We start from the raw sequence: 45024 nt of genomic DNA, 5'->3' as shown, positions 1-45024 counted from the left end.
GGCCGCGAGTTCAAGTCTCGTCGTCCCCGCCAGTGAGAGTCCTTAGGGGCTCTCTTCTTTTTTAGGGTGTATCTCTCAAGATGCATGTTTCATAATAGTCCAGCAACCCGCAAGATCTTCCAATCAATATCTGCTTAACTTCTTTCAGGCTGCGTGCGGTTAGAATATATTCAGGGCAGTAACTTCAAGACTATCACCGGATTTTTGGTCAAACTGATCTTAGCACGCGACGCCGGTTTCGCATTTGAAATTTCGGGAAGCCGATGAGAGAATGAACTTGCGATTCTAATCTGAGGGGACTCTGTACTGAATTCTGTTTTTCTATAATGATGGTTTGATTTTTTTGGAGGTGCTGGTAATTGCCGGCTTGTGTGAGGGTTCTGGGAATTGATCCGGGTTTTGGTACTGTTGGATACGGTATTGTCGAGATGAGATCTTCAAGGATCGAGCTTGTATCTTATGGGGCGATCAGGACCGAGCCTAATGAACCTATCCCTGACAGACTACTGAAGATCCACGATCAACTGGAAGTCCTGCTTCAGGAATACGGACCCGATGAATCTGCAGTCGAGGAGCTATTCTTCTTCAGGAATGTCACGACTGCAATACAGGTTAGTGAAGCGAGAGGCGTTATTCTCCTCGCTATGAGAAGACATGAAGTTCCCATATTCGAATACACTCCTCACCAGGTGAAACTTGCTGTCACAGGTTATGGCAGAGCGGAAAAGGGACAGGTACAAAGAACTCTGAAGGCCTTTTTGCGGATGAAGGAAAACCCAAAGCCCGACGACGCCGCTGACGCCTTAGCTGTTGCATGGTGCCACCTTGCGGCGAGGAAGTTTCCCGGAGGTGTTCGAAAGGCATGAAACTTTGTATGAAGAATCTTAAGCTCCCTATTTCGAGACTTCTTTCAAGAGTGTTGAAGTCCGATCCAGCCTTTGACTGTGGGGGTATTGAAATATCTGGAATAACTATTGACTCTACATCAAGAGAGGTCTCGATCGATTTCTCTTGCGAGGTAAACGAAGACGTGAGACATTATCTAGAATCTACCTTTCGTGAAGAAGCGATGCGACTTCTCGGTTCTTCCGTTAGGCTTTCATTTGAACCTGGAGATTTTGAAACTGCAGGTGCAGAGAAAGGAGTTTCGAGGATAACTGAAGAGCAGTTCAGAGAGATACTCAAACTCACCAACGGCGCATCTTCATACCTAGCTTCTTCCGAAATGGTGTTTGAGAAGAATAGAATTCTGATCACTGTTCACGATCAGTTTTCATTTCAGAGAATCAGTTCAAAAAAGCACGACTTAAGAAAAGCGATCGAAAAGGTATGCGAGAGAACCATACCATTTGATATAGTTCTAGATATCCGTGAGGACGAGGAGCTGCCCGTTGACGAAGATTCCTCATATCCCGAAGTTGAAAGAGAGAGCAAGGTCTCTTCCGGTGAGGCTGATTTGGTTCTGATAGGAAGAGAAATAAGAGCTGTCTCAAAGAAAATGAAAGAGGTTCTTGGAAACGAGACCGATGTAGTGGTCAGTGGTAAGACCTTTGGACTGGAGTCGAGAAACGGAAAGCTCTTCATTCTTACGTTCAACATAACTGACTACACGGATTCTCTTACTGTCAAACTTATCGGTGAAAATNNCCCTCTCCGAAAAGCTCCGCGAAGGCGATGAGCTTACCATAAGAGGGAAGATGGAAACCGATACGTGGATTAAAGACGAGGTTCTGATTCCCAGAGATATCAACAGAACGACTCTTTCAAGGCGTGTTGACAATGCTCCCGAAAAGCGTGTGGAATTGCATCTGCATACCAAGATGAGTGCTTTGGACTCAGTTGTTGACGTCAAAGAGCTAGTGAACACTTTCAGAGAGTGGGGACATGACGCGGCTGCCGTGACTGATCATGGGGTAGTTCAGTCAGTGCCGGAGTTCTACTTTGCAGCTAAGAAGAATGGAATCAAGCCCATTTTCGGTATGGAAGGTTACATGATAAACGATTCAGAGCAAATAACGATGAACATAGACGAAGACACCTCATCTCTAGATGAAGCTTTGTTCGTTGTCTTTGATCTCGAGACGACGGGTCTCAACCCAAAGGAAGATGAGATAATTGAGATCGGTGCGGTAAAGATGAGAGGCGGCGAAGTCATTGAGACATACTCATCTTTTATTAAGCCTGTAAGAGAACTCTCGTCTCTGATCTCTAGTTTGACGGGAATAACTGAAGACATGCTTTCCGATGCTCGTTCGATCAAAGAAGTGCTCCCCGAATTTGTAAAGTTCACTGAGGGAAGCATACTTGTTGCTCACAACTCCTCCTTTGACTACGGTTTCGTCCGCAACTCTGTTAAGAAACATTTCGGAGGAGATTGGGAGATGCCATGCGTCGATACGCTTGCCCTTGCAAAAAGCTTATTCAAATCCAAGAGCTATTCACTAGATAACGTTGTGAAGCGCCTCAAACTTGGACATTTTGATCATCACAGGGCTTACGAGGACGCAAAGGTTACCGCCGAAGTTCTGAAGAAGTTCATTCAGCTGGCGGAAAAGAGAGGGATTCAGAGCGTTGGCGAGCTTGAAAAACTGAGAAAGAACCAAAATCTCGACTCTCTTAAGCCGGTTCACGTAAGTATGTTGGCCAAGAACAAGAAGGGTCTCGAAAATCTATACAGGTTGGTAACAGCCTCTCACACGAAGTACTTCTATATGAAGCCGAGGATTCCCAAGAGCCTATTAACTGATTTCAGAGATGGGCTTCTGATAGGTAGCGCTTGTGTCTCGGGTGAACTATCCAAAGCATTTATCGGTGGCGCTAGTACCGAAGAGCTGGAGGAAATTGCGAAATTCTACGACTATATTGAGGTTATGCCACTAGACAATATTGACACTAGCGAGGGCGAGACCAGTATGTCGAGAGACACATTGACCAAGATGTACCGTGAGTTCTACAGAGTTGGCAAGAGACTGAACATTCCTGTAGTTATGACTGGGGATGTGCATTTTATAAATCCACATGATGACATTTATAGAGCCGCAATAAATGCTGCTCAGGATTACGATAACTTTCAGAACCAACCATCGTTGTATCTCCATACAACGGAGGAGATGATGAACAAAGCAGTCGATATTTTCGAAGACAAGGCTATTGCAAAGGAAGTGGTTATCGATAATTCAAGGTATATTTCCTCAATGATCGAGGAGGTGACTCCGATTGAGGGGAAGCTACACCCTCCAGTAATAGAAGGCGCAGAAGAAGAAGTAAGGAGAATGGCTCTTGAGAATGCCGAACGGTTGTATGGAAATCCTCTGCCGGAAATCGTCGAAAAGAGGCTCAGTCGTGAGCTTGACGCAATAATCGGTCATGGCTACGCGGTCTTGTATCTCATCGCTCAGAAAATGGTCGCAAAGTCCAATGAGGAAGGTTACGTGGTCGGTTCAAGGGGTTCAGTAGGAAGCTCCCTAGTGGCCAATGTAATCGGAATAACTGAGGTAAATCCGCTTCCACCACATTATCTCTGTTCCGAATGTGGCAAGTCGATCTTTCCTGAAACCGATCTCGAATCCGGTTATGATCTTCCTAGAATGGAATGCCCGGGTTGCGGGAATGAGATGGCAAAGAATGGCCAGAGCATTCCTTTTGAGACCTTCCTGGGATTTGAGGGGGACAAAGTGCCGGATATAGACCTGAACTTCTCTGGAGAGTACCAGGAACGGGCCCACGCTTTTATAGAAGAACTGTTTGGCAGAGACCATGTATTCAGAGCAGGAACGATCTCTACTCTAGCTGAAAGAACGGCCTTTGGGTTCGTAAGGGCCTATTCTGAAAAGAGCGGTAGAACGCTTAGAAGGGCTGAACAGGAGCGAATTGCGCGTGGCANNGGAGTAAAAAGAACAACTGGTCAGCATCCCGGTGGTCTTATGATCGTGCCGAAAGACATGGACGTTCATACTTTCACACCGGTTCAGCACCCCGCAAACGATACAAAGAGTTCAACGCTGACAACTCACTTCGCATATGAGGTAATTCATGATGATCTGGTTAAGATAGACGCTCTCGGCCATGACGATCCTACGTTTATCAGGATGCTGAAGGACATAACTGGAGTTGATCCAGAAAGCATTCCAATGGATGATACTGAGACTCTGGCGATCTTCTCTTCACTAAAACCTCTGGGAGTGAAATACCACGAGCTTGGAACCGACATGGGCACCCTGGGAATCCCCGAGTTCGGCACGACTTTTGTTCGGAGCATGCTTGCAGATACAAGACCCTCAAGCTTCGGCGAACTGGTAAGAATATCGGGTCTTTCCCATGGAACTGATGTGTGGTTGAATAACGCTAAGGACATAATTACTTCGAAACAAGCCTCACTATCTCATGTTATAGCCTGTCGCGACGATATAATGAACTACCTGATTGCTAGGGGAATGGATCCAAAGGAGGCCTTCAAGATCATGGAAAAGGTCAGAAAGGGAAAGGGTCTCAACAGGGACGATGAAGATAAAGTGAGATCAAGTGGCGCTCCCGAATGGTTCATCAACTCATGCAAGAAGATCAAGTATCTCTTTCCAAGAGCCCATGCCGCTGCATATGTTAGCATGGGATACAGAGTGGCGTATTTCAAAGTACACTATCCCCTCGCCTTCTACAGCACCTATTTTTCAATTAAGGGTGGAGAGTTCGACATAGATATTTGTACATCGGACGTCAATACGATCAAGAAAGAGATTATCAGACTTAGAGGTGATCAAGAAAGGAACGTCAAAGACAGGGCAAAAGAGACTCTCCTGGAGGTAGTGATGGAAATGTTACTCAGGGGATTTGGCTTCTTGAACGTCGACTTGATGAAATCGCATCCAACGAGATTCTTGATTGAAGGGAGATCGCTCAGAATACCTTTCAATAGGCTCCAAAACATGGGAGACAAGGCGGCGAGGTCTATTGAGCAGGAGAGAGAAAAAAGAGTATTCTCTTCAGTGGAGGATCTGATAAGAAGAACTGCTCTGAACAAGACCAGCGTTGAAATGCTCAGAAAGCACGGCGCTCTGAAGGGTCTTGCCGAGAAAGAACAGATCAGGCTGTTCTGAGGGAAGAAATGAATTTCCAGTTGGCTTCTTCCGATTTTGCAAAGTTGATCGATCTCTTTGGAAGAGTTTCGGGGTCCGTTGAGCCTTCTTTCCGCTATTTCCAGATCTATTACAGGAGGGGATTGAAGTTCTTCGCGACCGATGGTTGTATGAAGCTTGAGTTTTCTTCCGGGCTTTCAATCACGCCTTTCACCGGAGTCTTCTCGATACCGATTGACTACGCCAGGGTTCTCAAGAGCTCTGACGAGGAGTCAAACATAATCTTCTCCTCAGACGGAGACAACATTGAAATCAGAACAGATTCAGAAGTGCTCACATTGCAGAAGGCTCGAGGCGAGAACATTCCTTCGATGGAGAGGAAGTTCGAGTACTCCTCTCGCTTTCTTTTGAAGGAATTCAATGAATCTCTGAATTTCATATCTGCAGCTTCACAGGAAGGAGATACTATCGAGATTTTTTCTAAAGGAAATGATACTGTACTCGCTGCTTCTGCAGGTAGAGCAATCCTTATCTCGATGCTTAAAAACGAACCAAGAACAGACTTTCATTTTTCTTTACAGTACGTGACCACCAGGCATCTTGTTAAGTCTTTGGAGTTGTTGTCGACGAAAGAGCTCGATGCGGGTACAGGTATTTCCGAGCTCGGATTAAAGGCGGGACCTCTGCTTTTCTCCATATGCACCGACGAGACTGGTTTTCCCGTACCGCCTGCGTTTCTTTTCAAAGAAGTCGAAGGAGGAGTCGGGGTACAGAAGAGGGCTCTTCTGTCGGCTTTGAGAAAGATTGTCAGACTTTCCAAACAAGGCTTCTCCATTCTGATGATCTCAGATAAGAAAAGGATCAGATTCTTTCTGAAAGCAGGGAGTCTTCGATATGAGTGTGAGATCGGGAAATTTGACGGTGAGGAGTTTGCCGTCCAAGTCGACCCCAGGAAGCTCCAGTCTGTTCTTTCGAGAATGAGTAACTCTACGATTTACCTTTTGATAAGAGACGATTACCTTCTAATGGTTGACAAGAAGAGCAGGATGCATCTGTTTGTTCCCGTCATAAAGTGAAGAGCAGAGTTCTCATCTGGTAGTATATAACTGTGCAATAATCTTCGAGGGTCTTGGAAGAAGTGGGCGGAGATAATTTCTAGTTGGAGCTGAAGTCCTATGAGAGTTATCGAGGCGAGAGGGATAGAAAAGTCATACGGAGGAAAGAAAGTTCTTAAAGCCGTCGATTTAGATCTAGATAGTGGTCAGCTTACAGTTTTAGGCGGACTGAACGGTTCTGGGAAGTCGACGATCATTAAGATTCTTAGTGGTGACATAAGCCCGGATAATGGTGAGATTGTTTTCGATGGGAAGCGGGTTGAGCTGCGGTCTATAGTCGATGCCAGACACATCGGTATTAGTGCAGTATATCAGGAATACATGCTTGTTCCAGACCTTACGATTGCAGAGAACATCTTCCTCGGAAGTGGAAAGTTTTCAATCAGCAGAAAGAAAATGAATCAAGAGAGTTCTAGACTACTTAAGGAAGTCGGCCTGGAGTATGAACCTTCTGCAAAAGTCTCATCACTTTCAGCAGATGACCAATCCTTGCTTGAGTTTGCGATTGCAGCATTCTCAGAACCAAAAGTCTTATTGATTGACGATCTCTTCTCCGTGCTGAACAGCTCGTACAAGGAAAGACTGCTCAAAATGATAAACGATGTCAAGAATAGGGGAGCATCGGTCCTTGTTGCAACCCCAGATCCCGAAATAATGCAGAAGGCGGATAGACTGTTTTTCATAGAGAATTCGACAGTTGTAGATCTCCCGGTTCCGCTCGACAGAGGGGAGATACTTCGGAGGATCGGGGCTTCAAACGATCGCTCGATTCCTCCTTCTGAAGGAGAACCGCTGATCGAAATCGGGAATGTCGCTGGTACTGGTAAGGATCTGGAAATCAGTAGGGGCGAGCTCCTCCATGTTTTTTGTGGTAGCTCTGAGATTATTAGGGAACTCACCCGGGCAATTACGCGGCAGGATCCGTTTTCTGAAAATGCGGTTCCGATATTCAGAGAGGCCAAGAGCTTCTTTGAAAGATTTGGTTCCAGAGGACCTTCTTCAGATGCAGAGAAGTATTTCTCAGCAACCTTGAAGAACAGCGGACTCGTTTCTCAAGTAATGCTGAAGAAAGCACGCAGCTTCATATCAACCAAAAAGCTTAGAAGAAGCTACATTCTAAACAAAGAGAGTGTAGTGTCCGTGAAGAGCTTTCTTGCAGGTCTTGAAGAGATAGACGGCTTTGCCGGAATCGTAAGTGATGAGGACGTTAAGCTCTCCCATTTGAGGTTTGAGGCCTGTGATCTCTACGTATTTGTCAGACCTCTGCTTGGCCTGGATCCGGTTTCAATTGATGCTCTTGTCAGAGTGCTGCGGGACATTTCCGTGAATTCTAAAGCGGCGCTTGTGCTAACCGATGAGATGGAAAGCCTGAGTTTCTGTACAAGGGGTATGATAGTATGCAGATGAACCCCGATTTCTCATACGAGAAGAAGAAGATAGAGTTTTCCAGTGGTTATATATTCAAAGGCAAACACTATCGTTGTTCTATCATAAAGTATCCTTCTCTGTACAAGAACTGCACGAAGGGAACCGAAAACGTCGAGGTATATCATTTTTCCCCAAGAGAACGTGCCGTTGGCTCGATATTAATACTTCACGGATTGGGCACTGTCAATATCCCATTCCTCTTCTGGATGGGAAGCCATTTGGCAAGTGCCGGTCTGCAAGCCTCCGTGATGATACTTCCGGGAAATTATACGAGAACGGCAAGTGGTTCTACCAGCGGAAAGGACTTCTTTTCGCCAGATCTACGAAGGTTGACGCTATTCTGGGAACAGGCCGTCGTGGATACTATGACAACCATCGACTTGCTCCAGCAAGAAAATATCTGGTGGGACAACAACTGTCTTTTTGGATATTGTCTTGGAGGTATGGTCTCCACAATAGTAAGTGCAATTGACAAAAGAATTAACAACTTGATTCTAATGACTGTCGGCGGCAACATCGCCAGGATAATGTGGCAGTCCCCCGTGCTGAAATCTGTTCGCCGGTCGCTGAGAAGCGGTTCGGGTGAAGAAGGGTATTTGAACGATGAGAAGAGACTGAACGAGAGATTCAAAGAAGACTCTCTGGCAGTCAAGAAAATGAAGAGTGCCTCCGAGCTGCTAGAATCCGACCTCCACCCCCTGTTCAAGATAGATCCTCTTGCTTACGCGCGGTTTAACGATAGCAATAAGGTGACCATGATCGAGGCGCTTTTTGACAAGACTCTTCCGATACAGACGAGAAAACAGTTGTGGGAGGCCTTCGACCGACCGAAAAGATATATAGTGCCTACTGGGCATGTTTCCTGGTTCCCTCTTGAGTACGCTTTGGGTAAGTACATTCTTAAGAAACTGGGGATAAAAGAGGCAAGAAGAAAGATGAGACTTCTGGAGAGCACAAAACCTACTGAATGATCGCGAGCCGCAGAAAGTGCTTTCAACTGTTTTATAGCCGATCCATATACAGAGTAGAAAGCCGACGTAGTGGTTAGGGCGGAGGAGACAAGAAGATCCTTTAGCGCTGGGCCCGCTTCAGATGAAAGCTCTTGGTTGTTCAGAAGATTGAATGATCTGTCACCTTGTCTAGGAACGAAGAAAAGATTCTCGCTCCAAAACGAAGAATCTCTTTTCTTACTGCAACCCGTACCCGCGACCTCGAGCCTACGAGGCTTATCGAGAACTAACCTCGCTCAAATGAACGACGTTATACGTTCAAGAAACTGACGAAGGAATCAACCAGCCCTGGATCGAACTGCTTCCCAGCACATCTGCGCAGCTCTTCTATTGCCTCTTCAGAGGATACCGGGTGCTTGTACGGCCTTCCGCTTGTCATAACGTCGTAAGCGTCTATTATTGACATCATTCTTGCCAGAAGCGGAATTGATTCGCCAACCAGTCCTCGGGGATACCCTGAGCCGTCCCACCATTCATGATGACTTAAGATCTCATCCGCGATTCCCACCAGCTCTGGCGAAGAGAGGGCTATTCTAAATCCGGCTTCGGGATGGGACTTGATTTTCTTCCATTCTTCAGAGGTCAGACTGCCCGCTTTAGTTAGTATCTCCTCAGGAACTGCTATCTTTCCAATATCGTGCAGAGCACCAAGGAGCAGAAGATTATCGAGTTCGGCTTCAGACAATCCGATGAACTTCCCGAAATCCCTGCTGAGAGTCTTGACCCTTTCCGTATGTTCTTCCGTCTCATAACTCTTGTTAAGCAGACTCTTCTCTAGCACCTTGACCGTTCTGCTTCTCATGGATATGTTGTTCAGGAGTTTGTCTCTATACATTCTTTCTTCAGCGGAGATAAGAGCTTCGCGAAAATCCTGATCAGCATCGAATTTCGTTCCGATTCCAAAGGAGACGCTTATAGGAAGACTGAAGCCCGTTATCCGATTCAAGGCTTTCCTGATTCTGCCAACAAGAGATTCTGCAGACTGCGTATCTGTTTGAGGAAGCAGCATTATAAACTCATCTCCTCCCCATCTGGCGATTATGTCGTCGGATCTCATGGAGGATTTCAGGCAGTCTGCGACAGTCTTCAGTAGTCTATCACCTTCTAGATGACCGAAGGCATCGTTTACGATTTTCAGTCCGTTCACATCTCCCATCACGATGCTTATAGGCATTTGCCGTTCTACATTGAGTCTCTCGACCTCCTCTTCGAAGAATGATCTGTTGTATAAGGAGGTAAGTGGGTCATGGAAGGTGACATAGTGAATCTCCTTATCTGAACGAATTCTATAGATCGCTTCAACTGCATGAGCCATAAGAATCTCGACTAGCTTTACCTCTTCTTGTTTCATTGGAGAGTCATGGTACGAGACGAGAACTCCTATACTCTTCATCGGGACCGCCAAGATCGATTGCTCGCAGTCGGTTATGACTTTGCAGAGTGAACTGTTACTTATAAAGGTAGTATTCCCGTTTTCTATAGAGTCTCTCAAAATGCCGCTCCTGAATAGGTAGCCCTGCATCGATGCCACCTCGCCCTTCGTCTCAAGGGTGACGATTTCCTGATTGTAGAGGAGATAGAGACCGAACATTTCCATCCCGAGGATATTGGCCGACGCATCAATGATCGAGTGGAAGATCGTGTCCTCTTCGTTTGATTTCTCCATCTTCAAAGCGATATCGTGAAGCTTAGAGACCTTCTCCTTTGTTCTTTCCAGCTCGTCTTTCACGAGTTTTTCATCGGTGATATCTCTTACCGCTCCTCGGATGCCTCTTACTCTGGAGGAATCTTTCGAGTAACTTGGCTTCGAGTACTCGCTCACCCATCTAAGCGCGCCGTCTTTCCTTACAATACGATATTCTATTCTCTCTTCATTTCCAGATCTCACGCTTTCAAAATGCCCTTTGTAGCAATCAAGGTCCTCAGGATGAATAACTGATTCCCAGTCCAGTTCTTGAAGGTCGGGTGAATCAAGACTGTGCCCGCTTATCCTTTCAAAGGCTTCGCTTCTCCAGACTTCGTGGTCTTCCCCGTCATTTGAGAAGTCAATTTCGTAGTAGTAATCTGAGATAGTCTCTGACATTGATTTATATCTCTGTACAGATAGGGAGAGCTGAGTCTCAACTGATTTTTCTTCCGCGAGTTTCGCGCTCAAAAATGCCGTCTTCTCTCTTACCTCTTTCCTCAAAGCCCTGTTCCACAGATACTTTCCGACCAGCACCAAGAGCATGATCAGAGCAGCGGGAAGGGCGAATAAAAGGAAACTCTGCCACGGACTGTTACTTGCATTTGCATCAATGGCTCCAAACCATTTGTTGTAAATCTGTCGGTATTCTCCTGTCGAAGAAATTATCGCCAAACCTTCGTTACGTAAAGACAGTAACTCTACATCTCCTTCTTTCACTGCGAAGCAGTATTCTAGCCTTACAAAAGGATCCTCCGACACCAAGATATTCTTTAGAGAAAGTTCCTTAATCAAATACAAACCCTGTATCTTACCGAGTAGTACTGCATCGACCTGTCCCTCATTGAGCATCCGGAGTGCAATTTCGGGATACTCGACTCTCACAATCTCACTTCCAGCTACCTCACTAGAGACAAGCTCGTCCATTAAGTCGCCCTTCTGAACGGCAACTCTCAGTTCCCTGAGATCATTGAGAGAAGAATATTTGCCAGTCTTCCTATTAGAGAAAATAGAGCCATGAAGTATTATGTGCGGATTAGAGAAATCGACAAGTATATCTCTCTCTTCCGAGTAGCACATTCCAAGCAGACCGTCAATTTTGCCGTCCTCCAGAGCGGCTCTTGCGCTCGTCCAGACTCTTAGCTCTATCTCAACGTCAAAATCGAGAGCACTAGATATTGCCCTAAGGACATCGATGTTGAATCCCACCGGAGCTCCGCGGTCATTAGCATATTCAAAAGGTGGATAATCGGTGTCTCCACCAAATTTGTACCTTACTTCAGCAAAGAGGGTAAGAAACAAAAGAATGAAAAAGACGGTTGACAATGATCTTCTCATAGTACTCCCCCGGAAGAAAATAGCCTTCCTCAAGACCAACTATAACATTGCAAAACTGAAAACAAACTCAGATTACAGATAGTTTCTTGAAGGTAGTCGATCATTCGAGCGCACGATATTCCGATCAATTTTGTATATAATTGGGTAGAGGTGATATTATGAGTAGAACTCGTGGAACCATAGATATAGCGCTGATTATTGGAGCAATCGCTATTACTGCAATCGGAATTCTCGCTTATTTATTTCCTACAACCAAAGTACCCGACCCTGGTGGAAAGTACGAAGTCGGACTTAAGATAATTGAGTTGAGCGATGAAACAAGACTCGATCCATTCTCGGATGCAAAAATGTCCAGAAGATTGATAATAGACATCTGGTATCCCTCCGACGATACCTCGGGAAGCAGAAGAAGCCCGTGGTTCAGGAATCACTCGGTTTTTGTGAACAGCCTTGCTGAAAATTACGATCTTCCTCCCATATTGTTTCAACACTTGCGTGCCGTTAAGACCAATTCCTTCTTAGATGCCGTACCTTCTGCTGATGCCAGGAATCTACCAGCGGTGATTCTCTCGCCGGGAACTCCGGCTATCGTACCGCTGTATTTTGCTTTTGCTGAGTATTTGGCGAGCAGAGGTATAGTCGTGATTGGGATTGAGCATCCATACGGAGCATCCGTTGTTGAATTTTCCGATGGTACCCAGTTCCATTTCAATAGAGACAGAGTCATGGAACTCCCCGGAGCCGAGACATTTGAGGAGGGAGTAAGACTTTCGATGAAACTTATGGCAGAGGACTTATCGTTTGTTATCGATAAGCTCGTCGAACTGAACAAAAGCAACCATGTTCTGGCCGGCGTCTTTGATACCGAAAGAGTGATTGCTTTTGGTCATTCAGGTGGGGGAGGAGTTGTTCATTTTGCTTCTCTTTACGATGAAAGAATAAAAGCTCTGTTGACTTTTGATCCCGCACTTTTTGTTATGAACGAGCGGGAGATAAGCAAAGGTATAGAAGTACCAGCGTTGATCATGGAGACCGATGAGTGGAAGGAACGCGAGGAATCAGGAAGAATAGCCGATTTGATTAACTCAAGCAGCGTTCCGCCTTATCATATAATAATCCCTGATGCTAAGCATCCCGATTTTGCGATGCTTGATCAAATCTCACCCCTTGCTAACTTCTTGGATTTTACGGGTGTCTTCATGAAGGATGGCGGAGAGTACTATCTATACAGTGTGATGCATGGCTTCATTGATTATGTGTTTGGAAATAGAAGTAAAGAGGAGTTCTATTCTGATCTTCTGCAAAGGGAAGATGTTAGATTGTTCGAGGGTGTAGATGAAATCCTCAAGCGCTAGACTTGTCTTAGGCATTTAGAAATCGACGTATGAAATCATACAGAGTCGGTGAGCACTAACGGCGACGGTAATTTGCTCAAGCCCAAAAATAACTGACGGGTGCTAAGACTTCTCCTGACAGGATTTGGTTAGGCGACGATAATTCCGCAATAAATGAACTGTCGCATTATATGTCTAGCAGTAGTCCGTCGTGTGCTACTACAACCTTATAGCGGTTGTAGAACTCTTCAAGTTCCTTCTTGGGCGGGTTTGGATAGTGTGAAAAGTGATGGGCGACTACCAGAGTGTTGTCATCTATAATTTTAAACTCCCTCATTCTGTTCTTTGTGGAGATTACTTGCTCTGCAGTGTGGTGATATGGAAAGAGCACTTCTTTCATGAATCCCAAAGTCGAATCAACAACTGCAATATCTATCGGACTATCAATTAGGTCTTTAAGACGGCCGAATGAAGAGTCTTCGATTGGGCCGGTATCGGTCGCATAAAGGAATGATTTCCCACCTTTCTTGAGCAGGAATATAAACGGTTGCTCGTCTTCTTTAACTTTGTGTACTGCAGGCACAGGGATTACGGTACAATCGTTAACCTCGATTTCTTCATAAGGTTCCGCCTGGAGAAGGACGGTTTTCTCGGGGTCAAAGTAGACTGAATTGGAAATGAGAGAGAGGACGGTAGAATTGGCGAGAACGCTCATTCGAGGAAGTCTGTCATAAGAGGCGTTGTATCTGTTCATTCTATAGCCGAAGTTTGGAAGGTACAGATGATCAGAGTGGGAGTGGGTTATTAAGAGAGTTTTTACATCAAAAAGAGAAACCTCTGCCTTCTGAGCCCCAGACATGATATTCGGCCCGAAATCGATGAGCAGATCGTCGTCAACATATACGGAAGCCGTAAGCCTGAAGCTTTCATTTCCTGCCAGCCTCGCCTTTCTGCAGTTTTCACAGTCGCAGAAGACATTTGGATGGCCCTCGTAAGCTGCGGTGCCAAGGAACAGGACTCTCATTTCTCCTCCTCTACAGCGGTACTTTGTGTCCTAGGATGGGATTGCTTTACTACGACAGATAATGAAGCTCAATCTATTCACTTTCTTCCCGAGTCTGTTGAGGATTATCCCCCAATTCTTCATTAATATCGACGTAGATAACCGGTTTTCCTTTGCCAGTGAGTATTGGATAGCTCTGTCAGTGTATTCTATTCTCTTATCGAGCTCATCCACGTAGATGCGGTCGCTTCACTGTTTCCAATCACATCGTTAGCATCGTCAGGATAGGCCCAGTTCCGTGTAGCGGTTCATCGCCTTCAAAGAGCATTCCATAGAAACTCTGTACTCTCTAAGAATCCCATCGACCGATCTTTCGTCTTTCATTGTGCATCTCCCGGATGCAAGCCTTACTGATATTGGATTTTGTTCTTGCCCATTCTCTTTGCCTCGTACATCAATCTGTCTGTCTTCAGCAATAACTCACGAGAGTGTTCCTGGTTCCACTCGGCAACACCGGCACTAAAGGTTATCTTCAATTCTTCTGATGTGTTCACTGACTCAAGTATTCTGGTTGCCGTAGATAAGGCCCCTTCGAGACCGGTTGAAGGCAGTAAGATGACAAATTCCTCTCCGCCGTATCTGAAAACATAGTCGATACTCCTTGTTTTGGAAGCGATAAGTGAAGAAAAGGCCTCAAGTATCTCGTCTCCCTTCTGATGCCCGAAAGTGTCATTGAATTGCTTGAAATCGTCAATGTCAATCATTATTACGGAGAGACTCCCACCGTACATTTTTGCTCTATTGATTTCGTATTCAAGTACTTCAAACATCTTCTTCTGGTTCATAAGACCGGTCAACGGATCTGTCTCGGTTCTCTCCTTCAAAAGTCGATTTGCCAATTCCAGTTGGTTTTGCACCTCTATTAGTTCTTTGTTCTTCGCAATCATTAACCTGTTAGCTTCGTCAATTTCATGGTTCTTCTCCGTCATCTCCTCTATTTCCTTGAGCTTCTGTACGGTAGCAAAGGTCGCTCCCAGCTTTGCAATCACTCTGGCTTCTTCTTCCCTGAATACCTCGGAATTTAGTCTTGCTATCTCCCTGTATTTTTCCAAAGCTCCATCAACATCTCCCTTTGCCTCCTGGATTTTGGAGACGGCCTTTAGCCTGTGAAGGATGTCCGATTTGTTTCCCTTCGATCTGTGATATTCGAGTGAATGTTCAAGGGCTTCCAGAGCAGAGTCTAGATCTCCCGTCGCCTCGTAATACTCTGCTTCGTAGCGGCATATATCTGCAAGAGAGTAATCATCGCAGTTTTCACTTGCTATCTTACGGGCCTTCCTTAGGAGATCAATTGCTTCGCTCTTTCTTCCGGTATAAAGGAAGATATCGGCAAGATTCATATAGCTATTGGGCAGATCTCCCTTAAGAAAGTTCTTCTCCTTGATTTCAATTGCCTTTTGGATAAACGGCACACCTGAACCGTCCTCCGTGATGTTTTCAATAGCAATTCCCTTGTTATTTAGATACTTGGCAAGTGATAGCTCGTCGTTATTCTTTTTGGCAAGGCAAACCGCCTTCTCAGAATATTCTACTGATGTCTCGAAATCTCCCATTTTCAAGTAGACACCGGAGATGTTGTTGTAGACCATCGACAGTAACTTTTCTTCTCCCAATTCATTGAAGATAGCAATTGCATCGGAAGCATATTCAAGGGCCTTTGAAAACTCACCTGATTGACAACTGATTCTAATCATACCATTGTATGCAAGACCCATCTCGCGACTGGTTAGTCCGCTAAATTTCTCCAGTTCCCTGCTTACGGTCTCAAAGGCGATGAGAGTCTCTCCCGAGCTTGTCAAAGCTTGCTGGAACTTCCTGAGAAGCGCCAGCTTTTCCTCTACACAAGACTCATCTTTTGAAAGATACTCCTCGTAATAATCAGTGTAGCTCTTCTCGTGATCTTTCTGACTCATTTCATCCACCTTTCTCAAATAGCTGCTTCACTTATCTCAAGCCTGTCTTTTCCTTTTGCTTTTGCCTCATAGAGCAATTTGTCCACAATGGAAATGAATTCGTCCGAGGACTCCCCTTTCCACTGCCTTGCACCCGCACTGAAATAGACCTCAATATCAAGCTTCTCCTGAAGGGATCTCTTCATTCTCGAGTAGAATTCCGATGCCTTTTCCACATCTGCGCAAGGTAGGAGGATTAGGAACTCTTCGCCTCCGTATCTGAAGGCAAAGTCGTTCTTTCTGATAGATGACCTTATAGATTCTCCGATGTCGGCAAGAAGTTCATCGCCTTTCAAATGGCCGAAAGAATCATTAACGGACTTGAAATCATCTAGATCAAGCATTATCATAGTCAGGGGAGTTTCGTATCTCTCTGCTCTCGAAATCTCACTGTCCAGCACTGATTTCATCTTCCTGTGATTCAACAGCCCGGTCAATGGGTCGGTTTCCGCCTGCTTTTCCAGAAGCTTATTAATTTCCTCCAGCTTGGCTTTCATTTCCTGGAGTTCGTTGTTTTTCTCCGATATCTCTTCATTGACCGTTCTAAGTCTCTTGTTTTGCTCTGCCAGGTCGTTGATTTCCCTGAGTTTTTCCCTCGCCTCGAATGATGATTCCAGCTGGGCTATCGACCTTGCCTGTTCTTCCTTGAAAATACTCCGGCTCAATTCCGTTATCTGTTTGAACATGTTCAAGGCCTCTTTTGAGTTTCCCATCAACTCATACACTGAAGAGATATCGTTCAATACTCCAAGCAATTCAGTCTTGTTTCCATTTTCTTGATGGTATTCCCTGACTTCCTCAAGCAGGCTGATTGCCGAGGTGAAATCTCCCTCGCCTTTCAAGAAACGGGCTTCGTATTTCATCGTCTCTACAATAACGTGTTGGTCTTCGTTTTCTTCACCCAATGATTTCGCTCTGGACAAAAGCTCTCTGGCATCGGTCTTTCTCCCCGATTCGTAGTACAGCTCGGCAAGATTGAGATAACTATTCAGTAGCTCAGTCTTCATATTGAGCCTTTCCTTTATCTCTATTGCCTCTTCAAAGTATGGAATCCCCGATTCTTCATACTCTCCATTTTCCGTGATAATTGCGATATTGTTTAAACAGCATGCAACGTTAATCTCGTCCCCATTCTCTCTTGCTATCTCCAAAGCTCTGTTCACATTGGCCAGAGCTTTGCCAAAATCATTCATCTTCAAGTAAAGTCCGGACGTGTTTATGAGAACTCTCGTATACAATTCCTTTTCGCCTTTTTCAGCACAGATAGCCTGTGCTCTACGCGAATATTCAACTGCCTGTGAAAATTCACCGACAAGCGCGCTCAGTTTCACCATTGTGTTCAGCAAACCTGCCATTTCCAGAGAATCGAAGTGATCGAACTTCTTGATTTCTCTATCGATTATTTGGTGGGCAGCAAGGGTCTTCCCCTGATCACTGAGGATCGAAACTGCTTCCTTCAAGAAGACCAGCCTCTTGGGGACTTCCTCCTCGGGCAAAGACATGTATTCTCTTAACAATTCAACAACTCTATCTTTCTTTTCTTCCATCTTGTCCCCGCTTTCTGAGAGGGTCTTAGGCTATAAGATATCTTCATAAGAAACCTGAACATATGGCTCGGTTAATGAATCACGAATTTCTTTGTCAATCATCTAGTAGCGATTCCTCACGCTCGCCACTATTCCAATATACCGTGACAACTTCGAAGTTAGAGAGTCTCTTTTCGAGTATCACGGTGATTTCGTCGTCCGTTACTTTCAGTCTGTTGTAATTGGCAATTTCCACCCTGCGACCCTCTTCGAGAATGCGCTTTATTCTCTCCGGTTCAATTCCTCTTTCATCCATTCTTGAAACGGCATGCTGACTAAATGAGATCTCGGTGCTCTCTTGTATGTCCTCTCCATTATCTTCATCTTCCTGACTCATCGACCTTATTAGAGAAGCAGCGACTATCACGGCCAGAATCACAACAAGCAAAAAAAGCATAATCTCCTCCCGAAGCTGTTTCTAGGCCTCTCTCTATCCTCCTATTCTATCCTTATAAGGATGTCATCCATAATATAAGGGTCTTCTTTGCTTCCGCCTCCAAAATGGTAGCTCTTTGGTTCAGGATAGATGTCTCGATATACCGCTTCGATTCCATCGAAGTCCCAAGTAGTTACGTAGATGTTGAACTCCTCAAAACTCTCTGGTCTTCCGACCGTCTCGCCGGGAATCCTGAGAATTACTTCGTTATTCATTCTATTCGTTTGTACCAGTGGAGTGAGGGATATGGGAGTTCCAAACGACTTCGGGCCACTACCTTCAGAAGAATACGCAACTATTGACCAGCCATTTGCGAAGATAAAGTAATCCCAGTCCAGTCCGTCAGGCATAGTCGCGTTTAGGAACGGCAGGTCGGTTGATCCCTTTCTGTTGGGATCATCTACGAATATTTGGAAGGTAACATGGTCAAATCCGTTCTGTGGTCCCCATGAGTCGGTTAGATCTTTGATTCTAATCCCCAGAACCATCGAAGCTCCTATCTGCTTGACTTCAACCTCTAGCAGGTCCATCTGGTTCTTGAAAGTGATGTCTGTAGGATATTTGTACCTGCATTCCGGACCGCAGTCATCTCCTTCGGGATCTGAAATCGAAGCCAGAAGCAATTCCGGAATATCGAGAATCACTCGGTAATCATCGCTGTAGATCGATTCTCTTCTTGTATCACCGTAGACTTTGAATAGAATTGAATGGATTCCCGGGTCAAACTTCGAAATGTCCCATTCGTAAGACCACTCTCCGCTGACTATTTCGATGTCTTCTGCCTCTTCAATTCTCATGTCGAATATTATCCGCGCGGAGGAGGCTCCCGAAGCTGTTCCTGTCACAGTATAAGTTGAGTCGATCCTCTGAAAATCCTCGAGGTTCGCGTTAAACTTGATTTCAGGTGTCTCAACTTCACGAGTTTCTTCGGAAGCGATTCCCACGTAGACGGAGCGTGGGTTCATGGTCATCACGAGTTTCCCGCCTTGTTCGACAGGATAGCTTTTGGAGAGCGAATTGAAAGTGTAAATCGGCTTGATTAACTGACCCACTCCAAGGCCGGTATCCAAATTAGCTAGAATCCTACGTTCTCCCGAAGTATTCATTAAAACAAAGATCTTCTCTTCGTTATGTTCAATGCTGTAGACAAAGATCCCAGGCCCATTGGGGTCGGTTTTTAGCACTTTGACCTCCCCATACCTCAGCGCAGGGTATTCCTGTCGCAGCATTGCGAGTTCGCTTATATATCTGTAGAGCTCAGATTGAGAATCGAAGTGGTCGATTTCACCAGACTCAAAACCTCCGGCGAACATCGCTGCCCTAGTTTCTACAAAGCCTTGCTCAGTGCCGTAATAGATCACCGGGATGCCGGGAATCGTGAAAATGAAGGCCAGAGCCTGTTTAAGATTTGCCAATCCTGACCCTTTCAAGAATCGTTCCATGTCGTGATTATCGATGAAAGTCAATAGCCTGGTTTGATCGAAGTGGCTCTGCCGCGCCTCAAGTCTGTATCCGATATTCGCTGTTGGTTTCCCTTCTTTGAATACACTTCTCAGTTCAATGTTCAGCGGAAAATCCAGCATGGAATTCATTCCTGCTTCGAAAAACTCTTTTATAACCATTTCCCCAGCATCGTCGAAGGGGTCGCTTCTAACCCAGGCCTCGCCAAATGTTATGAATTCAGGTTTGCCGTTCTTCACGGCAGCTTCGTAGATACCTTCTTCACCATTCAGAAACTCGTCCCAGAATTCTAGAGGAACGTAGATTACTGTATCGATCCTCAATCCATCAATATCGGCCTCTTCGATCCAGAAAGTGAAAGAATCCTTAAGTGCTGAGATTACCACAGGATTTTCCGTGTTGAGATCGTCCAGACCGGACATCTGGTAGTTCAGCTTCTGATAAGGGTCATTGAAGTCATAGATATCGGGAGTCCAGTGATAAATACTCTCATCCTTATGATTATTGAAATCGTTTAGTGAGAAGGGGTGCTGTTCGGGAGAAGAGGTCGGGACGCTTTCGGAGTTGAGTTCGAACTGTCCATCTACGAAACGAAAATAGTCACCCACATGATTGGGAACGATATCCTGTATTACCAGCAAGCCCTTATCGTGGGCGGCTTCAACGAGTCTCTTGTAGAGTGCAACGTCACCGAAATGCTCATCAATCATCCTGAAATCTCTGGCCCAGTATCCATGATAACCACCGTAATTCACCCATGGATTCCACCATTGATTGGCCACCGGTGGGGTTATCCAAATTGCCGTTGCGCCCAATCCCTTTATGTAGTCTAGCCTCTCGATTATCCCGGCGAGATCTCCGCCGTTGTATCGCGAGTTGTCGGTACCGGCTTCTCCATATCCCATGTCGTCATTGGATAGATCTCCGTTTGAAAAACGGTCGATCATGATGAAGTAAATGACTTGATCTTCCCATGTTGTTGCTGTAAAGATGCTTCCAGTTAAGAAGACTGAAAGAAGAAGAGCAAGAAGTATCTTTTTCAAACCTCTCACCTCCGGTTTTCTACTAGATCAAAACACTGTCCAGAAACTCTCCCAGGTTCTTCACCCTGAGTCTGTGATCGATGTGTCTGTTGTAAGGCCAATCCATTATGTATGTATTGATTCCGTGATCGAGCAGATTCTCTACGTGATGAGGTGCATCGTCTACTGCATAATCGATGCCAAGAACCTTGCAAAGCTCACCCTTTCTGGAGCTTACAATTACCGATACCGGTTCGCCGATTTTCTTCTGAATCCATCTCTGAGACTGCAGCTGAACACTTCTTCCTTTTGTAGGAAAACGCGAAGTTATGAAGTAGAATTCGTGGCAGCCCTGGGCGACAAGACTACCCAGCCGCTTCAGTTCCTTTGGACTTGCATATGGAGGAAGAAACTCGTAGAAGTTCGGAGTATTTCTAATTCTCTCCCACACCCTTTCTTCCATATCGAGAGTGAGATTGGGCACGCTTTTCCAAAAGTCCCATACCTTGACCTCAACATCCATTGGCACTTCTTCAAACATTTCATTCGCGATCTTCAGGAATGCAAGATTGAAGTTCGATAGGATGTCATCAATATCTATCATTATCTTCACGGTTCACCTCCGTATAGAAGAGTATATATCATATTATTATCTCTCAAGGGGAAGTCTCTTAACTGAATTCTTGTAACTGAATTCTTGAGTGGTCACAATTATGATTGAGCCCGATTTGGTCTCGTCAATTTAAAAAAGCCTGATTCGCCAGGTTTTCCACTGCGAAGTGTTTGTGGGATAATCAGAGTAGGTCTTCTCAAAGGGAGGAAGTAGGATGTTCGAATTGAAAGAAGTCGCATTAATATATGAGACGAAGAAGCAGGCTCTGGCGGCGCTCAAATCGACTGACCTCAAGATAGAGAAGGGAGAAGAAGTTGGGATATTCGGCCCTTCGGGTTCTGGGAAGTCATCGCTTCTCTTCATTATGAGCACACTAAAGGAGCCAAGTCGCGGAGAAGTCAAATACGAAGGCAAGGAGCTTACGGCTCTTACTCCTTCCGCAAAAGCCGAACTTCGGCGCAAAGAGTTCGGCTTTGTGTTTCAAGAACACTTCTTGATAAACCATCTGACTGTCAGGGAGAATATTCTGCTCCCCCTGAAAGAAAAGCGAGGAGCAAGAAAGAGGCTCGAAGAAATCACTACTGCGCTTGGATTGAACCAACTTCTCAAGCGATTCCCGTATGAGCTCTCGCTTGGGCAGAGTCAGAGGGTAGCAGTGGCAAGAGCATTGATAGCCGGTCCGAAGGTTGTTTTCGCCGATGAACCGACCGCTTCCCTGGATAACGAAAATGGTAGCAGGGTAATAGAGCTCTTGAAGTCTTATTGCTCGAAGTCTGGTGCGACTCTGATACTTGTTTCTCATTCGTCTGAGATTATAGGTAATTTCAGAAGAAAACTCAAAGTGGAGAATGGCCAGGTCTATGAGGTTGGTGTGAATGCTTAAATACATGTGGCTATATCTCAGAAGAAGACCGGGCAGAATACTGGTCTTCATATTCGTTGTCGCTCTTGGTGTATCAATGAGCCTTGTAATTAGCTCAATCTTTCTTTCCTTCGGAGAGACGAGAAGCAGGATAGCAAAGATCAATGAGAGCTGGATTACGGTACAGTATCTCTCTGAAAGTGGAAGAGATGAATCGATTGACAATAGTCTTACCGAGATTTTCGAAGACGTATTTGGTCTTTCAGATGTTATCCCGGTAGATATCGCCTATCTCGGCTACAACCTTTTCGGAAGTGCAAGAGCCAATTTCCCTGTTTATGGAATCAAGCAGACGGAGATATCTCGAATGTTGCGGGAGAGCAATGCCTACATCTCAGAAGGGACGGTATTTTCCCCAGGGACAAATGAAATTATTGTCTCCGATTCATTTCTAAGAGCCTCAGGAGTAGATCTGAAAAATGTCTATGAGGAGATCTCCGAAATGTCGAGCGTAGGTCTATATACAGTGGTCGCATCTCTGGAAGGACCATCGGTGTTTGGACTGGGGCCGTCGGGGATTTCGAGGGGCAGGGGATCATTTGGCTTCCTTGTATTCGCTGAGGATGGTTTCCTAATGGCAGTTGAAAACGAGCTGAGATCAAGGATCATCGGAGAAGAGCTTTCAGTTTCGATCGAAGGACCTGTTTCTTCCCGGGAGACCCTTGAAAGGCAGTACGCAAGCTACTATTTGGGAGTCTTCTTGACAAATCTCTTTGTCTCTCTGGTCTTCATAATAGCTCTTACAATGCTTAATTCGGTAAGCATTCGTGAAAGAAGGAAGGAGTATGCTATCCTTACTGCCATAGGTCATTCTCCCGCGAGTTTGAAGGTAAGACTCTTTCTGGAGTCGCTTTATCAGGGAATTGCTGGCTGGATCCTTGGCCTCCTTGCAGGTGGAGCCGTTCTTTCACTATTCGAAGATCGCTTTTTCACGCCCAATGGACTTTATATAGGCGACAGCGCCGTCTCATCTATTTGCACGTTATTTATACCGTTCACTACGATTGTTCTATCTCAGATACTTATAGGAAGACATCTGAGAAGAGATCTCGTCGGTCTTCTGAAGAGTTCTGAAGAAAGAGTCGGTCTGCTCAAGAACAGATTCAGGAATGTCGGTTTGCCCTGGCTCCAATTTCCTCTGAGAAGCGATGGTTACAGATCTCTTTTTGTTAACATCACCGCGTTTGCCGTGCTAGTGACCGTTTTTGGTTTGCTTCTATCTTCATTGACGGATACTGTTCGAGACAGCGGCTGGTTGTTCGATCAATGTTCTTATATTCAGACCTCGGCATTGGAGGAGATCAGGCTTCCTGAAGAAATCTCATCGAAATCGACGGCTGTTCTTCCTGCCGATCTTCTCGAGCTGGATGTAAAGCTTATGTTTGGCACCTCGAAACTCTTCATTCCTGTTGTATCTTCTGAGCATTCGAGACTTCTCTCAATATTCGACGAAGATCCGGCGGCCGGTACGCTGTATGTTAGCAGGAGTCTTTTCGACTTAATTGTCAATGGTTCTGTCAGGGGGTTGGATTACTCTTCGATGGAGGTTCTGCCGAATCTAGAAAGTCTCGCTGGTGTCTTAGTGCAAGACAGAATAGAATCTGCCGGTCTCCTGGTATTATACGACGACCGTAATCTTGCAGGTGAAATAAGAAGTTTCGCCTCCGAGGCCGGTCAGGTGGAATTGGTCGACAGGAAGACTTTCGAGTTGAAGATCCGTGCCGAGACGCAGTTCATGGAGTTGATTTCGTCGATAATCATCTATCTTCAGTTAATCGTCGTCATAATAATCGGCCTGGTTACTGTTACAAGGGTGACCTTGGCGAGACGGAGCGAGATATCAATCAGGAACATTTTGGGACAGAGTAGAGATGAGATTGGTCTTCTCTTTTTCGGAGAACTGTCATTAGTGCTTTTCCTGGGCGCAGCAATTGGATATCTTCTGACTACGATCTGCTGGCAGATTTTTACATCGGTCTTTCTTCGGGGACTTTACATTTCCTCGATCGTAGTTCCTGAGACGCTTTTCAGAATCTCTGTAATGACCGTTATTGTTATGTTGGCCGGAGTAATCACGGCAAGATTCTTGATTTCGAAACAAGATCCAATATCAATTATCGAAAGATAGGTGAAGAGATGAGATATAGAGAGCTCGCTTACCCAGGAGACGGTTACGAAACGGGGCCTTTGAACAAGATCACCGATCTTGAGGGAATACGAGTCGGGCATTACACTTTGACTGAGGATTCACCGAGATGTCTTCGAACGGGAATAAGCGTCATAAGGATTCCTTACGTATATGAACGGCCCGTCCCGGCAGCTTCCAGCGTCTTCAACGGTTATGGAAAGTCGATGGGTCTTATTCAGATAGAAGAACTCGGGACGATCGAAAGCGATATCTTTCTGACCAACACACTTTCAATTGGAGCCGTACATCAAGGTGCGGTAAGGCTCGCCCTCCAGAGTAATCCTGAATTGTCGTCGCTAAACGTAGTCGTCATGGAGTGCAACGATGGCTTTCTAAATGAAATTCGAGCTCTTGCGATAAAAGAAGAGATGGTTACCGATGCGGTCGGGGACGCGAAAAAGAATTTCCAGCTCGGCAGCTGTGGCGCGGGGACCGGGATGGTTTGCTTTGGTTATAAGGGCGGGATCGGTTCGTCTTCAAGAATCGTCGAGTTCGGAGGCAGGAAATACACCTTGGGGGTTTTCGTTCTTTCAAATTTCGGAAGATCGTCCGACCTTAGAATTCCTTCTCTGGAATTGCGTCCCAAGCTACAGGATCCCGATCGTGAGAAAGGATCGCTCATCATGATCCTGGGAACAGATCTGCCTTTGATGCCACATCAGTTGAAGAGAGTAACGCGCCACATGAATCTTGCTATTGGGCTACTGGGAGCTCCAGGGCACCACGGAAGTGGAGACATTTCACTTGCTTTCACTACATCCAGAGAGTACAGTCTGTCCGAGCAGAGCCTAATGAACGAAGGGAACACGCAGAGTGAAATATTCAGGGCAGCCGTCTGGGCGTGCGCAGAAGCCATAGTCGATTCGATGCTCTGCTCGGGCGCTATGACCGGATTCAAAGGGTCTGTAGACTCTTTAAGAAGCGCGATGCAATCAGACCTCTGATCAAATAGAGTTCCGCCGGTGATTTTGTAGACACTCTAAGAACGATTTGATCTAGCATCTACTAATTTGGAGACGAAAATGGGCGATTCGAATTCCAGACAGGATTTCAAGGAAGACTCCCGGTCATGTTATGACTGCAGTTCCAGTATCGACACTGCCAGCTACATTGATCTCTTTTCTCTGGCAAGAAACGTCATTCTGCTCTGCAGTGTATCGAAAGGCGGGAGCTGTACCATCCTCAATGCGAATCCCGCCGCCCTCAGAAAAGAACGTCTTTCAAGAGATGAGCTTGTCGCAGAGGAGTTCGAGGGCTATTCCTGGCGCCGCTGATTTCTGAATCATAGATTTGATAAGGGAAGTCAATATCACAGGTGTTCCCCGTCACATTAGTCCGAATCGCCACTCGGATTCGAGAACCGATATCTTGAGAGACATGGCGGTTTACAGACCGAACGAAGGCGTTATTGCAGTCGTTTATGATGATGTCAGCGATTCGGTAAAGGTTTGCACGAAGCTGGAAGAGAGCAAACCAGAGCTTGGCAGATTGGTTTCTAATCTTCCCGGAATCGCTTTCAGATGCAAAAACGACAGAGAGTGGACCATGGAAGTAGTCAGCAGAGGGATCATGGAGCTCACTGGTTACCGGCCAGAGGAGATTATTGGAAACAAGGAACTGCCTTACTCGGATTTGATATACACCGAGGATAGGGAAATGGTGTGGGAACAAATCCAGGAGTCTTTTACAGCAGGCGATCACTACGAGATGGAGTACAGGATAGTGACCAGGTCGGGTCAGCTCAAGTACGTTCTTGAAAGGGGAAAGGTAGTTGCCGGCGAAAGTGGGGGCGAAGTGTTCGTCGAAGGCTTCATCTCAGACGTTACAGATCTTACGGTAGCGAGAAGAGAGGCCGAGGAGAGTAAGAAAAAACTCGAGGCTACCTTAACAATCACAATTAATGCGCTTCCCAGAATTGTGGAGATAAGAGATCCGTACACTTCGGAGCATCAGAGAAAAGTGGGGCTTCTTGCAGTCTCGATTTCCAGGAGAATGGGACTTAAGGATAGACTTTGCGAGAACATAAGGACATGCGGTCTTCTCCACGATATCGGGAAACTCTGGATCCCCTCCGAGATTCTAAGCAAGCCTGGGAGACTTAATCATATAGAGTTTGAAATGATCAAGGAGCACTCTAGGCTTGGCTATGAAGTTCTAAAGGAAATTGAGTTTGATTTTCCGATCGCGCCGACTACGCGATACAACACCATGAGAGGCTAAACGGTTCTGGATACCCTAACGGGCTAAAGGGAGAGGAGATACTCCTGCCGGCAACAATGATCGCTGTGGCAGATGTCGTCAAAGCAATATCGTCGCACAGACCCTACAGGCCGGCACTTGGAACAGAGGTGGCAATAGAAGAGATCACTTCCGGAGCAGGTACCCTTTACGATCGTTCGGTTACGAGGGCTTGTGTCGATTCGCTGGAAGATGGATTCACTTTCGAGTAGATCATGGAGAGGGTATCGCCTCTATGATATTTCTCTTCATGCCAAGAATGGGTATTCTTCTTCCAGTTACAAGCGCCTGATAGGTCCTTCCGACTTCAAGCATCTTGAAGACCTTTGAAGCAGCATAGAATCCCTGGCTTTCGGCGTTTTGGATCACGAATTCCTCTCCAGTATCTGCCGTCACTCTATAATCGGATTTTCCGGCTTCGGAATTGTCGACTTTCTCGACCACGGTTATTTCGATCATCGTCACGGCCCTGTCGCCCCAGGTAAAGACGAGGTAGAAAGCCAGTGCAACGATAACCGTTCCCAGTAGGACGAATATCTCTCCCGAAAGATTCTTGAGTCTTTTTTTCAAACTAGCCACTCTCCCCGAGTCCGAATTCTAAGCCCTTTCAATTTTCCAAGCCGCCTTCCTCAGCCTGTTCATGATTGCAAGTCCCACACCTGTTTCAGGGAAAGGCTCGGCAATGATCTGAGAGTATTCCATGTTCTCTTTATTTCTCAGTTCTTTGAAGAGGTTCGAGGCAACCTCAAGGAGGTTATCTCTCGAACCGAGAACGACCTTCTTGACCTGAACGGGATAATAGTCCTTCATTTCTTCAGAACAAAGAACGAGAGACTTCTTTCTTCCAGCCACTATTCCCACCTTTGCGACAACCATTCCGGTCTCTCCTTCGACGAGTATCAATGGAATGTCTGGAGAATAATGTCTGTATTTCAAACCCGGCGACATTGGATCACCAAGATACTCTTTTCTGCCCGAAACAAAGTCCGGAACAAGAAGATCTGGAAGGACTCCCTTCAGTTGATCCGGGTCGACAGGGCCCGGTCTCAATAGGGAGGGTCTTCCTCTTGAGAGATCAATAATCGTAGATTCCAGTCCGAAAACCGTCGAACCCGAAAGGATTGTGCAGCTTGCTCTTTCGTCCATGTCTTCGATCACGTGTTCTTCCATTGTGGGGCTTGGTCTGCCTGAGAGGTTTGCACTGGGCGCTGCGATAGGAACACCCGAGAGTCGTATCAGTTCTTGGGCCACCCGGTGGGAAGGAAATCTGACGGCCACACTCTTCAGCCCCGCAGTAACGGAGTCAGGTATTTCCTTGCTTTTCTCGAAGATCAGCGTCACCGGCCCTGGCCAGACAAGATCCATTAGAGCCGAAAAACTTTCGACATCTTGTGATACGATTTGTTTCAACATTTCCATGGTAGAAATGTGAACTATCAGTGGATTGTCCTGGGGCCTGCCTTTTGCCTCAAAAATCTTCATGATGGCCGTCTCATCAAAGGTATTCGCGCCCAATCCATAAACAGTCTCCGTAGGAAAAACGACAAGTTCGCCTTTCCTGATTAGTTCTGCAGCCTTCTTCAGAATTGCTTCATCGGGGTTCTCGGAATTCACCCGTAAATAGACAGTATCCATTCTTCCTCCGTCGGTTAAAGAAACCTTCTAATTACTCTCCAGAGCCAAAGGGCTCCCGTAATTATAACACTCACTATTAGTCCGGAAGTGATCGGGAGCCACAATTCGAAATTACTTAGGTTTATGTGAATATCTCCAGGAAGTCTTCCAAAATTCAGACCGACTCTTCGCAGCAGAAATAGAACAAGCGCGACCGTTATACAGACAAGCCCAATTCTGATCAACAGTTTCTCAAGATACTCCAGAAGAATCACCTCTTTGCCTTCCAGATAGATTATAGACCCTTTTCCGGCTAGGCAAATTGAGCGTCTGTGAAGTCAATACCATCCCATAACACGAAAGATGTTGTAGTGCCTTCAAAAAGCCAGAAAGTGAAAATACGCCGCAGGCTATCACGGTAAACCTCACATGAGCGCTCTACGGTGGGAAGATGACCGTAAGCTCTAGAAAACCAAATGAGATCCAGAGTTATTGAAAGCCTAAGCGATTCGACTCTAGAGCGGCAACCTGTTTGCGCAGTTCATTCCGATTCGTTCAATCTGAGCATGAAGTCGGCCGCATCGGTTCTTTCTTGCCATCCCTGCTTTGAGTAGAATCCTCGGCGATAAGACTCTCTCGACCTTATGTTTATCAGCCTTATCCTGCAGCAGCCTCTCTTTTTGGATTCATTTACCGCGCCTCTCAGGAGCTCTCCTCCGATGCCCTTTCCCCGCCAGGGTGTTTTCACAAACAACTCTCCAACATAACCTTCGGCGCCACCCATGAACAGATAAGGCATAAAATGCACGCTGGCGTATCCTGTCAACTCCTCTTTCTCTTCTGCAACGAGAATGAGGTGATCGTCTTTCTCCACACTCCACTGAACCATCTTTTCAATGCTCTTCAAGTATGTTTCCTCTTCAAAACCCTTGTTCTTGAACCATCCGATATCGATGATGATATCCTTGAGACCAGCAACATCTCTTGGTTCAACTTCTCTTATCGTCAATTCGTTCACACTCCTTCATCATTGTTAGCTCAAGGCGATTATTGCATTGAACATTGATCAATAGCAATCACTTCATCCTCGGTCCCGAAAACAGCCTTCCTTAATGATAACCGGTCGCTGCCGAATAGAGACATCACTGACTCATCAGGCGAAAAAGCTCATTGGATAAAACCCCTGCTATGATTGTGCCTTTACATCGAAAGATGCGACTACATTCTTGCCAGCTTTTTTCTGAACCGAAGCTGGCCCGATCCCTTCAAGCAAATGATCCTCAGGTGGAAAAAGAGAACCGCTCATTTCAGTAATTCAAACTCAAAGAAATGAGATAGGAGAGTTGGGAAACGCTTAACCAGTGTCCTTTGAAGAGGTTTTCAAGACTTACGTTGCATTGACACCGCAACCTCACCGTGATAGAATGAACTCTGTAGGGTGGAGAGATGGCCGAGAGGCCGAAGGCGCGTGCCTGCTAAGCACGTGAGGGTTTATACCCTCCGAGGGNNGAATCCCTCTCTCTCCGCCATTGTATTGTTTATGGGTGCCCGTAGCTCAGCTGGATAGAGCGCTAGACTGCGGATCTGGAGGCCGGGCGTTCAAATCGCCCCGGGCACGCCATTAATCTTTCTTTATAAAACCATTTCCTTTAATTTTTCCATCACATCTTTCGGTTTCGATATGCCATATATGCAGTTTGCTGGGTTTGCAACAAACTCTTTCTCAGTGCTGACGCTTCCCACAAAGGCTCCCCCACGAAGGTTCTGAGTTCCTGCATCGGTCGTAAAGCCTCCCATTACCCCTCTATCTCCCGAACCCATTCCAGACGAGGTTACAGGAATCACGTGACCAACTCCCATTATGAGTTCGAAGAAGTTTCTCTTTAGCATGACGTTTGTAATGTGTCTGGCGACAATCATATGAGAGTTTGCGCTGAACATTCCGTGGGTAATCTCCACTCCGGCATCGCTGAACTCGTACTTGAAAGATTTCCTGTAGATCTCCACGAACACGACACCGAGCAGCCCCGCTACCGTGAAAAGAAGTACCGGCCCGTTGTCGAACAACGGTTTGAGATCATTGTAGGTCTTCTCGGGGAAAACGTACCTTATCAACCAGCCGGCAGCATTCAAGAGCGCCGGCCAGAAGAACCAGCCGAATCTCCTTCGGGAGAAAGCCAGTAGAATTCCTGGAACTACTGTCAAGGCTATCCAGATTGCTATAAGAAAAAGGCGATTGTTTCCGTCTATGCCCGACAGGTCAAAGTTCAGATAGAATATGATTCCTAGAAAGAAATAGTAAGGATAGATGAAGTACCTGATCATAAAAGAGCGACGTGTTGGTTTAAGGTTCATTCGTATCGCCTCCGGCTTTTGAGATCATTTGAAGAAGTTCCGTCTCAAAGCTTACTTGATCTTCAAGTACAATCTTCTCTGCCTTTCCGTCTTTAAGAAAGAGCAGTTTAGCTTCAACGGGGGACAAGAGATCTCTGAGAATGTAGAGGTAGAACCGCATCTGGAATCGGTACTTTTCGATGAATCCGGGACTCCAGTTCGCGTATTTGAAATCTACAATCCTCCACTTTCCGTCCTTCAAGTATAGTTTATCAACAATTCCGATCAAAACATACTTCCCGAACCCATGTTGAAAGTGGAATTCGCTTAACACTCTTTCAGAATCTTCAATTTCCTTGATGATTTGATGTTGGACCAGTCCTGAGAGAACTCTCTTCACTTCAATCAGATCATCGTCGCTGAAGCTAACCCTGTCAACAGAGACCGGTCTTCCTCCGTCGATGATCGATTTCAGAGTTAGGGGAAGTCCTTGAACACTTTTCATCCCCAGCGGTTCCAGGATGCTGTGGGCCAGTAACCCGATATTTGCCTTTCGCTTCACGAGGTCCGGACTTCCGGCATCTAATGCAGTTTCGAACTCGGCCTCGTAGTCAGAAGTTATGAAGGTCGCCGAGAGGTATTTNNAAGGTCGGCGATAGGTATTTGACGTAAGAAGAATCGGCAACCGGCATTACCGAAGCGATTTCCGGCAAAGAGAATTCAGTTCTGGAGGATCTGTCCTCAAGGGAAGCAAATTCCCCTGGAGAGAACGGTTCGGCTATTTCCTTCAAGAAACTGTTTATCTCGCCGCTTTCCGGCTCTAGCAGAGATCCTGAAAGCAAGATTGACCATGGGCGTGAAGAGTCTCCTTTTCCGTTTAAACTAAGAATAAGCATTTCACGTGCCCTCGATAAGGCAACATAAAGTGTCCGCTTCTCTTCTTCCAGTTCCTTTTCCTCTTCCTGTCTCGCCAGTCGTCCAATTCGGCCCTCTTCATCTTTGTCAGGCTTACTCTTCGTAATGAGAAATCCCTTCTCATCAAAGAAGAGCCGCTTACTGGAGTTTCTTTTTTTCCAGTACATGTCGCCAATTACGACAATAGGAAACTCCAATCCCTTCGACTTGTGAACAGTAAGTATCTTGACGCTATCCGACTCTTCTGTCTCGAGAGTGGCTTCAGATTCATCACTTGAATCAACAAACGCCCTTATGTTTGAGGAAAGCTCGCGGAGGGAACTACCCATTCTATCAAGGTCCTGGGCCAGCTCAATCAGCTTCTTCACGTTGGCAATCATTCTCTCGCCGGACTTAAGTGTTGCCAGTTTCGCCAGATACTCTGTTTCATCAACAAATCTCTGGAGAATATCGCTCGGGGAGAGCACATGTTTGAGCTTCCCAAATTTATCGAGCAGCTCCTTCAACTGAACGAATATTCCATCGTTGCTTTCCTGCAGAACGAAATACAGCGGAGCACGACTCATGCCTTGTCTAACCCTCAGAGAGAGCATTTCATCAAGTGTAGCTCCAAAGGCCGGTGATAGCAAGAATGACGCGAGATTGTTATCATTCAAGGGATCGACGAGGAGATCAAGCCAGGATAGGGGACCGGTGACCTCCGGCCTTTCGTAGAAGTTTCTGCTGCCGACGGTATAGAAGGGAATATTCATTTCTTCGAGAGCTGCTTCGTAACTCGTAACTCTGGAAAATGTTCTCAGGAGTATAGCAATATCTCCAGGAGTTACTTGACGCTTTAGGCATCCTCCTGACTTGTTTCTGAAAACAATTTCCTCTTCGAGAAGCGCCCTTATAGTCTTTGCCACTCCCTTTGAGTCGTCTGAGGTCTCACTGCCAATTATTCTCACTCTTGAGGAGTTAGTGTCAATTTCGTAAGGGATCGATTCGACGTCTTCCCCATAAACTGAACGAAAGAATTGACCTTCAGTGTTCTCTTGCATCACTCTCTTGAAAAATCTGTTCTGGAATGAGACAAGGTCGGGATGTGAGCGTCTATTGATCCGGAGATTCTTGACAGCTGCTCCGCTTCTCTTGAAGGTATCCATTGTCTTGTTGAAGACCGAGACGTCTGCTCCCCTGAAACGGTATATGGATTGCTTTGCATCTCCTACGAAGAAGACATTGTTCTTGCCATCGGCCTTAAGTAGTCTGATTATCTCGTTTTGAAGCTCATCTGTATCCTGAAATTCGTCAACAAAGATGTATCTAAACCGATTGCTGTACTTCTGCTGCACATCAGGCATTTTCAGCAGAAGATCTCTCGTTCTGGTCAGGAGTTGATCGAAGTCCAGGAGGCCGGAACCCGTAGTTCTCATTTCGTAATCAGACAGAACTGCCCTGTAAGATTCCGCGAATGCCTTCGAACCGTCGATGATTATTTCGGCATCCGAGCCCAGATCTCTGCCTGAACACTCAACGGGAGAGGGGTTAAGATAGAATGAGTGCCTCTCCCTCGACAATGCATCTTTCATCAATCTAAACGCCTTATCGAGTCCCATCAGCCGAATGAGCGGCTCAATAGATTCCAGGTTCTCTTCGAAGTAAGTCCTGACAACCTTTTCCTCAAGTGAAGATCTCCTCATTCCGTTGATAATCTGAAATCCCGGATCTATGCCCGCGAAGAGGGCGCACTCCCTCAGTATCCTTTCGCAGAAAGAGTGAATGGTGGAGATCCAGGCGTATGAGAGCTTGCTTCTCAAGAACTTCCACTTCCCCGGTTCACCGTGAGAGATCCTGAGATCAAATTCGCTTATTACACGGTCCTTCATTTCTCTTGCAGCCTTATTCGTGAAGGTAATTGCAACCACGTTGTGGACATCAAGCTGCTCGCCAAGCCTGAATGCTCTTTCAAATACTCCGACATACTCCTTAACCAGTGTATATGTCTTCCCCGTACCGGCAGAAGCGGTGACAAACATGTCGCTATTCACTATCTGATCCACCTTCCCTCCAGGTGATCGCTCTCTTGACAGCTGCGAATTTGCAGTTGTAGCACTGGTTTGAAGAACGGATGAACGAGGGTGGAAATCTCCCCGAATAGATTCCTTCGGTTATCTTCCGGAGCCATTCAAAAAGCTCAGACTCCCTAACGATTCTTTCTGTTTTTCTCTTGTTCGCAAACTCCCAGGACTTCTCTTCGTCTGAAGAAATCGTTCTAAAGGCAGATTTGTTAACTACTCTTCCTATCAGTGTCTTGAAAACCCCCCCTGCAACATAGTATCCTTTCTCTTTAAAGAGTTTGTCTGCAACGATAGAATACAGGAGAAGCTGCTTTTCGTCACCGCTGTCGCCTCTTTTGTAGTCTATGAGATACATTGCGCGGCTCGATTCATCGAGATCAAGTCGATCGATTTTGCCTCTCAAGAAGAAATCAGACTGCAGTTCTACCGGTTTCGTATCTCCAATTCCGAAGGCTTTCTCGAAAGCGAAAGGAACGAAATCCCCCTGCATGAAGTTCGGTTTCTTGGATTCTCTTTCAGTAATGTAGTCCCTGAGAATCTCTTTAAGCCTTTCGAATTCAAACCTAAAGACTACCTCGCTATCGTGCATCAGGTGTCTGGAGATATTCTCGGAAAGAGAGCTCTGCCAGTCCTTGGTCTTTCCGGAAAAGAAATCTCTAAGAACGGAATGGAAAATGTTTCCCTCATCGAGGGCTGTTAGCTCAAAAATCCTTTCCAAAGAGACATCGAGACCTACAACGTAGGAAAGAAAGAATGAAAATGGGCAATCGTCGTAGGACTTCAGACGCGAGAATGAGAAGACCTTGCCGACGATCCTGCCTAGGTCTCCTGCATTTTCGACAGACCAGCTCAACTCCCTTCCAAACTGGGTAAGGACTGAATCGAGCGGTTTCAGTGGCCCGAATTCCTTAAGATCGTTCCATGCTTCGCTTCTGAACAGTCTTGCTGCCGCAATCTTCAGCTCTGATTCACTCATCGATGATCCCAGTTCCGGAATATATCCGAATCTTCTGCCGGCCCTTCTCCCTTCCCGGAGGATTTCACACCCCGAACTCTCCAAAACGCTCTTCAGGTAAGGAGATGGAAGAATTGGTTCACCGTCAACCGTTGACTCGGGAAGAGTAAACCTTACAGACTCAAGTGCCGAACTTACTGATATGTGGAGATTCAGTCTCTGGTGCATCTCCTCATCCAGAAGAAGATCCCTGGGCTTGATCTCCCCAAATTGGGTGAAACTGTACAATGGATTCAAACTGACATGGGGATATGCACCGTCCACGAAGCCGGCAAACAGCTTGATCTTCTTCTTCGAAAAGCGCGAATTTATAAGCGATTGCACTTCGACTCTGTTTGCTTTGCTCCTCGAAAGAGGGAATTTGTCATGCCTGAGCACAACCATTAGATACCTGTAGTACTCTTGCGGAGAGATCAACTCCTTGCCCATGAACTTGAGGAGTTTCTCCAGATCTGTAAGAGTGTGATCGAAGAGCCTTCTAACTGCCGCGAATTCCTGCTCCTGCAAGTCATTCTGATACTCATCAAAAGTATCTGTCAGTGAGAGTTCCTTCTCCCAGCCAATCAACATTTCACGATAACTTCCCACCGACCTCTTTCTCAAGCTTCTGAAAGGTTCAAGAACGCTGAAAATCTTCTCAATTGCGGGCAGAAGATCGCCTTCAATACGTTCAACGATTCCGGCAAGCTCTTCCGCAGCGCTCAGTTCAAGCTCATCCTCGGCCAGTGAGATTATGGCCTCGCGCCTCGCTTCAATGTGATGAACAAGCCTTCCAAGGTGTTCTTGCCACGAGAGTCTTCTCTTTTGGAGCGACAGCCTGAGACCTGCCCTCTCGTATATTATTCTAGACATTGAAGATACGTACTCAAGAAATTTCGAATCTATTTCTCCTCCATAACCGGAGTCGCCCATTGCGATGATCTTCTCAGGCGGGAAACCCAGAACAGCAGTCTCTAGAGGAAGAATCAACCTTCTGATCGAGAGAGAGGAGTAAAGCTGCTCATCACCTTCAATTCTGCAGGGAACCCCATACTCGCGGAGCTTTCCCGAGAGCAGTTTTCTGTAAGCGAAGAAGTCCGAAGCGACAACTGAAATGTCGCCCGGTTCGTGCCCCGATATGAGCAAGGATTTCACAAACCTCGATATTCCCTCAATCTCCGCAAAGATATCGGGGTAAACGACTATATCGACCGATGCGCAGGCTTGCTTTCCGCTTGCGGATGAGAAAAGAGAGTCTTTGAAACTCTCGAATTCACTGGAAGGAGGAGTCTTTTCGAAAAAAATCCTTCTGACCTCCAGTTCGGGTAGATTCTCGCCCATTTCATCTACCGTTTCCAGAATCGAATCGATATTCGAGAACAGGAACTCCTTTCCGGGCTCTTGGGGAACGGTGATGAAGACCTCGTCATAAGCTGGAATTACGGCCTTGAAGAAATGCTTAAGGGCGTGACTGAAGTCGTGGAACCCGTCGAGGAATAAGTACCTGCCGAACTCCCCGCATCTGAGATCCCTTTCGCAGTCATCGATTTGAGTGTAAGCATCGAAAGTATCGAAAATTCCCTTCTTTGATAATCTGTTCTGAAGCTCGACATAGATTGACTCGAGAATCGCCGACACCTCATCGTCTTCAGAGAACATCTCTCCAAAACCACCGTTTTCCTTTACGTCGTGCACCATTTCAAGCAGATAATCGACGAATACCGGCGAATCGGCGAGTTCCTCTCTTCCGATTTGATCGAGAATATCCCCAATTTCCATTCTTATCAGATGGTTTCCCACATGGATCGATGCCGGATTAAGTGCGCTGAAAAGCTCGACGGCAAACTGATCCATCGCAAGAAATCTGGAAGCGGGAATCGTTCCAACTCTTGAAATAAAGCTTTCTCTGACATATCTGACATGATCTCCGGAAGGACCGACAAAAAAATAGGAAAACGGGTCTTCCCTGTGCGCTGCCTCTAGCTCTTGAAGCATTCTTTCCGTTTTTCCGGAGGCCGAAGGCCCGATGAAAAGCGTGATTCTCATATATATCCTCCCACTAGTAAGATTCTATCACCCGCGAAGGAGTGCCGACAAAGAGCGACTGAATTCCGGAATTATTTTCGCAAAGAGATGCTCAGTTCAATCTTGAAGAAAATCAAATCGAGATTCCTTGAGGCAGATTAACTTCTTATTCGATCTGCCTGTTTATGCAGCTCTTGACTCCAGTAACGTGGAAAGGCTTAATGAGGAGTTTCGGGACCTTTGATGCAGGCAGCTCGTTTCAATAGTATTCGATTATCCTCTCAATTGCTGACAAGAGACTGAACTCATTGTTTTTCTCTTTATACAGCCGTTCTTCAATCCAGTTTCCTCTAGAATCGAAAGTGTATTCGATCCTGAGGTGGAGTTCTCCCGCAATGTATTCTCTGGAGGTAATCAAGCCGGTTGAATCATAACTGTATTCAGCGATCACCACTGTTTCTTCTCCGCAGAAGGCCTCAAGAAGAACAACCTCTCCCTCAGCATTTCTTGAAATGGTTGTCTTGAGGGAGCCCGAGTATTCTAGAGAGGCATAGAAGGGCTCCACAGGGAGTGATACCCAGACGGTCCCTTCCACCTCTTCTTCCATTTCACGCTTTTCGACAATTTCAAAGTACCCGTCCGATACTCTTCTTAGACTCTGAACGACTGATCCGCCTGAGAAAGTGTTGATTTTTCTATCGAAAATGAAATCCACATCGCTGATTATCGTTTCTTCGTTCAGAGGAAGCAGGTTGTTTATTGAAAAGATCTTCGAAAGACGAGAGTCGTCATATTCGTAAATTGTCCTCGAAGTAAGCTTGTTTTTTCCATCAAAAACCGATTCTTCCAGAACTCTACCGTCTTCGTCAAGAATGCGGTTGGTCTTTGAAAGAACCGCGCCGAGTTGATTTGTCCTCACTCTGTGTATCTCCCGACCTTCTCGTTCATAAGTGATCTCGACTCTCTCGACCAGTCTGTCTGGTCCCAGAAGCGGAGGCCAGTAGTCATAGGTCTTCTCTTCAATGACCCTGCCAGAAGAGTCATAGCTGAACTGTGTTTTGGAAGTGAAGTTTGCACTTGCGTTCCTGTAATATCGACTCTCCAGAACCAGGCCGGCGGTATCGTAGGTATATTCGACTCTGCTGTATTCCTTTCCATTTGTATGAAGTGCGGTAATAACCGGCCATCCTTGCTGAGAGAATACCTCGATTCGCTTCGTCTCTCTCTTCACTTGTGTCCATTCACCGTTCTTTTCGCCGTAAGAAACCTGAGTGACAATAATCCTCTCAATATCTCCCGCGACCCTCTCGGTCTCTGATGTGAAAACCATTGTGGTTACCAAAAGGAAGAATAAAATCATTGATATGAAGACCTTTCTCAAGACTAATCACCCCCAATAGACTTACTAGCGGTTAAGCTTTTTCGCTTTCAACATCTTTGACGTTTTTGGGAGGGTTAAGTTTAACGAAAGCGAAGAGACAGAGCATAGCTGCTCCGGCTATCGTAATTGCCGACCCCACTCCCAGTTTGTCGGCCATGAAGCCAATCAAGGGAGCGAATATCGCCATCAGCAGAGTCTTCAACTGTGATTCTACCGAGAGACCTGAAGCCATCGTTTTATGATCTATGTTATCGCTGATATAGCTAATGTTGATGGGGCGTCTGAAGTTCTCAAGGATGAACAAAAAGAAGAAGATGAGAACGGCCAAGACTTGCAGAGCGAAGATCTGAAAAATACCGCTAAATATGATTAGAACTGCACCGAAAATGTAGGTGTAATTTAGCGCTCTCGCTTCAGTTCCAAACTTGCCGCTTAGTTTTCCAGCGTTTTTGGATGCATAGCTAGTGGCAATGTAGATAACGAAGTAAACTACGCCTACGATTACGGACGTCCTCTGTTCTGCGCTGAAGGCTATCATTATTGGTAGTCCGAGAGCCAGGGCTTCAAGTATCGGCTGAAGATATTCCTTTACAACTTTAAAAAACGCATCGTAAAGAGAGGAATTCAGTACCCCTTTGAGAGCGTCTCCATTCCTAAAAATACCCAGGAAGGCTTTTATCGTTTCTCTTTTTTCTCCGGACCTCAACTCGCCGTCAAGTTCCTTGGGATAGAGCATCAGGTTAATGAGGTTGGCGGCATAAGGCAGGACCGAAGCGAGGAATACTATCTTGTAGCTTCCCGAGTAAAATACCAGAAAGGCGGCTATTAAAGCATTGATTGCCGATCCCAACTGTGATGCCGCTCGAGTCGCTCCGTAGTAATGAACCTTCATGTCTGTCATCTCATTGATTCTCAAGTATTCCAGTATCATTGCTTTGTGGGTTCCGGTACGGAAAGCCTCCCCGAATGCGAAAGCTATCATGGCTATCATATAGACATAAAAACTGGGAAAGAAGTAGAAGACCATGAAAGATGAAAGATAGGACACCATCGACAGCACCATGGATAGCCTTCTCCCGTACAAGTCGGCGATTATTCCAGTTGGCAGCTCAAGGAAATTCGTGGCTACCTCTCTCACGGAAATGAGAGTCCCTATCTGAAGAAAGGAAAGGCCCATCTCTCTGAAGAACAGTATCAAGAATGGATCAAAGAAACGAAGGTTCTTCAGAAAACCGTACGCAGCGAATCTGTAGAATTGACTGTCTCGTTTAATCTGCAACTACTACCCCTCCCGAAGAGTTTAGCTAGAGAAATTATACTCTGGAAAAACTCTCCGGGTAAGGAAGTTCTACTTAATAAGAAAGATTCTTAAGATTAGCGGGATGAGTATCATGGCGCTCATGACCCACTCCCATTTCTTGGCAGTCTTGTAAGCCGAATATATTAAAACAGAAGCAAGATACACTGCAATTGCAATATATATGAATGTCACGACACTGGCATCTCCTTTCTCTTATCTACTAGAAGAAGCGCAATCGCAACGATTACAAAACCAGCTATGAAAACTGGATAGAAGTACCAGCTGTTTGCGAATCTTCCTACCGCGTTTGAGTAGATTATAGTAATGGTAGCGAATATCATCGTAATGAAAAAGGCCGGCATCGAGCTCAGCCAGATCTTGAAATAGTTCTTCTCTCCGACCACATGAGCGGCGAATATGCCGGCAAGGGCGGTTGGCGGCACCATATCTCCAAGGCCGGCGAGCAGAGAGAGAGCCGAACAGACGACGATATCATTGTTGCCGAGAAAGGCAAGCAAGAAGGGAACTCCAAGCACTGAGGCAGAGCCATAAGAAGAAACAGCACCAAATGCCGGAATGCCAAGAGCGATTCCTGCCAACAGAGCTCCTTGCGGAAGGCCATTCAGGAAGCCCACAATGAGACCGCGGACGCCGTTCAGAGTCATGATCTGAATAAACATTCCCACACCTATTAGTATCGAAAGAATACCAAGAGAGTTCTGTATCGCCGATATCGAAATCTTAAGGAGATTGCCCTTTGCTCCCGTTATGGTCGCTACAATCGCGGAGAGCATGAAAATTAGAGGTAGACCGAGAGAGAATCCCCAACTAACGTTTTCCAGAACCATAAGTATTACCATAAGAATCAGCGGCAAGTAGACTGCAAAGCCCTTGATTGGTTCCCTCTCTCTAGTTTTCCTGAATTCCTCAAGATCGACCGGCTTTACCTGGCGGGCTCCGATAATGAGCGAGGTAACAATTGCCAGGGGGAAGGTCATAAGGAGAAGAGGGGTGGTGAATCCGATATAAGGCATGTCGACGCCCTGACCGATGATCATTGCGGGCAAGTTTATCGGAGGTGCAATCATGCCATAGATTCCGCTCATTGCGATTATTGAACCAGCTCTTCGCTTGCTCAATCCGAGACTCTTCAGCACCGGGAAGGCAATCGCACCGGTAGTAAGAACTGTAGCCGTTGACGACCCGGTTATCATGCCGGCAATCATTATGAAAAAAGTGAGCAATACGAGAAGAAAGGTTGGTTTCTTGTGAAGGGCGATCGTCATGTTTCCTGCAATTGTATTTAGAAGGCCCGACACTTTGATTGACTCCATAAAAATCATAGCAGAGCCAATCACAAGTATGGTGTCTATGTAACCAAAACCACCTTCGACGAGATGCCTGAGAGGAAAGAACTCCCCGAAGGCGATCGAGCCCGCCAGCGCGGAGAACATCAATGAAACGGAAATAGGGATCTTAATAACAGCCAGACCCACAAACGTTATCAGCATTACTAAAAAATACCAGACTTCAGGCGTATAGATGACATTCACCCCCGGAAATTCAGTTCAAGTAAGAGAATATCCCGTTTTGCATGACTTCTTCATAAGACGGAAGATTTTCGACTTCAATCGTTTCACCTATCATCATTTCGTAAGCACCAAAAAGAGATCTTATTATCTGAAGCTGTAAACCTGCCCTGTGGCTCAAAGGATAGTCGGGATCGTTGATAACGTCGTATCTATCTCTCCATGAATCCTGTCCGGGATTAGGTGTCTCCGAAAGGAATGAAAGCGAACCAGTTGCGTCACGGATTTCAAGGTGACTTAGGCCTCTGAAGGCCCTGTTTGATTCTTCAAGCTTCATTGAAACGCCATAGAAGGCTTCTATTTCCATAATCGCTACTGCTCCGATTTCTAGAGCATCGGGATGACAAACCAGTGTGTAAGCCAGACTGCTGCCGGACCGCTCATTTCCTTTGCTGTCGATATAGCTGTCAGGCGTTCCACTCTCATGCATGTCAAGATTGAAATCGACGTTCTCGGTTTTCACGAGCTGGATTATTGCGTAGGCAAGCTGCTGAGTAGGATTTCCGTCTGCAACTCCCGGATACTGCCTGTTCAAATTCCTGGATTCCGCCCCATCGTCGAGAGTGAAATCAGACTGAGCATGTTTGAAGATCTCAGGATCAGGAATGCCCTGATCAAGCGGATCGGTTCTTCTGTCGCCATACACCAAGAACCTTTTGCCGGACCTGCTTTCAATAGGTATAAAATGAGGTACCTTTCCCGTCTCGTCAGCTATTGAAGCCGCGCTGATATTTGAAAAGGGAAGTACGATTACCCTGCCTTTCGTAACTGTAACATTCTCTATGAAGACTATCGCTGCGGTTGTGCCCGAAATCTCTCTAGCATGGGTTCCTCCCATTAGAAGAAAGGTCGGTCCTTCGATGCCGCTGTCCATGAAATACACGGGAGTATCCATATTCGTGTTTCGCAGCGGAGAGAAATAGTCAGATAACCAGCCGATGTCGGTGACACCGTATCCGGGACGCACATCCGGTCTGAAAAAACTCCCGAAGAGTGCAGAAGTTAGAAATAGAGCCACAATCAGAATTGCTTTTATTCTCATTAGTTTTCCTCCAAAGAAATAAGGGGCGCAAGAACGCGCCCCTTCCATTCATATTGCTATTTGCCGAAGTATTCGGCCAGTACGTCTTTCAGGTCAATTGTCTTCTCAAAAGTTGCCAGGGGAACTCCGGCCTCTTCGCTGAACGATGTGAAGAAACCGTCTAGATCGGCGTCTGATTTTACAAAGTATGCATCTGCAAAAGGTGCGAGTTCGGTGACTATTCTGTCGGAAGACGGACCCCTTCTCGATTCGCCTTCCAGATTGCAGATAACTACTTTCACACCGCTTTCTTCAGCCGCTTCGGCGAGTGATTTCACTCTCCGGATCTCTGCCTCGATATCTATGTTGGCAGCCCCAAGGCCTTTTCCGCTGGCTCCAACGACCAGCACGAGGGTCTTGAACTGAGAGATGTCCACGGTCTCTACGCTAAGAAGCTTTTCAAAAGTGTATTCCAGCTTGATCATCTTTGCAACCACTGTGAACTGAAGCGCACCGGGAGATTGCCCGGCCGAAGTAACTGCAACGGGTTCTTCAAGAATTAACTGCTCTTCGGTTCCCTCTGCAGCAAATCCTAAGAGTGCAAAAGAGACAATCAGTAGTGCCGTAATCAATAGCCTTTTCAAATCACATCATCCTTTCTATTTCTCAAAATTCCGGTGCGGAAGCAGATCCGCCTCTTCTTATGGAGCCGGCTCCTATCATCAAACCGTTTTCTTCAACAGAAACAAGATTCGGGCCGCCAAAGAAGAGATCGGGGTATGAATATACATTCAGTTGATGTCCAAGAACCTTTTCGAGGAAGTCAAGTGTAGTCTGTGGATAGCCTTCTTCAATTCTAAGATCATTGTAAGTTGCGTATCCAACGAACTTGGGCGTTCTTATTGCTTGGTCCACAGGCATGTTGAAGTCTATAAGGTCAACTGCCAGCTGAACCATCGTTGGAATAATTCTTCCGGCGCCCGGTGTGCCGATTACCCAGCGAACCTTTCCATCCTTCTGAATTATTGTCGGGCAGATTGTCGTTCTGGGTCTCATTCCCCCGGTAAGGTTGATGACGTCTCCTTCTCTGTATGAGGAAGCGAAGTTGGCCATTTCATTGTTGAAAAAGAATCCTTTGAAGTAAAAGCTGGTTCCGAAGAAGCTCGAAATCGTCTGAGTCCAGGCTACTGCGTTTCCGTCCTTGTCAACAATAGAGAAATGGGTTGTCGATGGCGATTCTTCCACTCCGCTTTCATTAGCGGCTACCGACTCCAAGGCACCCAGAAGAACCTCTTCATAAGTTGATCCATCTGCAAATGGGTAGGCGTCTCCCTGGTAGTCATAGTAGGAAGCTGGATCGAAGGCCTGTGACAGATCGATCGCCATGAATCTTGTTTTAGCATATTCTTTGCTCATGAAGGCTTCATATGGGAGATCATAGAACTCCGGATCGCTTATGTAAGCTCTTCTGTCGACGTCTCCAAGAACCAGCGCCTGCTGAATAATGTGAACTGCCAGAGGATCGTCCCAGCTCATTGCGGGAAGATTGTAGTTCTCAAGAGTATTGAGAACGGCAATAAACTGAGGGCCTGAAACCGGTGGGTGCGGAACATAAAAATCGTATCCCCTGTAAGTCCCGTGAAGCGGCTCTCTAACGATAGCCCTGTACATCTCGAGATCCGATTTTCTCATAAAACCGCCATTCTCAATCATGAACTCTTCGATCTCATCTGCGAGACTTCCCGAGTAGAATGTATCGATTCCTTCCTCTTTTATCCTTTCAAGAGTCTCTGCCAGCTGAGGATTCGTGAATGTAGATCCAACTTCCCAGACAAAGCCCTCGTTCAAGAAATCGAAGCCGTTTTCGAGAACAAGTTCGTATTTGTCTGAAGTTGTCTGGGCAAATGTTTCATCGACTATGAAACCATTTCTTGCAAGGTCTATTGCTGGCTGAATGAGATCTGCCAGAGGAAGTGTTGCTCCCAACAGCCAGGCTTCCTTTATTCCGGCAAGGACTCCGGGAACACAGGCTCCCTTTGGAGTGTAATTGGCTTTGCTTATCGTAAGTCCGAGCTCGGAAAGAGCTTCGTAAGAAGCTGCCATCGGAGCTGCACTCCTGAAGTCGATAGCGAATTTGCTTCCATCGGCCATTGTGATCACTGCATAGCCTTCTCCGCCCAAGCCGGATGCGTAGGGTTCGACAACGCCAAGAGCAAAACTTACTGCAATCGCAGCATCAACAGCGTTGCCTCCCATCTCGAGAATCTTTGCGCCTACTTCAGCTGCATATTTGTCAACCGCTGCCACCATTCCATTGCTTGAGGCAACAGTCGGAGCAGTCACGGTAGCAAACGAGGCCGTGAACGCAAAGACGATAAGTGTAACGAGCAATACTACTTTTTTCATTCTTTCCCCTCCAATCTAGAAATGTGTGTTTCTCATGAAACTGGATTAAGATAAGTCCCCAGACCATCAACCAGCCCCTCATAGGGCGGAATGTCCGAAAGAAGGATCATCCTCTCGGGAAACATCATGTTCCAGGAATCGACTAGAACTCTGATTGTTGCAACATGTCTCGCTACTCTGAGATCAAGAGGATAACCTGTTTCGTCATATGGAGCGAACAATTTCCCGTCTTTGGAAGCTTGCAAGTAGAACTTGTCGATCCCTTTTGTCACGAGATCTTCCGTTGTCTTTCCCCGCAGTCTTCCCTGCGAAGGATTTGATACTTCTAGAAGAACGACTTGAGCATCTGAATTATCCCCGATCTCTCTGTGAGTAAGCCCTCTGAGATTGATTGGAGACTCTTCAAGTCTGATGTCGATGCCTTCCATCTCAAGCATCATCTGAGTCATAATTGCCAGTTCTGCGGAATCCTGGTGAAAGACGATTGCATTGTTTACAGGGTACTCTGGCGAAGACTCATGTAGATCGCAAACCAGATCTATTCCCTCTTCAAGCACAAGATTCATGATCGCGGCTGCCACCTTTTCGGTAGAATAACCGTCTTCTCGTCCGGGGAAGGTCCTGTTCAAGTTCGATACTTCTCCTCCTCCAAGCGTAGCGCCTGTCGGGTGCAGGTAAATAGTAGGATCAGGCCATTGAGAGATAGGATTAGTCCTTCGAGAGCCAAATCTGAATACTCTCTCAGTACCGTCCGGCAATTCTATAGAAAAGAACTGAGGAGCTCCCTCCATTGCATCGTTGTGGGTGAAGGCGCTATGGTTGGAACGTGGTATTACGTATATAGTGCCCGAGATCGCAGACACATTCTCGACGAAGACTACGGCCGCGAGAGTTCCCCCCGGTTCGTTCGGATGTGTTCCGCC

Annotated in this window: 33 protein-coding genes and 2 tRNA genes; 14 read left to right on the top strand and 21 right to left on the bottom strand. The window is 46.2% G+C overall.

Annotation, left to right across the window (positions count from 1 at the left end; genetic code table 11):
- Positions 1 to 371: 371 nt before the first annotated feature.
- The 5 genes from ruvC to B3N33_RS11735 all read left to right on the top strand — a co-directional run bounded on the left by ruvC (position 372) and on the right by B3N33_RS11735 (position 8586).
- Positions 372 to 866, top strand: coding sequence for a crossover junction endodeoxyribonuclease RuvC (ruvC, locus tag B3N33_RS11755; protein ID WP_180977914.1), 495 nt, complete (start codon positions 372 to 374; stop codon positions 864 to 866).
- A gap of 831 nt (positions 867 to 1697) precedes the next feature.
- On the top strand, positions 1698 to 5093 hold the full coding sequence (locus B3N33_RS11750; RefSeq protein WP_292593452.1) for a PolC-type DNA polymerase III: 3396 nt from the start codon (positions 1698 to 1700) through the stop codon (positions 5091 to 5093).
- 8 nt (positions 5094 to 5101) lie between these two features.
- Positions 5102 to 6148 carry a hypothetical protein gene (locus B3N33_RS11745; protein ID WP_292590109.1) on the top strand — a complete coding sequence of 349 codons (1047 nt, stop codon included), beginning with the start codon at positions 5102 to 5104 and terminating at the stop codon, positions 6146 to 6148.
- Between the two features lie 99 nt (positions 6149 to 6247).
- Positions 6248 to 7594: an ATP-binding cassette domain-containing protein gene (locus tag B3N33_RS11740; RefSeq protein WP_214061429.1), complete on the top strand. Its 1347-nt coding sequence runs from the start codon at positions 6248 to 6250 to the stop codon at positions 7592 to 7594.
- A complete protein-coding gene (locus B3N33_RS11735; protein WP_292590108.1) occupies positions 7585 to 8586 on the top strand; it encodes an alpha/beta hydrolase in 1002 nt (333 codons plus the stop codon). Before B3N33_RS11740 ends, B3N33_RS11735 begins: the two co-directional genes overlap by 10 nt.
- Positions 8587 to 8875: 289 nt before the next feature.
- Here B3N33_RS11735 and B3N33_RS11730 read toward each other — a convergent pair whose 3' ends face one another.
- Complete coding sequence (locus B3N33_RS11730) at positions 8876 to 11647, bottom strand: HD domain-containing phosphohydrolase (RefSeq protein ID WP_292590107.1); 2772 nt, start codon at positions 11645 to 11647, stop codon at positions 8876 to 8878.
- A 158-nt stretch (positions 11648 to 11805) separates the two neighbouring features.
- On the opposite strand from B3N33_RS11730, the gene B3N33_RS11725 reads away from it, so the two are divergent.
- The gene (locus tag B3N33_RS11725) at positions 11806 to 13002 is read left to right on the top strand and encodes an alpha/beta hydrolase family protein (RefSeq protein WP_214061425.1); all 1197 of its coding nucleotides are present in this window, start codon (positions 11806 to 11808) and stop codon (positions 13000 to 13002) included.
- Positions 13003 to 13168: 166 nt separating this feature from the next.
- Here the strand turns inward: B3N33_RS11725 and B3N33_RS11720 are convergent, their stop codons facing one another.
- From B3N33_RS11720 to B3N33_RS11695, 6 genes are all read right to left on the bottom strand, one after another.
- Positions 13169 to 14005 carry an MBL fold metallo-hydrolase gene (locus B3N33_RS11720; RefSeq protein WP_292590106.1) on the bottom strand — a complete coding sequence of 279 codons (837 nt, stop codon included), beginning with the start codon at positions 14003 to 14005 and terminating at the stop codon, positions 13169 to 13171.
- A gap of 386 nt (positions 14006 to 14391) precedes the next feature.
- On the bottom strand, positions 14392 to 15957 hold the full coding sequence (locus B3N33_RS11715) for a tetratricopeptide repeat-containing diguanylate cyclase (RefSeq protein WP_292590105.1): 1566 nt from the start codon (positions 15955 to 15957) through the stop codon (positions 14392 to 14394).
- 14 nt (positions 15958 to 15971) lie between these two features.
- The gene (locus tag B3N33_RS11710; protein WP_292593451.1) at positions 15972 to 17543 is read right to left on the bottom strand and encodes a tetratricopeptide repeat-containing diguanylate cyclase; all 1572 of its coding nucleotides are present in this window, start codon (positions 17541 to 17543) and stop codon (positions 15972 to 15974) included.
- Between the two features lie 94 nt (positions 17544 to 17637).
- Positions 17638 to 17979: a DUF4258 domain-containing protein gene (locus B3N33_RS11705; RefSeq protein ID WP_214060304.1), complete on the bottom strand. Its 342-nt coding sequence runs from the start codon at positions 17977 to 17979 to the stop codon at positions 17638 to 17640.
- Between the two features lie 41 nt (positions 17980 to 18020).
- A complete protein-coding gene (locus B3N33_RS11700) occupies positions 18021 to 20531 on the bottom strand; it encodes an alpha-amylase family glycosyl hydrolase (protein WP_349680381.1) in 2511 nt (836 codons plus the stop codon).
- 13 nt (positions 20532 to 20544) lie between these two features.
- A complete protein-coding gene (locus B3N33_RS11695; RefSeq protein ID WP_292590136.1) occupies positions 20545 to 21105 on the bottom strand; it encodes a 5' nucleotidase, NT5C type in 561 nt (186 codons plus the stop codon).
- 223 nt (positions 21106 to 21328) lie between these two features.
- On the opposite strand from B3N33_RS11695, the gene B3N33_RS11690 reads away from it, so the two are divergent.
- The 6 genes from B3N33_RS11690 (at position 21329) to B3N33_RS11665 (ending at position 26674) form a co-directional block, all read left to right on the top strand.
- Positions 21329 to 21997, top strand: coding sequence for an ABC transporter ATP-binding protein (locus B3N33_RS11690; RefSeq protein WP_292590102.1), 669 nt, complete (start codon positions 21329 to 21331; stop codon positions 21995 to 21997).
- On the top strand, positions 21990 to 24164 hold the full coding sequence (locus B3N33_RS11685) for an ABC transporter permease (protein WP_292593450.1): 2175 nt from the start codon (positions 21990 to 21992) through the stop codon (positions 24162 to 24164). The genes B3N33_RS11690 and B3N33_RS11685 overlap by 8 nt, the downstream gene beginning before the upstream one ends.
- A gap of 8 nt (positions 24165 to 24172) precedes the next feature.
- The gene (locus B3N33_RS11680; RefSeq protein ID WP_214060424.1) at positions 24173 to 25168 is read left to right on the top strand and encodes a P1 family peptidase; all 996 of its coding nucleotides are present in this window, start codon (positions 24173 to 24175) and stop codon (positions 25166 to 25168) included.
- 78 nt (positions 25169 to 25246) lie between these two features.
- A complete protein-coding gene (locus tag B3N33_RS11675) occupies positions 25247 to 25498 on the top strand; it encodes a hypothetical protein (protein ID WP_214060423.1) in 252 nt (83 codons plus the stop codon).
- 103 nt (positions 25499 to 25601) lie between these two features.
- Positions 25602 to 26444, top strand: a complete 843-nt coding sequence (locus tag B3N33_RS11670) for a PAS domain-containing protein (RefSeq protein WP_292593454.1) — start codon at positions 25602 to 25604, stop codon at positions 26442 to 26444.
- The gene (locus B3N33_RS11665) at positions 26423 to 26674 is read left to right on the top strand and encodes an HD-GYP domain-containing protein (RefSeq protein WP_349682098.1); all 252 of its coding nucleotides are present in this window, start codon (positions 26423 to 26425) and stop codon (positions 26672 to 26674) included. The genes B3N33_RS11670 and B3N33_RS11665 overlap by 22 nt, the downstream gene beginning before the upstream one ends.
- 1 nt (position 26675) lies before the next feature.
- On the opposite strand, the gene B3N33_RS11660 is transcribed toward B3N33_RS11665, so the two are convergent.
- The 4 genes from B3N33_RS11660 to B3N33_RS11645 form a co-directional block, all read right to left on the bottom strand.
- Positions 26676 to 27032, bottom strand: a complete 357-nt coding sequence (locus B3N33_RS11660; RefSeq protein WP_214060222.1) for a hypothetical protein — start codon at positions 27030 to 27032, stop codon at positions 26676 to 26678.
- Between the two features lie 27 nt (positions 27033 to 27059).
- Positions 27060 to 28097 carry an L-threonylcarbamoyladenylate synthase gene (locus B3N33_RS11655; RefSeq protein ID WP_214060223.1) on the bottom strand — a complete coding sequence of 346 codons (1038 nt, stop codon included), beginning with the start codon at positions 28095 to 28097 and terminating at the stop codon, positions 27060 to 27062.
- 14 nt (positions 28098 to 28111) lie between these two features.
- Positions 28112 to 28351: a DUF2905 domain-containing protein gene (locus B3N33_RS11650; RefSeq protein WP_214060224.1), complete on the bottom strand. Its 240-nt coding sequence runs from the start codon at positions 28349 to 28351 to the stop codon at positions 28112 to 28114.
- Between the two features lie 266 nt (positions 28352 to 28617).
- Positions 28618 to 29085, bottom strand: coding sequence for a GNAT family N-acetyltransferase (locus B3N33_RS11645; protein ID WP_214060225.1), 468 nt, complete (start codon positions 29083 to 29085; stop codon positions 28618 to 28620).
- Positions 29086 to 29516: 431 nt separating this feature from the next.
- Between B3N33_RS11645 and B3N33_RS11640 the strand changes: the two genes are divergently transcribed.
- Together B3N33_RS11640 and B3N33_RS11635 are read left to right on the top strand one after the other, a co-directional pair.
- Positions 29517 to 29605, top strand: a tRNA-Ser gene (locus B3N33_RS11640).
- Between the two features lie 15 nt (positions 29606 to 29620).
- Positions 29621 to 29697 (top strand) — tRNA-Arg (locus B3N33_RS11635).
- A gap of 11 nt (positions 29698 to 29708) precedes the next feature.
- Here the strand turns inward: B3N33_RS11635 and B3N33_RS11630 are convergent.
- The 10 genes from B3N33_RS11630 to ggt form a co-directional block, all read right to left on the bottom strand.
- Positions 29709 to 30431 (bottom strand): PH domain-containing protein, encoded by a 723-nt coding sequence (locus tag B3N33_RS11630; RefSeq protein ID WP_214060552.1) that lies wholly within the window; start codon positions 30429 to 30431, stop codon positions 29709 to 29711.
- Positions 30421 to 30972: a PD-(D/E)XK nuclease family protein gene (locus tag B3N33_RS11625; RefSeq protein WP_292593448.1), complete on the bottom strand. Its 552-nt coding sequence runs from the start codon at positions 30970 to 30972 to the stop codon at positions 30421 to 30423. The genes B3N33_RS11630 and B3N33_RS11625 overlap by 11 nt, the downstream gene beginning before the upstream one ends.
- 49 nt (positions 30973 to 31021) lie before the next feature.
- Positions 31022 to 33343, bottom strand: a complete 2322-nt coding sequence (locus tag B3N33_RS11620) for a UvrD-helicase domain-containing protein (protein WP_422655912.1) — start codon at positions 33341 to 33343, stop codon at positions 31022 to 31024.
- Positions 33344 to 33347: 4 nt separating this feature from the next.
- Entirely contained in the window at positions 33348 to 36425 is a 3078-nt protein-coding gene (locus tag B3N33_RS11615; protein ID WP_292593446.1) for a PD-(D/E)XK nuclease family protein, read from the bottom strand.
- A gap of 238 nt (positions 36426 to 36663) precedes the next feature.
- A complete protein-coding gene (locus B3N33_RS11610; RefSeq protein WP_292593445.1) occupies positions 36664 to 37785 on the bottom strand; it encodes a hypothetical protein in 1122 nt (373 codons plus the stop codon).
- A 31-nt stretch (positions 37786 to 37816) separates the two neighbouring features.
- Positions 37817 to 39064 carry an MFS transporter gene (locus B3N33_RS11605; RefSeq protein WP_292593444.1) on the bottom strand — a complete coding sequence of 416 codons (1248 nt, stop codon included), beginning with the start codon at positions 39062 to 39064 and terminating at the stop codon, positions 37817 to 37819.
- Positions 39065 to 39273: 209 nt separating this feature from the next.
- Positions 39274 to 40638: a TRAP transporter large permease subunit gene (locus tag B3N33_RS11600; RefSeq protein WP_292593443.1), complete on the bottom strand. Its 1365-nt coding sequence runs from the start codon at positions 40636 to 40638 to the stop codon at positions 39274 to 39276.
- Between the two features lie 10 nt (positions 40639 to 40648).
- Positions 40649 to 41716: a succinylglutamate desuccinylase/aspartoacylase family protein gene (locus tag B3N33_RS11595; protein WP_292593442.1), complete on the bottom strand. Its 1068-nt coding sequence runs from the start codon at positions 41714 to 41716 to the stop codon at positions 40649 to 40651.
- 56 nt (positions 41717 to 41772) lie between these two features.
- Positions 41773 to 42339 carry a DUF6305 family protein gene (locus tag B3N33_RS11590; RefSeq protein WP_214078848.1) on the bottom strand — a complete coding sequence of 189 codons (567 nt, stop codon included), beginning with the start codon at positions 42337 to 42339 and terminating at the stop codon, positions 41773 to 41775.
- A gap of 22 nt (positions 42340 to 42361) precedes the next feature.
- The gene (gene ggt, locus B3N33_RS11585) at positions 42362 to 44101 is read right to left on the bottom strand and encodes a gamma-glutamyltransferase (protein ID WP_292593441.1); all 1740 of its coding nucleotides are present in this window, start codon (positions 44099 to 44101) and stop codon (positions 42362 to 42364) included.
- Between the last annotated feature and the right edge of the window lie 923 nt (positions 44102 to 45024).

Origin of the sequence: Mesotoga sp. UBA5825, assembly GCF_002432955.1 — a bacterium.
In the GTDB taxonomy this organism is placed as follows: Bacteria; Thermotogota; Thermotogae; order Petrotogales; family Kosmotogaceae; genus Mesotoga.
Note: the sequence above shows the minus strand (reverse complement) of the source record. Positions and strands in the feature narration are given on the sequence as shown.

What these genes read in the sequence shown, in the direction of transcription:
- B3N33_RS11630 (WP_214060552.1), bottom strand. Translation starts at nt 30,431, where the DNA reads ATGAACCTTAAACCAACACGTCGCTCTTTTATGATCAGGTACTTCATC.
- B3N33_RS11685 (WP_292593450.1), top strand. Translation starts at nt 21,990, where the DNA reads ATGCTTAAATACATGTGGCTATATCTCAGAAGAAGACCGGGCAGAATA.
- B3N33_RS11675 (WP_214060423.1), top strand. Translation starts at nt 25,247, where the DNA reads ATGGGCGATTCGAATTCCAGACAGGATTTCAAGGAAGACTCCCGGTCA.
- B3N33_RS11690 (WP_292590102.1), top strand. Translation starts at nt 21,329, where the DNA reads ATGTTCGAATTGAAAGAAGTCGCATTAATATATGAGACGAAGAAGCAG.
- B3N33_RS11740 (WP_214061429.1), top strand. Translation starts at nt 6,248, where the DNA reads ATGAGAGTTATCGAGGCGAGAGGGATAGAAAAGTCATACGGAGGAAAG.
- B3N33_RS11615 (WP_292593446.1), bottom strand. Translation starts at nt 36,425, where the DNA reads ATGAGAATCACGCTTTTCATCGGGCCTTCGGCCTCCGGAAAAACGGAA.
- B3N33_RS11710 (WP_292593451.1), bottom strand. Translation starts at nt 17,543, where the DNA reads ATGGAAGAAAAGAAAGATAGAGTTGTTGAATTGTTAAGAGAATACATG.
- B3N33_RS11655 (WP_214060223.1), bottom strand. Translation starts at nt 28,097, where the DNA reads ATGGATACTGTCTATTTACGGGTGAATTCCGAGAACCCCGATGAAGCA.
- B3N33_RS11735 (WP_292590108.1), top strand. Translation starts at nt 7,585, where the DNA reads ATGCAGATGAACCCCGATTTCTCATACGAGAAGAAGAAGATAGAGTTT.
- B3N33_RS11705 (WP_214060304.1), bottom strand. Translation starts at nt 17,979, where the DNA reads ATGCTTTTTTTGCTTGTTGTGATTCTGGCCGTGATAGTCGCTGCTTCT.
- B3N33_RS11715 (WP_292590105.1), bottom strand. Translation starts at nt 15,957, where the DNA reads ATGAGTCAGAAAGATCACGAGAAGAGCTACACTGATTATTACGAGGAG.
- B3N33_RS11725 (WP_214061425.1), top strand. Translation starts at nt 11,806, where the DNA reads ATGAGTAGAACTCGTGGAACCATAGATATAGCGCTGATTATTGGAGCA.
- B3N33_RS11680 (WP_214060424.1), top strand. Translation starts at nt 24,173, where the DNA reads ATGAGATATAGAGAGCTCGCTTACCCAGGAGACGGTTACGAAACGGGG.
- B3N33_RS11695 (WP_292590136.1), bottom strand. Translation starts at nt 21,105, where the DNA reads ATGATAGATATTGATGACATCCTATCGAACTTCAATCTTGCATTCCTG.
- ggt (WP_292593441.1), bottom strand. Translation starts at nt 44,101, where the DNA reads ATGAAAAAAGTAGTATTGCTCGTTACACTTATCGTCTTTGCGTTCACG.
- B3N33_RS11670 (WP_292593454.1), top strand. Translation starts at nt 25,602, where the DNA reads ATGGCGGTTTACAGACCGAACGAAGGCGTTATTGCAGTCGTTTATGAT.
- B3N33_RS11730 (WP_292590107.1), bottom strand. Translation starts at nt 11,647, where the DNA reads ATGAGAAGATCATTGTCAACCGTCTTTTTCATTCTTTTGTTTCTTACC.
- B3N33_RS11720 (WP_292590106.1), bottom strand. Translation starts at nt 14,005, where the DNA reads ATGAGAGTCCTGTTCCTTGGCACCGCAGCTTACGAGGGCCATCCAAAT.
- B3N33_RS11745 (WP_292590109.1), top strand. Translation starts at nt 5,102, where the DNA reads ATGAATTTCCAGTTGGCTTCTTCCGATTTTGCAAAGTTGATCGATCTC.
- B3N33_RS11595 (WP_292593442.1), bottom strand. Translation starts at nt 41,716, where the DNA reads ATGAGAATAAAAGCAATTCTGATTGTGGCTCTATTTCTAACTTCTGCA.